Consider the following 57,671-nt stretch of genomic DNA (forward strand, 5'->3'; position numbering starts at 1 on the left):
TGAAGGCCCATGAGCACACCAATCTCATGACGATCGCCAATCTTGTGCGTCCGGAACCGCTGGCGGCGCGGTTGCATGACATCCTCAATGGTGGGATCTCCGTGGTGTTGAGCAGGCCCGGAGTGACCGGTCCGCAGGAGGTGGTCCTGGCTCTGTCCGGCAGCCTCGACCCGGATACCTTCGCCCATCGGGGGATGTGGGACGGTAACAGCGAGACGTATTACGGCGGTTTCTACGAGCTTCAGGGTGACCGGTCCACCGCTTCCTCCTTGGAGGGCGGTTTCGATGTGCCGCTGAACTACAGCTCGACTCCTGACCAGTTCACGTTCCGTGGTGCGGGCGGCCGTATCGGGCCACGGGTGGGGACCGGCTGGGTGGCGACCACGGGCGGCGGTTTCTCCGTGGGTGGCGCGTCGGGTGGCGGGTCGCGGTTCATGGCCGGTTTTGAGGGTGCGGTCGACGTCCATGTCACGGTGACCCGGTCCCGTCCGCCCGTGCCCGCGATGCCCCAGCCGCCCGTGGCTGTCACGGACGGCGGCAACGTCATCGAGTTGACGACGACCCGGTCCACGACCGGCGCGCCGGCGCGGGGGACGGATCTGGGCGCTGTGGAGGAGGGCCGGGCGGGGCAGGACACCGCCGCGCCGGTCGCGCTGAAGCTGCGTCTGATGGTCGCCGATGACCTTCTGGAGGAGTTGGGGCCGGACGGGGAGTGGCACGACTCGGTCGGTATGCGTTCGCATCTCGACCCTGACACGCGGATGGCCAGCCGGGAACTCGACCCGGACCGGCAGGAGCTGGTCTATGTGCCGGGTGAGAACGAACGGCCGCCGTTGCACACCCTGTTCATGGCGGACACAAGCCGGATGCACACCGCCGTCGAGGGACTCCTCACCGAACTGGGCGTGGATCTGGAGCCTTCGGAGCGGGTTGGTCTGCATACGGCGCTGAATGCCATGGGTTCGCGTGTCGAGGACTTCATCGGCGGCAGCCGCCCGTTCTGGACCCGCACGGTGGGCCGGGACTCTTTCGGTATGCCGGTCCGGCTCGAGCTCCAACTCCGGGCGGTCGTGAGGGAGATGACGACCAGGGGAGTCAGCCAGACGTCGTATCAGTACGACCACACGCTGACGACGGCGTCGGTGAGTGACAGCGCCACCCGTGACCTGATCAGCGTGAGCGGATCCATCGGTGTGAACGCCTCCTTCACCTCCGACCCCCGCCCGCAGGATTACGGTGGCACCGCCGAGGAGCGGAACGCGGCCACCGACAACTCGCACACTCCGACGGCCGGTTACCGCTACGGGACGGGGGCGCCGCGCACTCTGACGGTGAGTGCCGAGGGGCAGAGTGACCGGGTCGATATCGTCCTCGGTGCTCAGGAGCACATCTATGCCCGGATGGAGTACCGGCTCGTCGCCACGCTGTCGTCCCGGAGCCCGGTGCCGCTGGGAGCTGATCCGGCCACCGCGCGCAATTATGGTCAGCGCACGGCCCGCCGTACGATCGAGGACGCCCACGCTCTGCTTGTGATGCCGGCCGGGCTCGCGGAGCGGATGCGCGCGCAGGGCCACGGCCGCGTGTCGGCCGAGACGGCCGAGCCGGGGCCCTCGCGACTCTCCCCGGTGCCCTCGGTCACGAGTGTCGGCCCGTTCCCCACCACTCACCCGGCCGATGGTCTGGGTCACGCGGTGTTGCATGACATTCCTGATCTCAGGCCGGTGGTCGAGGGGGCCCGGGACACGTTGTTCCGGCAGTTGGATGCTGATCACGCTGAGCTTGTGCTGACGCGTTTGCGTGCTGCTCTGGGCACCCGGCAGGGCACCAAGGCCGCTATGGAGCCGATGGCTTCGGGTGTGTTCCGGATCGTGGTGCCGTACCGGGGTGCTGTGTCCACGGCGCTCGCCGTGGTCACGGCCCGGGTCGACCTGTCCCGCCCCGTCCACACGGGGGATGCGGACACCTTCCATGTCATCGAGGGCAAGAATGTCCGCCGGGAGGACGTGTCGTACTCGGCGTCCTCTTCCTGGTCGCATTCCGGCAACGCCGGCTGGAACTACGGGCACACGCTGCACGACCCGGCCCAGCCTGTGGTGGACGGGGGTGGTGGTGGCGGTTTCGGTGCCGCCTATGGGCAGGGACGTTCCCTGGGTTCCTCGCTCGGTCAGACGCGCAGTTCCGGCATGCTGCACGTGGACACTCCCGCTCTGGTGGCCTACGACGTGCGGGTCACGATCTCCCTCGACCACTACTGGGGGGCGACCGCCTCGACCGGTGTGGTCGGCCCGGTGCTCTCCCTGGTCGGCAAGCACACCCGGCACCAACTCGTCGACACCACCCTGCCGGGGGCGCTGACCTTGGCGCATTCGCAGCAGCTGATGCAGCCCGAACCTCCCGCGGGCACCGGCCGGCCGGCGCCGCGGACGACTCCCGCGCACAGGGCTGGGCCGCGTACCGGTCTGCGGCCCGACCCCGAGGACCTGACCGAATCGTTCATCGGCACCATCGGCGGACTGCGCGAACTTTTGACCCAGGCCGAGAACCTGCTGGAGCACAACGTGTCCCCGGCGCTGGGCAGCAACACCTGGCACGGTGCCCGCGCCCATCTCGGCAGCCGTCTGGCCGTCGTGTTCAGCATGGCCTTTATGCACCAGCGGGCCGTTCACCTGCTGGGCGGCGGCACGCTGCGTGTCCCGCTGACCGTCCCGGGCATGTTCACCAACCGGGGGCTCACTCTTGTCCTGTCCCTCGACCACGACGACTTGAGTGTTACGTCGATGCACGGCACGGGCGACGGGACCATCACCGGGACCATCGTCAAGGACTTCCGGCGCTCGCACCGCTCGGTCGGCGGTGCGGTCGATGCCGCTCTGCGTCTGACGGGCTCGGCATCGCTGCGTTCTGGTCTGGCCACGGAGGGTCCGGACGTCCTGCGGCCCGGTATCGGCGTGGACGTCGGGCGGGGCCGGGGGACCGGACAGAGCGGCGGGGGTCTCTCCAGCATGCTGGAGAGCGGCGACAAGTCGATGGGCACCCTGGGCGAGGATCTGGCCGACCCGGACCAGCGCAGGTACGCACACCTGTCCGTGGGGCGGGCCCGCTGGAACATCGGCCTGGAGCGGTCGGGCGGAACCGGGGCCGGTGTTCAGGTCACGGTGGAGCAGGGCGCCCTCACCTTCTTCGCGCCCTTCGAACGGGCCCAGCGGCTCCTCAACCTCGCCCCGACAGCCATCCGCGAGCCCCTCGTGGGCGCGGAGCCTCCGGCGCGAGGCCTCCAGCGGCTGATGCCGGGTGCCTGGCAGCCGGGCCCGGACAGCGACACCGACTCGGACAGCGACACGGAGTCGGACACGGGGCAGGCGCAGCGGACGGCCGACGCGCCGGCCTCGGAACCGGTCGCCGCGCCGACCGAGCCGAACCTGTCCACCGACGAGGAGCGCAACGACCGCGACCGGTGGCTGGCCGCGGCACCCGATCCCGCCCGGATGCGGGACGAAGCCTTCCAGGCCTACTGGAACCACCTCCCCACGGACACGGCCGGCTTCGTACGGGCTGCCGCCGCGGCACGGTCGCTGCTCGCCGAGCAGGGCCGGGTCACCGACCCGCTCACCTCCACGCCGTTCTCCGCACTCCCCGCCGACGGCCGCGTCGCCCGCCGTCTCGCGGCCGTCTTCCACGGCGACAGTGGTCTCTACCGGGACCCCGCCCGGCGCGACGAGGCCCTGGCCCGGGCCCTTGAACTGCTCGATGCCCCCGCTCCGGTCCGTCCGGTCACGGAGTCCTTTGTGGAACCCGAAGCGGTGCCTGACGCCGTGTCCACGACCGGGTCGGATCGCGACACCCTCGTGGAGGAGGTGGAGTTCGAGGGGGCGGAGGAGCTGAGCCGGCTGGCTGCGAGGGCCCTGGCCCGGTTGCGCCGCGAGCTTCCCGATTCCTGGCAGGAGCAGTTGGGCAAGGCTTCCCGTCTCCTCGCGCTGCCCTGGGCGGTGACGGCGGATGAGCGGGTCGCGCAGCGTGAGGCGGCGGTGCTGACCGCCGCGGCTCTGTATGACACTCCGCGTGAGACGGTGGCCCTCCTCGGCCACCACGGTTCCCGGAACCTTGACAAGGGTGAGCCGCCCGCTCGGGGAACCGTTCTCCTGACGGCCCTGCACGACGCGCTCCGCGATCTGGCGGTGGGCGAGAGCCCCCGCAAGGGCGGCTCGCTGCAGGGCACCGGCCTGGCGGGCGACGGCGTCGACACCCCGGGCGCCTCAGGCTCCGGCTCCCAGCCCCTTCCCGTAGCCGTCCCGGTTCAGGTCTCCGAGATGTCTACGGTGGACTGGATACGTGACCGGGATGCCGTGGATGAGGGGCTCCTCTTCGCCCCGCCCGAGGCCCTCACTGCTCCGAGTCTGAGGCAGTCCGCCGGGGCGGGTACGTTCGATCTGCCTGACGGGCGTCTTCACGGGGAGATCCGTGAGGCGATTGTGCAGGCGGTCCCCGAGGGCGTGCGTGAGGGTGTGCGGCGGGCGCTCGATGACCGGTTCTCGGTGGAGAGTTTCATCAGTGAGTTGCCGCAGGCGATCGGTGACCGGCTCGTTCTCGGTCTGCATGTGGACGGCAGGTACTTTGAGGCGGCTGTGCGGGTGCGGGTGGGTGACTGGCGTCAGGTCACCGATCCGCACGGGCGCCGTCTGCCCGGCACCGAGGGGTATCTGCCGCCGACGGTGTCTGCGAAGCGGGAGCCGCGTACCCGTCAGCTCCTGGAGTCGGGTGAGTCGGTGGGTAGCAGCCGGACCCGGGCCCATGGCATTGCGTTGCCCGCTGCGATGCTGCTCAATCACTCGTTCGAGACGATTCCGCATCTGAGTTCGGTGGCGGCGGTGTTCAGTTCGGTGCTTGCCGGGTACAGCGCGGCCTCGACGAGCACCGTCTCCTCCGGAGCGACCACTGCCCGCTATACCAAGGGCACTTACCGGGCTGTCGATTTCCTCTATGACGTGCTGTTCGACGTGACCGTGCAGGGCGTGGGCGGGTCGGTGGCGCCGGGGCAGCACCGGGCTGTTCTGGAGGGGGCGCTGGTGGGCCGACACGACCGGCGGTTGCTGCAGAGCCGGACCAAGCCGCCGCAAGGGGTCACCCACGCGACGTCCGGGTGGTGGCATGCACCGGTCCCGCCGTCCAGCGGGGAAGCGGGCACTGCCCTGCTCCGCAACGCCGTGGAGGCCTTGCGGCAGCACCGGGCGCGCGCCGCCCGGGACACCACGGCCTATCAGGAGTGGTGGCCGCTCGGACGGCCGGAGGAGGAAGCAGACGACACCGACCCGGCCGTCACGGAGGGGGCCCCGAACCAGCGGGACATCCCGCTGCGGGTGCCTCGTACTTCGGTCGTCGAGTCCTTCGACCACACCGAGGAGTTGCGCCGGGCTGTGTTCTCCGTGTTGCCGGAGTCGATGTCGCGGGTGGGGACGCCGGAGAAGACCGCGGTCGACGCGTTCACGGCTGTCCATTCGATCGCCGGTGCCCTTCACCGGGCCATGGCGGGCGGCTATCTGTCCGTCCCGTTCAACACCGGTGGCGGAGCGACCGAGTTCGTCGAGCTGAGCACCACTTTCCACAATGCGGAGCTGGTCACCGAGGAGGACGGCACGACCCAGGTCGACTGGATGATCCATATCGACACCGAGGATGTGAACGTCGACAACGTCGCTCACCGTCACAGTGGCAGTGATGCCCTGTCGCTGTCCGCGGCGGCGTTGTGGGGCACAGGCACCGGGCAGTTCGGGTCGACCGTCTCCGTCCCGGCGCTGGGGGGCAGCCGTTCGGTGGGGGTGTCGGACCCGGGGCAGCAGGCGGGTTCGGTGACCCTGCACAAGATCAAGTTGGAAGAGCCGACTGTGGTGGTCGCCGGGCGCACCCGTACCACGGTCCGGGGCCGTGGCCGGGCGGTGACCGTGGAGGGCACGGCCCGGCTGCGTATTCTCTCGCAGGAGGCTGTGCGGCTGGGGCTGATTGACCCACGACACGCTCCCCGTGCCGTCGTGGACGGGCCGCATGCCGGGAATGTCGAACTGCATGCCCGTACTTCTCACGGCCGGCGGTTGCGTTTCGCTCCGGTGCTGGGTAGTTGGCTGCCGCAGCTGAGTCGGGTCGATTCCGTGGAGCATGATGATGCCTGGCGTCTGATGGAGCGGGTGGTGGGTGCGGTGCGTGCGGCGGCGCCGGACATGCTGCCGCCGGCCGCCCAGGTGCGTGGGGTGAAGGCGCATGAGCACACCAACTTCATGACGATCACCAACCTGGTGCGTCCGGAACCGCTGGCGGCGCGGTTGCACGACATCCTCAATGGCGGGATCTCCGTGGTGTTGAGCAGGCCGGGACTGACAGGTCCGCAGGAGGTGGTTCTGACTCTGTCGGGCACTCTGGATCCGGGTCGTTTCGCTCACCGGGGGATGTGGGACGGCAACAGTGAGACGTATTACGGCGGTTTCTACGAGCTTCAGGGTGACCGGTCGACCGCGTCGTCTCTGGAGGGTGGCTTCGACGTTCCGTTGAACTACAGCTCGACTCCTGACCAGTTCACGTTCCGTGGTGCGGGTGGCCGTATCGGGCCACGGGTGGGGACCGGCTGGGTGGCGACCACGGGCGGTGGTTTCTCCGTGGGTGGCGCGTCGGGTGGCGGGTCGCGGTTCATGGCCGGTTTTGAGGGTGCGGTCGACGTCCGTGTCACGGTGTCCCGGTCCCGCCCGCCCGCGCCGGCTCAGCCGCCCGTGGCTGTCACGGACGGCGGCAACGTCATCGAGTTGACGACGATCCGGTCCACGACCGGCGAGCCGGCGCAGGGGGTGGATCTGGGCGCTGCGGAGGAGGGCCGGGTCGGACAGGACATCCTCGCGCCGGTCGCGCTGAAGCTGCGTCTGATGGTCGCCGACGATCTTCTGGAGGAGTTGGGGCCGGACGGGGAGTGGCACGACTCGGTCGGTATGCGTTCGGATCTCGACCCCGAGACGCGGATGGCCAGCCGGGAACTCGACCCGAACCAGCAGAAGCTTGTCTATGAGCCCGGTGAGAACGAACGTCCGCCGTTGCACACCCTGTTCATGGCGGACACCAGCCTGATGCACACCGCCGTGGAGGGACTCCTCACTGATCTGGATGTGGATCTGGAGCCTTCGGAGCGGGTCGGTCTGCATACGGCGCTGAATGCCATGGGTTCGCGTGTCGAGGACTTCATCGGCGGCAGTTACCCGTTCTGGACCCGCACGGTGGGCCGGGACACCTTCGGCATGCCGGTCCGGCTCGAACTCCAGCTCCAGGCGATCGTGAGGAAGATGACGACCAGGGGGGTTAGCCGGACTTCGTATCAGTACGACCACACGCTGACGACGGCGTCGGTGAGTGACAGCGCCACCCGTGACCTGATCAGCGTGAGCGGATCCATCGGTGCGAACGTCTCCTTCACCTCCGACCCCCGCCCGCAGGATTACGGTGGCACCGCCGAGGAGCGGAACGCGGCCACCGACAACTCGCACACTCCGACGGCTGGTTACCGCTACGGGACGGGGGCGCCGCGCACTCTGTCGGTGAGTGCTGAGGGGCAGAGTGACCGGGTCGATATCGTCCTCGGTGACCAGGAGCACATCTACGCCCAGATGGCCTACCGGCTCGTCGCCACGCTGTCGTCCCGGAGCCCGGTGCCTCTGGGAGGCGATCCGGCGACCGCGCGCACCTATGGTGAGCGCACGATCGACCGCCCGATCGAGGGCGCCCATGCCCTGCTTGTGATGCCGGCCGGGCTCGCGGAGCGGATGCGCGAGCAGGGTCAGGGGCGCGCGTCGGCCGAGCCGGCCGCCCAGGCGGGGCCCTCGCGCCTGTCCCCAGTGCCCTCCATCACGGGTGCCGCCGAGCCGGTGCCTTCGGTGATGGCCGATGGTCCGTTCCCCACCACTCATCCGGCCGATGGTCTGGGGCATGCGGTGCTGCATGACGTACCTGACTTCAGGCCGGTGGTCGAGGGGGCCCGGGACACGCTTTTCCGGCAGTTGGATGCCGATCATGCCGAGCTTGTGCTGACGCGTCTGCGTGCTGCTCTGGCGACCCGGCAGGGCACCAAGGCTGCTATGGAGCCGATGGCTTCGGGTGTGTTCCGGATCGTGGTGCCGTATCGGGGTGCTGTGTCGACGGCGCTGGCCGTGGTCACGGCCCGGGTCGACCTGTCCAACCCCGTCCACACGGGCGACACGGACTCTCTCCATGTCATCGAGGGCAAGAACGTGCGCCGGGAGGACGTGTCGTACTCGGCGTCCTCTTCCTGGTCGCATTCCGGTAACGCCGGCTGGAACTACGGGCACGCGTTGCATGACCCGACTCAGCCTGTGGTGGACGGGGGTGGTGGTGTCGGTTTCGGTGCCGCCTATGGGCAGGGACGCTCCCTGGGTTCCTCGCTCGGCCAGACGCGAAGCTCCGGTCTGCTGCACGTGGAAAGGCCCGCTCTGGTGGCCTATGACGTGCGGGTCACCCTCTCTCTCGACCATTATTGGGGGGCGACCGCGTCGACCGGTGTGATCGGCCCGGTGCTCTCCCTGGTCGGCAAGCACACCCGGCACCAACTCGCCGCTGAGGACCTGCCCAGGGCGCTGACGCTGGCGCATCCGCAGCAGTTGATGCAGCCCGAACCTCCCACGGGCCCCGGCCGGCCGGCGCCGCAGACGACCCTCGCGCACAGGGCCGGGCCGCGCACCGGTCTGCGGCCCGGACCCGAGGACCTGACCGAGTCGTTCATCGGCACCATCGGCGGACTGCGTGAACTTTTGGCCCAGGCGGAGAACCTGCTGAAGGAGAACGTGTCCCCGGCGCTGGGCAGCAACAGCTGGCACGGTGCCCGCGCCCACCTCGAAAGCCGTCTGGCCGCCGTGTTCAGCATGGCCTTTATGCACCAGCGGGCCGTCCACCTGCTGAGCGGCGGCACGCTGCGCGTCCCTCTCACGGTCCCGGGCATGTTCACCAACCGGGGGCTCACTCTTGTCCTGTCCCTCGACCACGAGGACCTGAGCGTTACGTCGACGTACGGTGCGGGCGCGGGGACCATCACCGGGACGATCGTGAAGGACTTCCGGCGTTCGCACCGCTCGGTCGGCGGCGCTGTCGACGCTGCTCTGCGTCTGACGGGCTCGGCATCGTTGCGTTCCGGTATGGCCACGGAGGGGCCGGATGTCCTGCGGCCCGGTATCGGTGTGGACGTCGGACGGAGCCGGGGGACCGGACAAAGTGGCGGCGGCCTTTCCAGCATGCTGGAGAGCGGGGACAAGTCGATGGGCACCCTGGGCGAGGAACTGGCCGACCCGGACCAGCGCAAGTACACACACCTCTCCGTCGGCCGGGCCCGCTGGAACATCGGCCTGGAACGCTCGGACGGAACCGGGGCCGGTATCCAGGTCACGGTGGAGCAGGACGCCCTCACCTTCTTCGCGCCCGTGGAACGGGCCGAGCAGCTCCTCACGCTCGATCCGGTGGTCATCACCGAGCCCCTCGTGGGCGCGCAGCCCCCGTCACGCGGCCTGCGTGGCCTGATGCCGGGTGCCTGGCAGACCGGCCCGGACAGCGACACGGAGTCAGACAGCGACACCGAATCGGACACGGACCAGGAACCCAGGGCGGCCTCCCCGCAGCACCCCGAACCGGCCGGCGGACCGGCCGAGCTGAACCAGCCCACCCCCGAGGCCCTGACCGACCTGCCCACAGGCATCCAGGAACAGGTGGACCCCCAGGTGGGAACCCGGCACCTGCTCCAGGACGTGGACGGCGTCACCCAGCCCGTCGACGGCCTGCTGTCGGCCCTGAGCGATGGGGCCAGGCAGGGCCGCCCGTCCGGGCAGTTCTCGGAGAGGGCTCTCGGTAAGCGTCGGGCCACGGGCGAGGCCGGTATCGAAGGGTTCGGCGTTGACGTAGAGCGGGAAGCGGCCGACGAGGAGGTGGAGTTCGAGGAGGCGGACAAGCTGAGCACGCTGGCCATAGCGGCCCTGGCCCGGTTGCGCCGCGAGCTTCCCGATTCCTGGCAGGAGCAGTTGCGCGACGCCTCCGAACTCCTCGACCTGCCCCAGGCGGCGACGGGGGACGACCGGGTCGCGCAGCTCGAGGCGACGGTGCTGACCGCCGCGGCCTCGTACGACACTCCGCGTGAGACGGAGGCTCTCCTCGACCACTACCGCTCCCGGCAGCCCGACAAGGGCGAGCCGCCCGCCCGGAGAACCGTCCTCCTCTCGGCCTTGCACGACGCGCTCCGCGCTCTGCCCGTGGACCAGAGCCCCCGCGGGGGCGGCTCGCTGCAGGGCACCGGCCCGGCGGACGACGGCATCGACACCCCGGGCGGCTGGCAGACCGGCCCGGACAACGACACTGAATCGGACACAGGACAGCAGCCGGGAACAACCGGCGCGCAGCGCCCCGAACCGGTCGGCGAGCCGACCGAGCTGAACCTGCCCACCGCCGAGGCCCTGACCGACCTGCGCACAGGCATCCAGGAACAGCCGCGTCCCCAAGTGGACACCCGACACATGCTCCAGGACGCGGACGGCGCAACCCAGACCGTGCCGGCGCCCTGGGCGGCGGACCGGGTGCGCTTCCTCCTCGTCGAGGCCGACGGTGGCAACCTGATGCTGTTCGGCCCGGAGGGGATCGCGGAGCCGTACGCCCCTGACGAGGCGGCGACCCGCATCGCGGAGATCCTCGCCGCCGCCGGATCCGGAGCGGTCCCGGGGGCTTTCGTCCTGGTCGGGGTGGGCGACGCGGTCGCTCGGCAGTACCTCGCCGATCAGCTGTCGTACCGGATGGGCACAGCGGTGTGGGTCGCCGACACACCGTCACACCTGGAGACCGGCCTCGACGGGATCTCCCGCGTCCGCACCGAAGGGGACGGCGAGTGGACCAGCGTCGACCCCCCGCGGCACGGGACGGACGCCCCGGGACCGCACGTTACGGTCGATTAGGGGGCCGCCGAGCCCACCGGCGCGCAACCGCCCGCACCCTTGCGGGCGGCACCGGTGCCCGTTGGTGCACAGTTCGGACCCAGCCCGTGTCCCGGCCGGGCGCTCGGTGCTTCTCTCCGGATCAGCCGACAAGTCCTGGAGGTCGACATGGGGAACGGGTCCGCGCGGCAGTCCGGAGTGCCGGGCTGCAGATCGGTTCTGCTCGCCGCGCCCAGCGGGTTCTGCGCGGGGGTCTCCCGGGCTGTCGAGACGGTCGAGCGGGCCCTCACCCGGTACGGGGCGCCCGTCTACGTGCGCCGGCAGATCGTGCACAACCGGCAGGTCGTGGAACGGCTGCAGCACGCGGGCGCCGTTTTCGTCGCCGAGGTCGACGAGGTCCCGGCGGGGGCGGTTCTCGTCCTTTCCGCCCACGGAGTGGCCCCGGGAGTACGGGAGGCGGCGGCGGACCGGGGCCTGCGGGTCATCGACGCCACCTGCCCGCTGGTGACCAAGGTGCACCGTGAGGCCCGGCGGTACGCCGAACTCGGCTACGACATCCTGCTGATCGGGACCCCGGACCACGACGAGGTCATCGGGACCGCCGGGGTGGCCCCCGGGCGTACGCACATCGTGGACGGCCTCGAAGCCGCACGCGTGCTGGAGGTGGCGGACCCGGGGCGGCTCGTGTGGCTCGCGCAGACCACCCTCACCGTGGATGAGACCGAACGGGTCGCGGCGGAGCTGCGCAAGCGGTTCCCGGGGCTCCAGGACCCGCCGAGCGACGACATCTGCTACGCCGCGCAGAACCGGCAGGCGGGCGCGAAGCTATTGGCCGGGGCGAGCGACGTCGTGCTGGTCGTGGGCTCCGCGAACTCCCACAACTCCTGCCGCTTGGTGGACGTGGCGAGGGCCTGCGGCACCCCGGCCCACCTGGTCGACGACCCGGCCGCGATCGAAGACGGGTGGCTGCACGGCGCCGCCGTCGTCGGCGTCACGGCGGGGGCCTCCGCGCCCGCGGAATCCATCGGGGCGGTGATCGCGGAGCTGGCCGCCCGCGGGTACCGGGATGTGCGCACGGTGGAGGTCGCGCGCGAGGGCCAGCATTTCTCCCTGCCCCGCGAACTGGCCGCGTCCCGCCCCTGATCCGGCGGCCGGACAGTGTTCCGCCCCGCGCACCGGGGGTGGCGGGGTGGGGCTCCTGCTCGGCGGCGCGCTGACGGAGTTCGGCAGGCCCCCGGGCCACTCCCCCCGACGGCCACGGGCCTGGCCTTCCCGCCGATGGTTACGGCGATCATGATCACCTCCACCCTTCCACCAACGTCCTGCTGTCCGCATCGGGCCCAGGCCCGTCGTCCCCCTCGGGACGGCGCCGGCGGTGGGCTGCTCGGGATGACCGTGCTGGGTCCGGACCGCGCCTACGCCGCCCGCATCCTGCCCGCGCTGGTGGTGCTCAGGCTCGGCGTCGGCCTGGTCCTCGCCCCCGGGACGAGCGGCGCCACCGCGGCCTCCGCGGGCGTCAACACTATGCAGCAGGTCGGCGGTTCCATCGGCGTGGCCCTGCTCAGCTCCGTGGCGGCCTGTGCGGCCTCCGCCGAGCTCGCCGGAGCCTCCCCGGCCGCCTGGAGCGGGGTGCGCGCCGCGCTCATCCGCCCCGACGGGCACGTGGCCTGGGCCGGCACCGACCGGGACGACGACCGGCTCGCCGCGGTCGCGAACGAGGCCGTCTCCGCGACGGCAGAGGCTATGGCGGCCACGGCCGCCCGGTAGGGACACCGCGCCCGTGGGCAACAGCCATGCGCCGGGGCGAAAGAGATCCCGGACGCGGCGCCCGAGAGTGGACAGCGACACCGTCCCACCAGATCAGGCCGCAGTCCTTCGGGCTCCGGCGAGAGCCCGAAGGGCCACCCCCATGACCTCGTCCTCCCCCTTGCACACCGTCCGCGGGCCCGTGGCGGTCGGCGACCTCGGCACCGTCCTGATGCACGAGCACGTCTTCGTCCTGAGCGAGGAATTCCGGCGGAGCATGCCGGAGACCTGGGACGAGGAGGAGCGCGTCGCCGACGCCGTGACCCGGCTGAAGGCCCTGGCCGCCACGGGCGTCACCACGATCGTGGACCCCACCGTGATCGGGCTGGGGCGGGACGTCCGTCGCGTCGCCCTGATCAACGAGCAGGTCGATCTGCACATCATCGCCGCCACCGGCATCTACACCCTGGCCGACGTACCGGACTTCTTTCGTTACCACGGGCCGGGGACGATGCTCGGGGGCCCCGAGGGCATGACCGAACTGTTCGTCCGCGAACTCACCGAGGGCATCGCCGGCACCGGCATCAGGGCTTCGTTCCTCAAATGCGCGATCGAGGACGAACTCACCCCGGGTGTGGAGCGGGTGATGCGGGCGGTGGCCCAGGCCCACCTGCGCACCGGAGCGCCGATCACCGTGCACACCAACGCGGCCGCCCGTACCGGACTGACCGCGCAGGAGGTCCTGCGCAGCGAGGGTGTGGACCTCGGCGCGGTCGTCATCGGGCACAGCGGCGACACGGCCGACCTGGACTACCTGCACCAGCTCATCGACAACGGCTCGTACGTCGGCATGGACCGCTTCGGCCTCGACGTCCTGCTCCCCGCCGACCAGCGGGTGGCGACCGTCGTGGCCCTCGCCCAGGAGGGACTGGCCGACCGGATGGTCCTGTCGCACGACGCCTCGTGCCACATCGACTGGTTCCCGCCGGGCGTGCGCGAGGAGATCGCCCCGGACTGGCACCACACCCACCTGCACGACCAGGTACTCCCCGCACTGCGCTGGTCCGGCGTCACCGAGGAGGAGATCACCACCATGCTGGTCGACAACCCGCGCCGCTACTTCACCCCGCCGGGCGCCTGACCCGCCGGCGGCGGGAGGGCGCCGTGGCGGGCCTCGCGCGGCGTCATGCCGAACTCCTGCCGGAACGCGGTACTGAACGACGCGTGGCTGCCGAAACCGCAGGCGTGCGCGATCCCCGCGATCGACTGCCCCGCCCAGCCCGGACTGGACAGCCGCGTCCGGGCCAGGAGCAGCCGTTCCCGGCGGATGAGGTCGCGCGAGGTCGTTCCCGCATCCCGCAGCACTTGCTGGATGTAGCGGGTCGACCAGCCCAGTGCGCGTGCGATGCCCGCGACGTCCAGGCCGTCGTCGCCGGCGTGGCGGCGGACGTACCGGCGGATGTCGGCCTCGACCGTCGCCCGCTGCCCGGAGGGAGCCGAGTCGACGGCGCCCTCCGCGGCCAGGCACACCAGGTCGAGCAGCCGCTCGCAGGCGAGGTCGAACGTCACCTCCGAGAGCTGCTCCCGCTCCTCCTGCAGCGCGGTGACCATGGTCCGGATCACCCGGCCCAGACCACTGGCCCCGCTGAACAGTTGCGGCTCGCGCGAGACCGTCGGGCTGCGGGCGAGGACCTCCCGACCCGGCACGATCAGTGAGATCGAGCGGAGGTCGGCGTTGTGCGCGAAGGCCATCGGTCGGTCGATGGAGCACAGGGCCATGGCGCCGGGCGCGATCTCGCCCGAGGCCGGCCCCTGTTCCACCCAGGCGGTCCCGGCCAGCGGGACGAGCAGTTCGTACGTGCCCCGCGGATCGCTCCCGATGTGCCGGGACGTCCGGGTGACCGTCTGCTGTCCACCGGTGCACAGGGCGATGGCGTAGCTCTGCGAATGCTGGCAGTCGAGCCGCCCGGTCCACGGGGCGGTACGATCCGCCACCGCGACGCGGCTCGCTCCGTGCAGACCGGTGAACGCATCGTTCCAATCGCTGACCGAGGGAAGGGGACCGACCGCAGTCAACTGGTACATGCGAACATCCTCGCCCATGGGGCCGGGCAGCGTAACCCGTTGTGGAGCCCGGCCGTTGGACCGCGCCGGAAGGCGAACCCATGGATCTGGACGCGGATGAACACGCACGGGCCGAGGACGCCGCGCTCACCCGTACCACTCCGCCGGTGGGGGATTATCGATCGCTTGGTCGCGGACCGGGCCGCATGGTGCGCGGATCCGGTCCGGCCATCCTGACCGCAGCGACCGACGGCTCCTGGCGCGCCGCGCCACCGGCCGCGACCGATCGGCGGAACTGACCTGTCCCGGGGGCATTCTTCCCGCCGGGGCAGAGGACGCCGTTGAACGGGCAACCTCCAACAGGTTTTGGTCCTGCGGCCGACGACCGCGGCAATCATGAACTGCACCGGGAAGCCGGCTCCAAGAGGTGTCGGATCTCTGGCGTCAGGCCATGCCGTCCCGGTGGACGTCCTCGATCTGACGAACCGTACGACGGTGGAAGCCTGGGCGGCCCGTGAGCCGACCCATCGGCATCGGCTTCCGCGACGACCTCCCGAGAAAGGGTATCCCCATGAATCTGGCCCCCCGCATGAAGCGTGCCGCAGCCGCCGTCGGAGCCACAGCCGTCGCCGCCGCAGGAATGGTGATGGGGGTGGCGGCCCCGGCGTCCGCCGCCACCGGCACGAGCACCATCTGCGCGTCCGGCAATTACAGGGTCCACTTCGAGTTCCCCCAGCAGGGCACCTCCGGCGACGTTTCTCGGGGAGTGTGCCAGATCGTCCCGCTGGAGTCCGGTACCAGCTACGTCAAGATCTGGGGCTACTGGAACACCAACCCCGGCATGTTCTACGTCGGCACCGGGCACCCCCAGAATCCGGGTTCGACCACCTTCTACGCCGGGGGCACCACGACCAGCCCCTACCTCACCTTCGGCTGACCGGTTGTGCCGCCGGGGGGTGGGATTCCCCGGGGGGTCCGACCGTCCACGAAGCCACCGTGCACGAGAACGATGTTCCTGATGGTTGCCATGGTCACTCCTGACCTGGAGGGACAGCGTCTTGACGTCTGTCCCGGTGCACACGAGCCAAGTTGAAAAGACGCGGCCGGGCGACGCGGAACAGCACGCAGAAGTACCCGCCCGATCTCCGCGGGCAGCACCTTGGACGAGGTCAGGGGGCGGCGGTCGCCAGAGCGCGGCAGCGGATGCTCGCCCCGGTGTCACCGATCGCTTCGAAGACCTGCGCCGCCCGCGCGTAGGCGCGGCTGCTCTCGCTGGTCTGGCCTTCGCCGGCCAGAAGGGCAGCCAGTGTTTCCAGGGCCCCGGCCTGCCGGTAGTCGGACATCTGGAGCGTGTCCATGAGGTCGATTCCCTCGCTGAGCGTGGTGATCGCCTCCGCACGGCGGCCGAGGTGTCCGAGGCAAAAGCCGATTCGCATCAGCGCAAATGGCCGGCTGTGCGTTGCGACGCTCGGTGTCATCCCCGACTCCGGGTCGTCCAACAGAGCGAGCAGTCCGAGGTATTGCTCCAACGCCTCGGTGTAGCGCCCTTCGTCGAGAGAGCAGTTGGCGATGCAGGCGAGGCTCTGGACGTAGGAGTCGATGTCGCCGATGGTCTTGAACAACTCCGCTGCCCGGGAGGACGACGCGACGGCCTCCTCAAGTCGGCCGAGCATGAGCAGTGCCGAAGCGGTGTACTCGTGTGCCCAGGCGATCTGCGCCGTGGCACCGCCCCGGGTGGCCAACTCAAGCGCCTCGGCCGCATACCGCAGTACAGCCTCCGGGTCGCTGGGCGGCACCGAATGAACCCAGGCCAGATAGTTCAGCTGGGTCGCCTGCTGCGCCAGGTCGCCGAGGGCGGCGGCGGCCTCCGCTCCCCGTGTGAAGACCTCCTGCCAGTGTGGGCTGTGCGCCCACCGTTCGGAGAACCAGTGCATCGACTCCGCGCAGTCGAGGACGAGGGTGTGCCGGCCGCTGCCGGCCGCAGTGCGCATCGCCCCCAGCCAGTTGTCCGCGTTCACCCGCAGCCACCAGTCGGCCTCCTCGACGGAGGACGGGACGGCGAGATCGGGGTCGGGCCCGTCGGGACGGCCGTAGCCGGGTTCGAACCACCGCCCGGACAGCGTGGCCATCCGCAGCAGCCACGACGTCACCTGCCCCGTCAGCGCCTCGCACTCGGCCACGGCCTCCTCCTCGTGGAGGCGGCCGCGGGCGAACAGGCGGACCAGGTCGTGGAAGCGGTAACGGCCCGCGGCGCTGTCGTGCAGCAGGCCGAGGTCGACCAGGTCGTCGAGAGCCTCCCAGGCATCCTCGTTCGGCACCCCTCCGGCGACGGCCGCCAGGGGGGCGTCGAAGTCCTGTCCCGGTACCACAGCGAGTCGCCGGAACATCCGCCGCGCGGAATCGGCGAGCTGCTCGTACGACATCCCGAACGCGTTGGCGATCTTGAGATCGCCGGCCTTGAACTGGTCCAGTCTACGCTCCTCGTTCGCCAGCCGGGCGGCGAGTTCGGCGGCGTCCCATCCGGGCCGGCTGGCCAGGCGGTTCCCGATGATCCGCAGCGCCAGAGGCAGACCGCCACACAACTCGGAGAGCCGCGCGAGGGCCGATTCCCCGTCGGATGCGGAACGTTCGCCCAGAATCCCGGTCAGCAGTTGCGTGGACTCCTGCAGCGGCAGGGGCCCGAGGATGAGCCTGCGGACGCCCTCCAGACCCGACAGCAACCGCCGGGTGGTGATCAGCGCCCTGCCCGCGCCCCCTCCCGGCAGCAGCGGGCGCACCTGCTTCTCCGACGCGGCGTTGTCGAGGACGACAAGGACACGCCTGTCCCTCAGCAGCGACCGGTACAAGGAGGCGCGCCCCTGGATGTCCCCGGGGATCTGCTGGTCCGCGACACCGAGCGCACGCAGCAGCAACTGCAAGGCGTCATCGGCGGCCAGAGGCCGCTGGGACATGCCGAACAGGTCGAGGAAAAACACTCCATCGGGAAAGCTCGGCCGTACCGAATGAGCGGCATGGACGGCGAACGTGGTCTTCCCCAGGCCCGCGGACCCGGTGATGAGCCCCACCACGCCGACACCCGGCGAACTCTCGGCGTACACCAGCTCGCTCATCCAGACCAGTTCAGCGGCACGGCCGGTGAAGTCGTCGACCGGCCGCGGAAGTTCACACAGACCCGTCGGACGCGTCCAGTGATCCCGTAGCCGGCCCTCGCGCGCCAACTCGAGCAGCTGCTTACGGGCATCGCCCTCCAGCGCGAGCGCGTCCGCCAATGCGGTCACGGTCCGATGCTGAGGCCCCCTGCTGCGGCCGCGCTCCATGTCCGACAGAGTCCGAGCACTGACCCCCGACACCTCGGCCAACTTCTCCAACGTCAGACGAGCCGCGCGCCGATGACTGCGTAAAACCTCCCCGAAACCGAGACGTCCAGTGATGGCGCCACACCCCCTCAGCGGCGAAGGCACCCCACTCGCCGCAATCTTGCACATGACGACTCCGACCGCGCACGTTCTACCACCAACGACCCATAACCGGGGAATCGTATCGGCAACTGTTCGCCTGCACCCCATGCCACCGGACACACCGCTTCGTACCGTCCCCAGACCAGCCATGAAACTGCCGACGCACACGTCGGCGACGTCCGCATAGGCCACCGGTGCGGACTGCGCGCCGGAAATCACCGTCGTCAAAGTCCCCTGCACCCCTGAACGGGACGCCGCCCTGCGGTCAGCCCGTGGCCGGCACGTCGATGACCTGCTGGTCTCCGACCTTGATCAAGCACATAGGGGGCACACCCCGATCACGCCACGTCCACTCCCGCCCGGCCGCACACGGCCGCCGCGACCGACGCCGCGTACTGCAGTGCCTCCCCGGCCTGTGCGGCGGTCAGGGCGGCAGGGCCGTCGCCCCGCAGGGCCCCGCTGCCGACGAGCCGCGCCAGGACCGCCGCCATGAAGGCGTCGCCCGCCCCGATGGTGCTGGCCACGGTCACCGGCACGGCCGGTACGGAGACGTGGATGTCGCCTGGCAAGAAGGCCGAGCTGCCCTGAGCACCGCGGGTCAGGAGCACCAGGCGCCCCTCAGCCGCCAGCTTGCGGCAGGGTGTCTCGGGGGTGTCGCCGGGCCAGAGTTGGCAGGCATCCTCGTCGCTGACCTTGACGATGTGGCCCAGCGCGCACAGCTCGCGCAGGCGGCGCAGGCTGCTCGCCGGGTCGAGTGTGCGGTCCGTGCGGACGTTGGGGTCCACCGCGAGCACCGAGTGGCGTGCCGCCGCGCGGGCGGCGGCGAGCACGGCCTCGGATGCCGGGGGTACGACGGCGGCGAGGCCGCCTATGTAAACGGCGTGAAAGTCCCCCAACTGGTCTGTGAAATCCGTCAGTTCGAAGGTCGCCGTGTTCTGGAGGTGGAAGTGGTAGCGCGTCCCCTCCGGGCTGGGGTCCGCCACGGCGAGGGCCGTGGGTAGGCTGGAGCGCGCGCAGAGGTCGAGCTCCACGCCGGCGGTGCGGAGCCGGTGCTCGCTCCGGCGGCCGAAGTCGTCATCGCCCAGCGTGCCGGCGAAAGCGGTACGGACGCCCAGGCGGGCCAGATGTGTGGCCACGTTGGCGGGTGCGCCGCCGGGCTGCGGGCGCAGGGTGCCGTCCGTGGCCGGCACGAGATCGGTCAGTGCCTCGCCCATGACGAGGACCGTTCCTTCGCGGTGCGGCGCGGCCGTCTGGCCGGGGACCGGCACAGGCTCGCGGTTGAGGCCGCTCACGGCTGCACCACGATCTTGCGGCCCTGGCCCGCCTTGAAGCGGTCGATCGCTTGGGGGTACTGCTCCAGCGGCAGTCGGTCGCTGATGAAGACGCCGGGGTCGAGGATGCCGGTGGCGAAGAGGGCCGCGGCCCGCTCGAAGCTGTGCAGGACGGCCATCGAGCCGGTGATGGTGATCTCCTGGTTGTAGATCTTGTACGGCTCGATGATTGCGGTCGTCGCATAGTCGGCGACCCCGAACTGCAGGAACGTACCCCCCTTGGCGACGCGGCGAAGACCGTCCTGGATGGCGGCCGCATTGCCCGTCGCGTCGACCACCACGTCCCAGCCGCCCGGCCGCTCAAGCTCGGCCGCCGCCGAGGCGGAACCGGAGACGCCCAACTCCCGTGCGGTGTAAAGGCGTTCGGGGTTGATGTCGACGATGTCGACCGTGGCGGCACCAGTGTGCTTGGCCAGCTCCAGCATCATCAGGCCCATGGTGCCCGAGCCGTAGATCAGCACCTGGGCCCCGAGTGTGCCGCTGAGCACGTCGTAGCCGCGTACCGCGCAGGACAGCGGCTCGATGAGCGCGGCATCGCGTGCGTCGATGTGCTCGGGCAGCCGCACGCAGTTGGCCACCGGCGCCAGGGCGTACTCGGCAGCGCCGCCCGGAACGGTGACCCCGATCGCCGCCCACCGGTCGCAGAGGTTGCCGCGTCCTGCGCGGCAGGAGCGGCACTCGTGGCAGTGCAGGGAGGGATCGACGGCGACCTGGTCGCCGATCGACAGTTCGGTCACCTCGGCGCCGATGCCGACCACCTCGCCCGCGAACTCGTGGCCCGGGACGATGGGCAGCGTAGGGGCGAACTCGCCCTGCAGGATGTGCAGATCGGTCCCGCACAGACCGCACGCGGCCACATCGACGACCACTTCACGGGGCCCCGGCGTGGGGTCGGGGAGCGAGGTGACCGACACCTTGCCGGGCGCCTCGACGATTGCTGCCCTCATTTGACGGCTCCAAGGGAGAGGCCCTGGACAAGCTTGTCCTGGGCGGCGAAACCGGCGGCGAGCACCGGCAAGGACACGACGACCGAAGCGGCACAGAGCTGAGCGAGGAACAGGCCCTGGCTGGTGACGAATCCGGTCAGGAACACGGGCGCCGTCTGCGCGGTGACTCCGGTCAGTACGCGGGCGAACAGCATCTCGTTCCAGCTGAAGATGAAGCAGATCAGCGCGGTGGCCGCGATCCCCGGCGCGGCGATGGGTGCGACGATCCGGGTGAGGATCGTGGGCAGCCTGGCCCCGTCCACCTGGGCGGCCTCGATGATGGACACCGGCACATCGGCGAGGAACGACTGCAGCATCCAGACCGCGATCGGCAGGTTCATCGATGTGTAGAGGATGACCAGGAGCCAGATGTTGTCCAGCATCCCGGCGTTCTTGGCGAACAGGTAGATCGGCAGCAGCCCCGCCACCACCGGCAGCATCTTCGTGGAGAGGAAGAAGAACATCACATCCGTCCACTTGCGGACCGGCCGGATGGACAGGGCGTAGGCTGCTGGCAGGGCTAGGGCCAGGACGAGAGCCGTGGAACACAGGCTCGCCGTGGTCGAGTTGATCAGCGAGGGCCACGGGTCGGCGCCCCCACCGGCGCCGAAGAACCTCTTGTAGCCGTCCAGCGTGAGCGCGGCGCCGAGCGAGGGTGGGTTGGTCGCCGCGTCCGGCTCGGAGTGCAGTGAGGTCAGCACCATCCAGGCGACCGGCAGGCAGAAGACGATGCCGGCGCACCAGGCGACCACACCGAGCCGGGCCGAGCGGCGCCGTGCCTTGCGGGCGGCGGGCGGGAGCGGTGCCTCGCGGCCGGAAGGACGTGCGGTGGTGAGCGCGGTCATCGGCGGTTCACCTCTTCGTTGAACAGGGACGAGACCACCCGCAGCGCGAACGTTGCGATCACGATCGTGCCGATCACGACGAGCACCCCGGCTGCCGAGGCCAGTCCGTACTCGTGGGCCTGGTAGAAGGTCTGGTAGATGGTGTATGGCAGGTTGGCGGTGCCGAGGCCGCCCGAGGTGATGGTGAACACGGCATCGAAGTTCTGCACGATGTAGATCGAGCCGAGCAGCACACCGAGTTCGAGATAGCGGCGCAGATGCGGCAAGGTGACGTACCGGAACATCTGCCATTCGGAGGCCCCGTCGAGACGGGCCGCCTCCATCACGTCCGGCGGCCGGCTCTGCAGCCCGGCCAGCAGGATCAGCATCATGAACGGCGTCCACTGCCACACCAGCGCGCCCTCGACGGCGAGCAGCGGCGAGTTCGAGATCCAGTCCGGCTGTGTGGGGGTGTCGTCGCCGAACAGCCCGGCGACCCACGTCCACGCCCCGTTGAACAGCCCGTACTCGGGGTTGTAGAGGACGTGCTTCCACAGCAGCGCCGCGGAGATCGGGACCAGCAGGAATGGTGTGATCAGCAAGGTGCGTACGAATCCCCTGCCACGGAAAGTGCGGTCCATGAGCAGCGCGAGCAGCAGCCCGAGGACCACGGATGCCACGACCACGGAGGCGGTGAGCAGCATGGTGGTGAAAACCGACTCGCGCATGGCGGGGTCGGTGGCGACCGTCTTGTAGTTCTCGAACCAGCTGAGACTGCGGGCGTCGGGGTTCAGGGAGTTCCAGTCGAACAATGAGATCACCAGGGTTGCCACGAATGGCAGTTGGGTGACCGCGATGAGGAACACCAGGGCGGGCAGCAGTGGTGCGCGGGTCGCCCAGGCACGGGCGGCGGACGGCTGCCCATTCCTCTTGGAGTGCTTCGCCTGCGCGGTGTGCCGGGGCGTCGCGGCCGCCGGTGGGGATGCGCTGACCGATGTGGTCACTGGTACTCCTTCGCGACCTTCTCGGCGAGTGCCTGGCTCTTCTCCAGGGCCTCGTCGACGGACTGGCGGCCTGCGATCGCCGCACTGACCTCCTGCGAGACCTTCGTGCCCAGGTCGGTGAACTCCGGGATGCCGACGAACTGGATGCCGGGTGCGGGGCGATCCTGGACACCGGGGTCGCCGGGCCGCGCGGAGTCGATGGCCTGCAGGGTCACGTCCGAGAAGGCCGCGGATTCCTTCTTGTACTGGGGGTTCTGGTACGTCGAAGCCCGCTTGCCGGCCGGAACGTTGGCCCAGCCGATCTGCTCGCCGACCAACTCCTCATACTTCTGGCTCGACGCCCAGGAGATGAACTTCCAGGCGTTGTCGGTGTTCTTGGAGGCCTTCTGGATGCCCCAGGCCCACGTGTAGAGCCAGCCCGAGCTCTCGGTCTTGTCCACCGGGGCCTGGACGTACCCGATCTTGCCCTTGACGGGGGAGTCCTTGGCCTCCAGGGACCCGGCGGCCGCGGTGGCGTCGTACCACATGGCGGTCTTGCTCTGGGTGAGGTTGTTGAGGCACTCGGCGTAACCGGCCTGCGGAGCGCCCGCCTCGCCGTGCTCGCGCACCAGGTCCACATAGAACGTGGTGGCCTTCTTGAACTCGGGCGCGGTCAACTGCGCCTTCCAGTCCTTGGTGAACCAGGTGCCGCCCATGGTGTTCACGACGGTCGTCAGCGGGGCCATGACCTCGCCCCAGCCAGGCAGCCCGCGCAGACAGATGCCCTTCATCCCCGGCTTCGCGCCGTCGGCCTGGGCCGCGAGGTCAGCGACCTGCTGCCAGGTGGGGCGCTCCGGCATCGTCAGGCTCTTCTCGGCGAAGACGTCCTTGCGGTACATGAGGAAGGACGATTCGCCGTAGAAGGGCTCGGCGTACAGCTTGCCGTCGGCCGCGGTGAGGGACTTCGTGAGCGGTTCCAGGATGTCCTTCTGGTTGAAGGCGGTGTCCTTCGCGACGTGTTCGTCCAGGGCATGCAGCCAGTCGTTCTTGGCGTAGATGGGGACCTCGTAGTTGCTGATGGTCGCGACGTCGTACTGGCCCGCCTGGTTGGAGAAATCCTGGCTTATCTTGTCGCGGACGTCGTTCTCCGGCAGCACCGTGAAGTTGACCTTGATTCCGGTGTCCTTGGTGAAGTGCGCCGCAGTGAGCTTCTGCAGCTCCACCATCTGCGGGTTGTTCACCATCAGTACGTTGATGGTGTCGCCGCCGGAGGAGGCGGTGCCGCCTGCACCGCTGCAGGCGGCGAGGAGCGCGCCGGCGGCGCCGGCCGCCGCGATGCGCATGCCGATGGCATGGCGTCGGCTTCGGGGCGTGACCTGGGGACGCGTGACGTGGGGACGATTCTGGACAGGCATGGCGGCCTCCTGCGGGTTACTGCTGCGGGTTGAAGTGAAGTACTGGGCGGGTGTGTTCACACCCGGATGACCTGGGGGCCGAGCAAGGAGTAGCGCTGGGCCTCGGCCGACTGCAGGCCGGTGTCGGTGACGATCGCCTCGACGTCCCGGACATCGGCGAAGCGGCAGAAGCTGACGGCGCCGAACTTGGTGTGCGCGCCCACGAACACCCGGCGCCGAGAGCCGCGTACCGCCTGGCTCTTGACCTCGCTTACGGCCGGGTCGGGGGTGGTCAGACCGTACTCGCGCGAGATGCCGTTGGCGCCGATGAAGCACAGGTCGAGGACGAGGCCGGCGAGCATCCGGGAGGCCCAGTGGTCGACCGTGGCCAGTGTCGAGGGCCGCACCCGGCCGCCGAGCAACAGCACGGTCGTCTGCTCCGCGTCGGTCAGGGTGTGGGCCACCGCCAGGGAGGCGGTGACCACGGTCAGCGGACGGTCGCGGGGAAGCGCGGCGGCGATCAGCTGCGGGGTGAAGCCCTCGTCGATGAAGACCGTCTCCGCCTCGCCGAGCAACTGGGCGGCCGCCGCGGCGATTCTGGTTTTCTGCGGAACATTGCGGGTGGTCCGCTCCACGAGGGTCGTCTCGAAGCCGGCGCTCTCCACGGGCCGGGCGCCGCCGTGGTTCCGGCGGATCAGTCCTTTCCGTTCCAGCGCATGCAGGTCACGGCGGATCGTCTCCCTGGCGACGGTGAACTCTGCGGCCAGATCCGCTACTTCCACGGATCCCGAGTTTCGAGTGATGCGCAGGATCCTCCGTCGGCGTTCATGGGTGTCCACGCCACACCTTCCAACCGGGGCTGTGTCACTGCCCGTTCGGGCCTGTGGGATGTTTTTACTAGTGCTTTGACAGCGGTGACCAGACAGTTCGCCGTGCGCATGCTGCCCGTTCATGCCCGATTGCCGGCCACCGTTTCCGCTGATCAGGTGGCTGGCGGCGGTTGGAGCGGGCAACATCGCTGCCCGTTGGAGGTAAGGGCGGGGCCCACTCCCTGCCCGTTCGATCTTGGTGAGATCTCTCTGACGTGCCGCAAGTTCCGGTCATCCTGCCGATGTTCACCGTGTGGCGCGTGCCACATCATGGGTCGTGGTTGGGCCGTTCAGGCATCCAGCGAGGCCCCGGACGCCGACCCGGGGCCCCCTAGCGTCGAAGTGGTGAGGGCTGTGACAGCCGAAGACCGTCGCCATACGATCCTCACGGTCGCCCGCCGTGAGGGAGCAGTGGAAGTCGTCACTATGGCAGAGGAGTTGGCGGTCTCCCTGGAGACCGTCCGCCGCGATCTGCGGGTCCTCGAGGAGCACGGGCTCGTACGTCGCACGCACGGCGGCGCCTACCCGGTGGAGAGCGCCGGGTTCGAGACGACCCTCGAGGCCCGCACCGTGCGCTACGTACCGCAGAAGGCCCGGATCGCGCAGGCGGCCGCCGAGCTGCTCGGCGAGGCGGAGACCGTCTTCGTCGACGAGGGCTTCACGCCTCAGCTGATAGCGGAGGCCCTGCCTCGGGACCGTCCGCTCACCGTCATCACCGCGTCGCTTGCGACCGCTTCCGTGATGGCCGCGCGGGATCAGGTCCAAGTGCTGCTGCTCGGGGGGCGGGTGCGGGGCGGCACGCTCGCCACGGTCGACCACTGGGCCACGGAGATGCTGGCCGGCTTCGTCATCGACCTGGCGTACGTCGGGGCCAACGGGATCTCCCGCGAGTACGGGCTCACCACCCCCGACCCCGCGGTGGGCGAGGTGAAGGCGCAGGCGGTGCGTTCGGCGCGGCGCCGGATCCTCTCCGGGATCCACACCAAGTTCGGAGCCGTCAGCTTCTGCCGGTTCGCCGAGGTGCGGGAGTTCGAGGCGATCGTGACCGACACCTCGCTGCCCTCGGCGGAGGCACATCGGTACTCGCTCCTCGGGCCTCAGGTCATCCGCGTATAGCACCCTCGTCAGGGCGCAGGGACCGTCGGCAACCTGGCCGCCGTGAACCTCGACCAGATGGCCAAGGGCGTGAAGTGCGGCCTCAAGCAGATCCAGTAGCGACCGCATCTGGTCGACGGATGCCTCACGGGAACCGGCCTGATCACGGGCAACTGACCGCGATCAAGCCGACATCACGCATTCAAGTTCAGCAGCGGCGTCCGGAACCGTCTTGCCGGTCCGGGAGGCCGCAGGCAATTCGCGAACCATGGTCGAACTGTCGTCAGAAAATCGCCGGAAGGAACGAGCTCGCGCCTATGGCAGGGCTCGGCAGGCGGTCACCTCGATCTCAATCATGAGTCCGGGAACGAGCAGTTGGTTGACTTGGATTGTCGTGGAGGTCGGGAAGGGGCCGTTGGCATAAATGCCCTTGCGGTACGGCAATGCGCCGACCAGGGCATTCATGTCTGTTACATACATATTCTCGCGGACAACATGTCGGAAATCGAGAGCGTACTTGCCCAGGCTCTCCTTGATGCGCTGGTAGATGAAGGTCATCTGGGCGGGCAGATCGCCGGGGGAAACGCAGTTGAAGTCCTTGTCAAGGGCCGCTGTGCCCGACAGCCAGACGGTGTTGTCCACCCGGATCCCTTGGGAATACCCGAGGGATCTCTGCTGGGATTCCCAGTAGTAGAAGAGATCGGTTCTGCTGGGCGCTGCCGATGCCTCGGGTGCGGCAAGTTGGCTGGCAACGGTGGCCACTCCTGTGACGCAGGCGCCAGCGAGGAGGCGGCGGCGGACGAGGCTGTTATTGGGGGACTCGTTTGGAATAGACTCACCTCGGGCACTCATCACTGCTTCTCTCCTGTTATGAGGGTTGATACAGATCAGCCCCTACCGGCGAGTTGACATGCGGGCGTGTTGAATTTGCGGGCGACGGCATGCCGAATTCGCTGTGGAAGGCGATTGGGCCGAGAGTTTTCACTCCGGCGACGCGGAGCGTAGATCGCCTGTGTGAGGCCCGTCAAGGCATTGGGGGTGATTCTTTTCGCTCCTCAACTGGATTCCGGGGTTCGCAAGGGAGAGCCGAAGGGCTTCACCTGGCTGGACTACCGCGACCTCATCGTGCGCGCCCGGTACCCTCGACCGCCTATCGAGGATGTCCAGCCTCGTGCCAGGTCCCGCGATGGGCGTTGGCTGGGACGATGCCACGCTTGCGGATGTGCCCCCGGAGCTGAGGCGCGGGCAGGGGTGGGTTCGTCAATACCGCTCCTGTCTTGCGGTGGTGGCTGGGTAGTTGCGGCGACAGTCGGTGCCGCCAGGGTCATCGTCGCCGTCGAGCGCGCGCATTCTTCGCCTGAACTCCTGGAATCTTCCGTTTTGTTGAGTAAGCTGGCCTGCGGCTGGGCCCCGACGGACCAGGTGTGATACAGCGGAGAAGGAGTGCTCCTCATCACTGCCATGCCCCCCTTCGCGGAACTGCTTCGTCGTCATCGGCATGCGGCGCGCCTGACGCTGGAGCAACTCGCCGAACTTTCGGGCGTCAGTGGCCGCACCCTGTCGGACATGGAGCGGGGACGCAGCAGAGGGCCTCAGCACCGCACCGTCACCGCCCTCGCAGACGCACTCGCACTGGAAGGGGCCGACCGCAAACAACTCATCGAGCTGGCACGCGACGGCCGCCTGCGGGATCACTGGAAGCGCCCGACCGGCCTGTGCGAACTCCCGCGAAACATAGATGACTTCGCGGGCCGGGCCGCGGAACTGGCCTGGACGCAGAACCTTGTCCGCGACGAGGACTCGGCGGCCGTCGCCGCTGTGGGACTGATCACCGGTCCTGCCGGTCTGGGCAAAACCGCGTTCGCCATTCATGCCGGCCACACCCTGCGCCCGGACTTTCCGGACGGGGTGTTCTTCCTTGATCTGTTCGGCATGTCCTCGCGCCCTCTGCCCGTTGACCAGGCCCTGGCGCAGCTGCTCCGTGCATTGGGTGTCCCGGACCAGCAGATCCCTCCTGACATTGCCGAGTGTGCTTCGTTGTACCGATCGCTGCTGAGGGACAGACGCGTGCTGGTCGTGCTCGACAACGCCGCCTCGGAAGAGCAGATCCGCCCACTGCTGCCGGGTGGAGGCCTGGGCAGAGCGTTGGTGACCAGTCGTCGGCTGCTGGCCGGCCTGGAGGGCGTGCGCCGCCTGAACCTGGGCCCCCTGCCCCTGCTGGACACCACCCTCCTGCTGACCGGGATCACGAGGGACCGCGGCGCCTCGGACGGCGAGTCAGTGCTCACTCAGCTCGCGCAGCTGTGCGGCGGCCTGCCCCTGGCAGTGCGGATCATCGGCAACCGGCTGGTCAGCCGCCCCGCATGGAGCGCCGCCGAACTCGTCATCCGGCTGGCCGACGACGAGCGCCGTCTCGACCAGCTCAAGGCAGGGGACCTCAAGATCGCCAACGCGTTCCGGATGTCGTACGAGCAACTCGCGCCGTCCGCACGCAAGGTCTTCCGCCGACTCGCTCTGGTGACCGGCCACGACTTCGACGCCGCCCTCGCCGCGGTGGTCGGCGAGATCTCCGTCGAGGACGCCTGGGACGTGCTCGATGAGCTGATCGACCTCGGCCTGCTACAGGACAGCGGGGCGGGCCGCTACCGCTTCCACGACCTGGTCAGGCTGTTCGCCCGCGAGCGGCTCAAGGCCGAGGACCCGGCGGCTGAGCGGGAGGCGATCGGGGGGACGATGACGTCCTGGCTGCTGCGGATGGCCACCACCGCCGGGCGATGGTTCGAACCGGCTTACGGCCACCCCGACCAGCCTGACGCCGACCTCGCCGACCTGTCTTCGGAGGAGGAGGCCGATCACTGGCTGCGCGTGAATGTGGACAACTGGCTGGGTGCGTTGGGGACGGCAGCGAGCGACGGCCGGCACTCCGCCGTCCTCGACTGCGTGGAGTCGTTGGACTGGTTCTCCGACCGCTGGATGCACGCGCCGCACTGGCACGAGGTCTTCTCCCTCGGTGTCGAGGCCGCTGCCGGCCTGGGCGATCCGGTCCGGCAGGCCGGCCAGCTCAACTCGTTGGCCTGGGTCCATCTGCTGCCGCGCGACGACCCGGAGACCGCACTGCGGTACACCACCGAGGCGATGGACCTCGCCACGCGCAGTGGCTCCACGGCAGAAGTCGCCTCCGCCCTCCACCACGCGGGAGGCGCGCTGCGTAGACTCGGACGGCTTGACGAGGCCACCGCGTCGGAGACCCGGGCGGCGGAGATGTTCAAGGCCAACGGCGATTTCGACGCGTACTGCCATTGCCTCGGCGCCCTTGGCACCTGCCTTCGTGACGCCGGGCATCACGCCGAGGCCCTGGAGCGGTACCTCGACCTGTGGGCGTTCCTGAACGACGCCGGGTCGGGGGTGACGCCGAGCGTGGCGGCGTTCGTCCGTCCCATCGCGCTGGCCCGTGCCGGCGAATGTCTCGGACTGCTCGGCCGTCGGCCCGAAGCGATCACCAAGCTCGTCGAGGCGATCGGACTCATGGAGCAGGCTCAGTCGCACGTCCCGCAGGCCCACGCCCTGGAGACATTGGGGTCCTTGCTGGCCGACGAGGGCCGCAAGGACGAGAGCAGCCGTGCTTACGCGAGGGCGGCCGAGGTGTTCGAGGCGGTCGGTGACGCCGACGCGAGCCGCCGCTGCCACGACCTGGCGGCCGCCGCACCCTGACGCGTCCAGCAGTGTTCGGCGTGCAGAACTTCTGCGTGCTGTTCTGCGTGGCCTCACCACTTCCAGGCGCGTTGACTGGAGCCAGTCCGACGGGCCTGTGGGGGCCTGTCCATCCACCCTGGGAGAGAGCATGTCGACCATCGGGAACATCGTGCTCGTGCACGGTGGCTTCGTGGACGGGTCCGGCTGGCAGGGCGTTTACGACGACCTCGCCGGGGACGGCTTCCGCGTCCGGATCGTGCAGAACCCGACGCTGTCGCTCGAGGGTGACGTCGCCGCGACCCGCCAGGTGCTGGACACGCTCGACGGCCCGGCCGTGCTGGTCGGCCACTCCTACGGCGGGGTCGTCGTCAGCGAGGCCGGTATGCACCCCAACGTCGCGGCGCTGGCATACATCGCTGCTTTCGCCCCGGACAAGGGCGAGTCGGTCGGCACGCTCATCGCCGACCCGGCGCCCGGAACGCCGGTGCCGCCCATCCTGCCTCCGCAGGACGGCTTCCTCTTCCTGGACCGCGACAGGTTCCACGACGCCTTCGCCGCCGATCTGCCCGAACAACAGACCGCGTTCATGGCCGACGCTCAGGTCCCCTGGGGCGTGGACGCCCTCAGCGGGGCGGTCACCGAACCGGCCTGGCAGCACAAGCCCAGCTGGTACCTGGTCGCCACCGAGGACCGCATGATCCCGCCGCCGGCCCAGAGGGCCATGGCCGAGCGCGCAGGCTCGACCGTCGTCGAGGCCATCGGCAGCCACGCCGTCTACGTCTCGCAGCCCGGCGTGGTCGCCGGCCTCATCCGCGAGGCCGCCACCGTCTGACCGGAGGAGCGGACGCGGTGCTCCGCGCGGCGACTTTGCCCTCCCGGAGCGGCACGACGGCGCAGATGGCCTGGAAGCGTCGGGCCAATCCGTCCAGTCAGGACTGATCACGGGGACGGTCAGGGACATCGTGCCGACGGCCGACGGCCACCGGGTGGCCGTCGTGCAGAACCCGAGTCGACAGTGCGGTCGTCCTGGTTGGTCATGTGTACGGCGGCATGGTCATCACCGAGGCGGGCAACCACGCCAAGGTCGCCGCGTCCGCCCCCGACCGGGGTGAGTCGGTCGGCACGCTGATCGCCGACCCGCCGACCCGCCGACCGCCGCCCGGCGCACCGGTCCCGCCGATCCCAAGGCGACCGGGTCGGCATCGGCCGGGACCACGCTGACCGACTTCTCCCGTTCCGGCCACGCAAACGCGGGCCGCCGCCGGCTCCCGCCCTTCGGCCGTCGCGGCGCATCTCGCATCTCCGACCGCTTGCAGGTGAAAGTGATGATCAACCTTCTTCAGACACCCTCTACCAGCGTTTCCGCGACGGCCGGCACATCCAGCGTCGTCCCGATGGCCGAGCACGTCATCGCTCAGAGCGGGCCCCATGGCGGCACCGGCGGTCTCGTCGGGCGATCGGCGGAGCTGGCGCTGGTCGACGCGCTCCTCGCCGAGGCGGCAACACGGAGTGCCGCGCTGTTCCTGACCGGTGCGGCCGGAGTGGGCAAGAGCGCGCTGCTCAATGTCGCGGCGCGGCGGGCGGAGCAACGTGGATTCTGTGTGGTGCGGGCTGCCGGAGCGCAGTTCGATCAGCATGTCGGTTTCGCGGGGCTGAATCAGATCCTGCTGCCGTTGGCGGGAGAGCTGGCTTCCCTGCCGGCGCGGCAGGCGCGCACCCTTCAGGTGATTCTTGGCCTTTCGGCGGGTGAACCGGAGGAGCTGTCGGCTGTCGCGTACGCGGTGCGGGGTCTGCTGTTCCGGATCGGTACCCGGAGCAGCCCCCTGGCACTGGTCATCGACGACTACGCATGGCTGGACCGGCCCAGTGCGGTGGTGCTGGGTACGGTCGCCCGCCATGCCGGCACCGGGCGCGTTGCGCTGCTGGCCGCCTCCCGGCGGGACGAGGCCTTTCTCCCCGACACGGGGACTCAGGTACACGAAGTGCCGCCCCTCGACGCGAAGGCGGCGATGAAGCTGGTGGCGGAGCGTTTTCCGGCCATGACGTCCACGGTTCGCCGACGGGTGCTCGCGGAGGCCGGGGGGAACCCCCTCGCGTTGCTTGAGCTGCCTGTCTCGCTCAGTCTCGCGCAGCAGACGCAGCGACGTTCTCTGCCGATGGTCCTTCCGCTCACCGAGCGCCTGCGGATGATCTTCTCCGAGCGGGTCAGGGCCCTGCCGGACGCCACACGGAAACTGCTCCTGCTGGCGGTTCTGGACGACACGGGCGACCTGCACCTCCTGCCGCGGACCGGCGACGGACCAGGGACTCTCACCGAGCTCTCTCCTGCCGAGCGTGCGGGGCTGGTGCGGGTCGACGCCCGAGCCGGGCGCCTGGTCTTCCGGCACCCGCTGACCCGCTCGGCCGTCATGGAACTGTCGACCAGCGCCGAGCGCCGCTGGGCGCACCGGGCGCTCGCCGACCTACTCCCGGAAGGATCCGAACGTCGAGCCCTGCACCTGGCCCGCGCCACCGTGGGGCCGGACGACCAGGTGGCCGCTCTGCTGCACGAGGCCGCCTACACCACCCTGCGCCGCGGCGACGCCGTCGGCGCTGTCTCCGCCCTGCTACGCGCCTCGGAGCTCAGTAGCTCAGGTACAGCCAGGGGCCGGAGACTGGTTGAGGCTGCCTGCCTGAGCGCCAACGTCACCGGCGACCTGCGCAACGTACGCGCGCTTCTCGACGATGCCGCGGCCGTCGATCCGTTGGGCGGCACGTCCCCGGCTGCCGCCGCGGCGGCAGCCGGGGAGCTCCTCAACTGGGACGGTGACACGGACGGTGCCTACCGGCTGCTGGTCCGAGCGATCACCGACCACGCCCCCGCGGGTCCGGCCGATGACATCATGCTTCGCGAGGCACTCCACACCCTGCTCATGGTGTGTTCCTTCAGCGGGCGGCCGGAACTGTGGCAGTCCTTCGACACGATCCTGGCGCGATTCCGTCCGCACGCTCTTGACCCCCTGCTACTGGTTCTGCGCGGCGCCCTTGGCGACCCGGCCCACGCGGCGCTGCCGGTACTGCCCCGCCTTGACGAACTGATCTCCGGACTCCACCGGCAGACCGACCCCACTCGCATCGTCCGCACGGCCACCTGCGCCGCCTACGTCGACCGCCTGCCGGGCTGCCACAGCGCATTGCTGCGCGTCGTCGAGGACGGCCGCGGCGGAGGAGCCGTGGCCTCGGCCATACCGGCCCTGCTCCTTCTGGCCGACGACGCCTACGCCAGGGGACGGTGGGACGATGTCGCCGAACTGACCGACGAGGCCCTGCACTGGTGCGCGTCCCATGACTACCGACTCCAGGCCTGGCCAGGCCGTCTGCTGCAGGGCCTGCTAGCCGCCGCACGCGGTGACGACGAAGTCGCCCGGAGCATCGCAGACCGCCTCGCCTCCTGGAGCAACCCACGCGGCCTGGGCGCGCTGCGCGTCTACTCATCGCACATCAAGGTTCTGTCCGCGCTGGGACGCGGCGACTTCGACAGCGCCTACCGGCATGTGACATCCGTCAGCCCGGCGAGCCGGCCGGCGCCGCATGTCCCGCACGCACTGTGGCTCATCTGGGACTTCACCGAGGCGGCGACCCGCACCGGTCACCACGCCGAGGCAGCCGCACATCTGGCGGCCGTCCAGGACGTCGGCATCCCCTCCATCTCACCACGTCTGGCCATGATCACGGAGGCGGCGACCGCCCTGGCCGACCCGTACGTCGTCGATCGCGATCTCTTCGACAAGGCCATCGCCACACCCGGCGCAGAGCACTGGCCCTTCGATCTGGCCCGGATCCGCCTGGGCTACGGCGAACGACTCCGCAGAGCCCAGGCGAGCGTCGCGGCACGCCCCCACCTCGAGGCCGCCCTGAGCACCTTCGAACGCCTCGGAGCCGCCCCGTGGAGCGCACGCGCGGCCGGCGAGCTGCGGGCAAGCGGCCAGGCCGCGGCCCCTGTCACGCCCGTAGCGGGTGTCGAAGCGCCGCTGACTCCGCAGGAATGGCAGACCGCCCAGCTCGCTGCCACGGGGCTCACCAACAAACAGATCGCCGCCCAGCTCTTTCTGTCCCACCGCACCGTGGCCGCCCACCTGCGCGGCGCCTTCCGCAAGCTGGACATCGCCTCCCGCGGCGGGCTGCGCGACGCGCTGACCGGCCTTGATCAGCTGGCCGTGGACAGCCCCGTACGTCGGGCCGTCTGAGCATCTTTAGGCCATTTGGTCGAAGCCGGTGGGGGACGGCACTGCCTAACCTGGGGTGTCATACAAACCTGTGACCAACAGCGGGAATTCATGAGCAGAGGCACGAGCCGCCGTCATGCGGGGCACTGCGCACTCCGTTGAGAGAGCGGAGTGAGTCACTCGTCGGTCGCCCGACGAACGCAATGTTGTTCATCGCCGCGCGTCGCATGTGTCCGGAGACCGGGGACGGCTGACTCGCGGCAGAGAGACGAGTCCGCGCGTGACACGTCATTCCCCGTCACTCCTCGTCATCTGCCCGGGCCAGGGCAGATGACGCTCAGCATGGGCGTCGGGCGGCCTCGCTGCCGACACTGAGTCCGACAGAGGTGAGTGACATGAAGAGGATGACATGGAGGGACTTCGCCTGGCTGTCCGAGGCAGCCGATGATCCGTCAGCATGTTTGACCACGTGGGCGAGCAACCCCCGGGCGCCGTACATGCTGCCCACTGGCCGCTTCTTCGACGTGGTGTCGGTCGACCAGCGAGTCGGCATCGAGGCGCTCGATCAACTGCTGCGCCGAAGACGGCCCTTCGGGCCGATAGTACTGGACCACCGGGCGGGAAGAATGGGCTTCATCCTGGCCTCGCAGAGCTGGCAGGACTTCGCCCACCAACTCGCGCGAGGAGAGGGAGCGGCTCCCGCGCACCGCTACCTGAGCCACGGCTCCGTGGTCGTCGTCCCCGGCCCCCAGCCCGTGCTCGGCGACCGCTACGAGTGGCTCCGCGCCCCGACCCGGCGGCCTTCGGCCAGCCCGCTCCTCCCGGTCGCTCTGGCCGCCGTGCTCGTCGCCTCCGCCGAGGTGCTCACCTGCGCGGACCGGTACGGCGAGATCCCTCGGCCCACACCTGCCCTCGCTCCGGCCGCACTCGAGGGGGTGTGGGCGCATGCGGGATGACACCATGGAGCGGCTCGACGTGCATGAAGAGATGCCCTGATCGCCGCAGGGCCCTTGAACTCCCCTGGGCAAGATTTCGCTCAGCCTCCAACGGGTAACCCCGTCCCATGAGTGGCGCAGCCGCATCCGGGCGCCCTACGGTCAAGTGACCAGTGCCTGAAGCGAACTTGTGATGCGGGACGCGGTCGAGGCGGCGCGTGTTGAGGATGCGACGCTGACGCGGGCGGCTCAGGCCGGTGACATCGCCGCTCTGGGGTTGCTGTTGGAACGCCATAGGGCGGGCATGCGTGCGGTGGCGTTGAGCATTCTGGGGCCGGGTGCGGATGCGGATGACGTGATGCAGGACGCGGCGCTGACGGCGTTGCGGCGGATCGGTGATGTGCGTGACCCGGGTGCTGTGGGTGCGTGGCTGCGGATGATCGTGCGCAACGCCGGCCGGTCCTTGCTGCGGGGCGCCGTCGCCGCCCAGCCCGTGGACGAGCTGCACCTGCCGTCGCCGGAGGACGGTCCGGAGCAGTGGCTTGAGCGGAGCGCGGTGCGGGACTGGGTCTGGGAGGCGCTGGAGGAGCTCTCGCCGCTGCTGCGTATGCCTTTGGTGTTGCGGCACTTCACCACCGGGGTCACCTCGTACGAGCAGATCGCTCGTGCGTGCGGCGTTCCGGTGGGCACGGTGCGCAGCAGACTGAGCCTGGGGCGGGCCAAGTTGACGGCCGCTCTCGCCGCTACGGAGGACGCCGCGCACGGTGACGCGGAGCAGCGGTTCCTGGCCAGCCGCATCGAGGCTCGCGAGACGCTCGCCGCTGCCGAGAGCGGACACTTCGGCAAGCTGCTGACGGAACGCTGGTCTCCCGAGATCGCCCTCCTCAGTGGTCCCGACCGGGTGGGTGGCTGGGACCTTCTCGTGCGCAGCATGGACAACGACGTCGAAGAGGGCGTGCGACAGCGTCTCATCCATGCGGTGGCCGGTCGGTCGCTCACCGTCTGGGAGATGGACATCATCAATCCGGCGGACAACCCCGAGCACTGCCCGCCGGGCGTGGCGTGGCTCATGACCCTGGACGACGCCGGCCGGGTGCAACATCTGCGGCTCGCCCACTCCCGGCCGGTGCAGCTCATGGACCTGCTGCCGGTTATGTGATGGACGCCACTTCGACGGAGTGAACTTCGTCCTCTGCTCCGCGTCCTGTCGGTGTCATCGCCGATTGCTGAACCCGGAGAGTTCCATGACCATCCCCCGAACCGACCCCCTCACGGTCGGTACCCACACCGTCGACATCGACGGGGTGACGCAGAGGTATCACGTCCACGGCACGGGACCTGTGTGCATCGCGCACTCCGGCGGGCCCGGCATCTTCTGGGAGTACCTGCGCATGCCTGCGCTGGAACGACACCTCACGGTCGTCTATCCGGAGCCGATCGGCACCGGCGGCTCCGGCCGCCCCGCCTCCCATCCGCACGGCTACACCCGGCCGCGCTACAGCCGGCTCCTCGAAGGTCTGATCGAGCATCTCGGCGTGCCCGAGGTGCATTTGTTGGGTCACTCCCACGGCGGCTTCGTCGCCCAGTATCACGCCCTGCGTCACCCCGAACGGATCGCCGGGGTGATCCTGTACGAAAGTGCGCCGTTCACCGGTCCCGAACACGCTGCCGAAGCCGTGCGTCTGGTGCAGAAATTCGCCGAGCGGCACTCCGACAACCCCGAACTTTCCGCGATCCTGGCCGCCTTCGCGGCGATTCCCACCACCTCCGACGACGCCGGGTTCACGACGCTGCTCAGGGCGCTGGTGCCCGTGTACTTCGCCGACTACTGGGGCCGCGAAACGGAGTTCGCGCCCTTCCGCGCCGCGGTGAGCGCCACATTCATCTCGGGACTGGACGAGAACCTCGAACCGCACCTCATCGACGACAGTCAGCAGCTCGGCTCGCTCACGGTGCCGACCCTGGTCGTCGTCGGCCGTCACGACTTCATCTGCGGAGTGAGGTGGGCCCAGGAGCTGCATCAGATGATCCCGGGATCGGAACTGCTGATACTGGAGCAAAGCGGGCACTTCGGTCACATCGAGGAACCGGAGGAGTTCTCCCGAGGAGTGACACGGTTCGTCACCGCCACAACTTCGGGCGCCGCCTGACACATGACACCGTGGACACTGCGGCGGCGCGCCGACTGGGCACCGGTCTGCTGACGCGACCCTCTCTGCTTAGGTCAGGCCGATGACGCCGTCGGCCGCAGGCTTCGGGCGACGCTCGGCAGGCCGGACCCGCAGGAACACAAAGCGTGAGGTCATCGCTGCTTTGGATCCCTTGCGCCAGGTGACGGTCGCCGCGTGGCGGCGACCCGCGGCCAGGACATGCGCGCAGGCTGAGTGGTCGGGTGCGGTAGCGGGGCAGCGGGCGCGGGCCGAGCCCGCCGTAGCGCAGCTTGTAGGGTTTGGCCGCTTCAGCGTGGGCGGTCATCTTGCCCTTGACCTGCAGCGCGTAGGCCAGGCCCCCGGTCCTGAAGGGCGTGCCGGAAGTCGGCGTTCGCCCCGTAGCCGGCATCCGCAACCAGCACCGCGGGCCGCAGCCCGACAGCCGCGAGCTCGTCGAGCATGTCCAGAGCCAGCTGCCATATCGGTCGGTGATGTTCCTCGTCGGGGACCCGGCAGCGGGCCCGCCGGCCCGCCGCCTCGGGCCCGTCCCAGCTGCGGGGCAGGAACAGCCGCCATGACAGCGGGCACGAAGCGGTGTCGGAGGGGGCATGGACACTGACCCCGATCTGGCAGTTGCCGATCTTGCCCAGGGTGTCGGAGGCTGCCTCGCCACCCCGGGCGAGGAGTATCCGTCCTTGGGGAAGCCGGTGTCGTCCACCACCCACACCCGCGGACGCACCACCGCCACTGCCCGGCGGGCCAGCCCGGCACGGACTGCGCCCGCCGGCCAGGTCGAGGACGTCATGAACTGCTGCGACTGCTGATGGTCCACACCCAGGCGCCCGGCCATCGGCTGCATCGACTTCCGCCGCCCGTCCAGCAACAGACCCCGCAGATACAACTCGCCCTTCACCCGCTGGTCAGCACGCGCCAAAGGTGCGAACACCTCCCCGGCGAGCTCCTCCAACCGGCCACGACACGCGACAAGTTCATCCGCCCTCGTACCCGCAGGAAACCACCAGAACCACTGCCTGCCCAGACACGTAACAACGCCCTACTAGGTCATTCAGCCGAAGCCCAAAAGGACGGAACGAGCTAGTTTTTCACCTGCATCACAGGTTCTTTACAGACATCAGGAGCCATGAAATGAGTCCCCTGAAGAACGTCGTCCTCGTGCACGGAGGATTCGTCGACGGTTCCGGCTGGCAGGCCGTGCACCATCTCCTCACCCGCGAAGGCTTCAGTGTCAGCATCGTGCAGAACCCGACCCACTCCCTCGAGGGCGATGTCGCGGTCACGCGACAGGTCCTCGACGCTCAGGACGGGCCGACCGTGTTGGTGGGCCACTCCTACGGTGGCGCCGTGATCACCGAGGCCGGCCGGCACCCCAAGGTCGCCGCGCTCGCCTACATCGCCGCTTTCGCCCCGGACAAGGGCGAGTCGGTCGGCACGCTGATCGCCGACCCGGCGCCGGGTGCACCCGTTCCGCCGATTCTGCCGCCCCAGGACGGCTTCCTGTTCCTCGACCGTGACAAGTTCGCGCACTCGTTCGCAGACGATGTGGCGGTGGAGGACGCGCAGTTCATGGCGGACTCACAGGTTCCCTGGGGCGTCGACGCTCTCAACGGGGTGGTGGCGGAGGCCGCTTGGCGTACCAAGCCGAGCTGGTATCTCGTAGCGACCCTGGACAGGATGATCCCTCCGCCGGCGCAGCACGCCATGGCGGAGCGAGCGGGCGCCACCGTGAGCGAGGTCCTTGGTAGCCACGCCGTCTACATGTCCCGACCCGCGGCCGTCGCGGAGCTGATCAAGCAGGCTGCGGGCGTCCAGGGCTGACCTGAAGTACACGCGCCTGCGTCACAGGTGTGCGATCTGCCCTGTTGAGCGCCTCGGCTGCGGCAGGGCAACCATCAGAATGATGAGAGGCAAGACATGCGTATCAAGGTCGTACGTCGCCGTCTGATCGCGGCAGGCGTTTCCGGCGCAGCGGCAGTCGCCGTTGTGGCGTCGATGGCTTCGGCGACAACGCCGGAGCGCCAGTCGGACGGCACCAAGCCGACGGTCGTGCTGGTGCACGGCGGTTTCGCGGACGCATCCGCGAGCTGGGCGGGAGTGATCGAGGGGCTCCAGAACGACGGTTACCCGGTCGTCGCGACCGCCAACCCGCTGCGTGGGCTTCCCACCGACGTTCCGTACCTGGAGAGCGTCCTCAAGTCCATCGACGGCCCGATCATCCTGGCAGGCCACTCCTACGGGGGCGCCGTGATCACCAACGCCGCCGCTGCCAATCCCCACGTCAAGGCGCTGGTCTACGTCGCCGCCTTCGTGCCCGACGAGGGCGAGCTGCTCGGCGATCTCATCAACAAGTACCCGGGCACCGAGATCCCTGCCGCGCTCGATCCCGTACCGTTCCCGAACCCGGACGGCAGCACCGGCACGGACCTCTACCTCAAGGCCGACAAGTTCCGCAGCACCTTCGCGGCGGACCTCCCGGTCTCGGTCACCAACGTCATGCAGGCGGCCCAACGGCCGTTCAGCGCCTCCTCCTTCACCGACGTCACCAAGGCCGCCGCCTGGCACGACATCCCCTCCTGGGGGTTGGTCGCTGCCTCGGACAAGGCCATTCCGCCGGCCCTGCAGCGCTTCGAGTACCAGCGGGCCCACGCCCGTGGCACGGTCGAGGTCTCCGGAGCGTCGCACTCCGTCATGATCAGTCATCCGGACGCGGTCACCAAGCTCATCAAGAACGCCGACCGCTCCACCCGCTGACCCCGTTCCGTCTTCCGCGACAGCCCACCTGTTCCAGGTGGGCTGTCCGTCGTGCGCTTCCACAGGCGTATCCGGATCCCGGAGTAGTCCACAGGACCATCGCGCGGGTCTGCCGCTTGCGTCATGAAGAGGCGATGCTTCGCGTGAGTGCGTCCCGCAGTCCCGCACGAGAGGTGACGTTCAGCTTCGGAAAGACACTGCGCAGATGTGCGGCCACGGTGCGAGGGGACAGGAAGAGCTGGGCGGCGATCTGTTTGTTGGTCAGCCCTGTGGCGGCCAGCTGGGCGATCTGCGCTTCCTGCGGAGTCAGTGGCGTACGACTGTCCTCAGTCGATGTCACGGTCGTGACGTGGACGCCGCTCGCCCGTAGTTCGTTCGCGGCTCGTGCGCACCACGGTTGGGCCCCCAGGCGCTGGAACGTGCTGAGCGCGGCCTCCAGATGGACGCCGGCGGCCCCTCCTGCTTTGGCTCTGCGCAGCCTCTCGCCGTAGGCCAGACAGATCCGCGCCCAGTCGAAAGGCCATCGTTCGGCGCCGGGGGCCGCGATGGCTCTCTCGAACAGGTCATGGTCGATGACGTCCGGGGTGGCTATGGCCCCGGCGGCGTCGGTCATCATGGCCAGGCGCGGTGAGATGGACGGGATGCCGGATGTCCTGACCGCCGCGACGTGTTCGATGGCCTCGGCATGGTGACCGGTCCGAGCCGCGGATTCGGCGAAGTCCCAGAAGAGCCACAGGGAATGGGGCATGTGCGAGGGCAGCCGACCAGGGGCGCTCAGCGATCTCAGACAGCGGTACGCGCTCTCGAAGTCCGCGCTGCCGAGCGCGGACAGCGCCCGTATGTGGGAGGCGTACACATGCAGCGCACCCAGTCCTCTGGGGTTCCCCCAGCAATCGAGACGGTCAGCGATCTCCAGCGCGGTCTGGTCGTCGCCTCGCGCGGCTGACAGCAGTCCCCGCAGGAAGTGACCCGTCCATCCCAGCAGGCGGTAGTTGTGTGTCGCGCACCAGCGCAGACCTTCGTCGATGACGTCCGGAACGTCGTCCCACTGTCCGCCCGCGTAGGCGTCGTTGGCCAGCAGGAAGTGGGCCTCTATCGCCGTGGCGATGGCTCCTCCGTTGCGGCCGTCGTCGACGACACGCCGCAGAGCACTACGACAGCTGGGCAGGCGGTCGACATAGGCACCCGCGATGGCGGTCCGCACGATGCGCCGGGGATCGGTCTCCCGGGTGAGGCCGAGGATGAGGTCGTCCAGCACGTCCAGAACCGACGATGCCGCGTGAGCGGGATCACCGAAGGCGCCGCGAAGCACGCGCAGCAGGGGATCGGGAGAGTGCCGCAGGACCTCTGCCACCGCGCTGTCGAAGGCCTGCCACTGGTCCGGCCGGCCGCTGAAGAAGCACACCATGAGCAGCGTGTGCAGAGCTTCGCGGAGGATGTTGTCGTCCGTCTGACCAGGTTGGGCATGACTGCGGATCGCGCCGACGAGAAGCCGGTGGGCGGTGTCCGCGTCGCCTTCGCCGTTGAGGAGCTGGCTGGCTGCCGCGGTCGCCGCGGCCAGCGAATCCGCGCCCACGGGATCGGCGGACATGGCATTGTCCAGCAGGGAGCGTACGTTGCGGAGGTCACCAGTGATGTTGGCGCCGAGGCATGCTGCCTCAGCCAGCATGCGCCCCTTCGTCGTCCCGGAGCTACTCAGCTCGGAAGCGCGCAGCAGGCTGGTGATGGCGCCGACGGCGTCGCCGCGACGCAGCGTCCTGTAGGCCACATCGTGCAGGAGCGCAGCCACCTGATCGTCCGGGCCGACCGCCGCGGCGGCCAGATGGCGGACCCGGCGTTCCGAACCTTCCGGGAACTCTTCGGCCAGGTCCAGGTGCATCCGTCGACGCTCCGCGCTCGTGGACAGCTCGATGACCGCGGAACGAGTGAGGGGGTGCCGGAAGACCAGGCGGCCCGTCAGGGAATCCACCCATACCAGGCCTGCCCGCTCGGCAGGGCCCAGCCTGGTGAGGACGTCCGAGCTGTCAACAGCCCGCTCGAGGATGTGCAGATCACCGGAGCCGTCCAGAACGGCGAGCAGGAGCAGCTCCCGTGTCGCGCGCGGCAGGGCACTGACCCGTACGGAAAAGATCTTCTTCAGGCGCTCGGAGAGCGGCAGCACAGCCGGCAGCGGTCCCCGTTCCGTCTGCTGAGCCTCGTTGAGCGGGACGGGCAGTTCCAGTAGTGCCAGCGGGTTGCCGGCGGCCTCCGTGACAAGACGCTGCCGGACCCTGGCCGTCATGGCGGGGAATCGCTCTGCCACCAGTGCCTTCGCGGATTCCTCGTCCAGGGCCCGAACCTCGTACGAGGGTATCCCGGTGCTGCTCAGGAAGGATTCGTCGCCGGTCCGGGATGCCGCGAGCAGGACCAGGGAACCGGTCCGGACGTTACGGGCGACGGTGCCCAGAACCACGGCGCTGGGCCGGTCGAGCCAGGCTGAGTCATCGATGACCAGCGTGATGGGGCCACGCTTCGCCGCGGTCTGGGACAGCAGGACCTGTACAGCGTTGGCAATGGCGAGCAGCTCGGCCGGCTGCTCCTCGGACAGTCCTCGGACTGCCTGGAGCGTCTCCGCCTGCCGCGTCGGCAGAGCCGGGATCTCCTCCGCCAGCGGTTGGAGTAGCTGGGTGAGGCCCGAGAAGCTGCCACTCTGCTCGAACTGCGAGCCCGCGATCCTTACGACTGTGAAGCCCGCCTCGGACGCCCGTTCCGCCGCGGTGTCCAGCAAGGCGCTTTTCCCTACCCCCGCCTCTCCCGTCAGCACCAGTGCGGCGCCCCTGGTGGCGGCGGAATCGAAGAGATCGTCGATGAGAGCCCGCTCCGCCGACCGTCCGACGAGGCGGCCCGCTGAACGCGCGCCGTCTTCGTCCGCTGGGTGATTGCGGCCGTCCGAGGCTGGTGAGGTAGGGAACGACATGAGGACCTTCCATTCTGCTCGAGCCGGATCAAGGGCATGACGGAAGGGACACCCGAAAGTTCGCTTGTAGGTGCGTGAGCCACATCACATTGCCAGACCTTGCGTCGCTCGCCAAGACCTCTGGTCGTTCGCCTCGTACGAGCGGTACGTGCACCGCCTCAGGCGACGCGTGCTGCCGACCGCCCAGACGTCCTTGACCGCTCGGGAGCCGGCCGCCCACATCTGCCCTGCTGAGTGCCGTGCCGCCGACTGTCGCCGCCATCAGGGACGCTTCCTCGGCGGTGAGCGCCGACGGGTCCGTGGTGGCGAGGCGGGAGAACATCATCGCGAGGCGGGCTTCCTCCCACAGGTCGAGATCGCACTTGCTTGCGGGGCCGTCGGTCCCGAGGCCGACGGAAACCGACGCCGTGCGGAGGGCATGGAGAGGGGCCGTTCCGGAAGCGACCTTGGCGTTCGAGCCGGGGCGGTGTGCGACGCCGGCTCCTGACTCGGCCGGCAAGGAGACGTCGCCCTCGGAGAGGTGGACGGCAATGGGCTGCCAGCAGCCGCCCGTCCATGAGCCCGGTCTCCCTGAGCAGCCGGGGAACGGATCCGAACCGCTCCCGGGGCGTGATGTCCTCGGCCGACGTCTCCGCGGCATGAATGTGCACCAGGGCGCCTCACCGTGCGGACTCCTCCGCCGTGATGCGCAGGGCTTCGGGAGGCAGGGTGTAGGTCGAATGCGACCCGTAGGTTCGATGCGTTCGCCTGGTCCGAAGCGCAGGCCGTCCTCGTCGATCCACTTCCCGATGGCGGCCCGTGCAGGGGAAGCGCGGGCCGACGCGGTTGAGCTTCGCGCTGCTGCTGAAGCACTACACGCGGCAGAGTGCGCTTCCCTCGGGGCCGGGCGGAGTTCCCGGATGAGGTGGTCGCCCACATTGCCGGGCAGATGAAGCTGCCGGCCGGGGAGTTCGACTCCTACCAGTGGACCGGCAGCACGATCGAGTACCACTGTGCCCAGATACGCGAGCACCTGGGGTTTCGGGGTGTGCTCGATACAGGACGCAGAGAAGCTGACGGCCTGGCTGGTGGCGAACATCGCGCACGCGGAGCGCAGGCCGGAGCGGGTCCGTGAGGAGTTACTGCAGCACTGCCACGAGGTGTGCATCGAGCCGCTGGCAGCGGACCGGAACACGCGGATGGTCCGATCCGCCCTGCGCACCGCGGAGGAGACGTGGTTCTCGCGTATCCCCGCCCGGCTGCCGGCGGAGGTGCGGGCCCGGGTACTCGCCCGGACTCGACCGCCTTGCCCGCTCCGTTCCTGACGCCCGCGACAATCGCCGACTCCCTCGTCGCCCGTGGCGTCCGGCTCTCCCTCGGGGCACGGTCTACGACCCGGCCGACCTGATGGGCGAGATGTTCTTCAACATCCTCGCCACCTTGGCCGAGTTCGAGGTCGACCTGCTGCGGTTGCGCAGCCGCGAGTGCGTGGCAGTCGCTTGGGCGAAGGGGAAGCTGAATTGCAAGCAGCCGAAGCCGGTCACCCGCCGGCACGCCCACCTGGCCGAGCAGCATGCCACCGGTCAGCACTCCATCGCTGACCTCGCCGAACACTTCTCCTTCAGCCGCGCCACGGTGTACCGGGTCCTCGAACGCGCCCGTACAACAACCTGAAACAGCAGCCCGATCAAGCCGCACGGCACCGTTTGCAGCAGGATCGGTGACACGTTCGTTAACGGCACCCCTACTTCGCGGTGATCAGCCCCGGGGGGCGGTTCCGCGGGCCCGTGCACTCGGCGACGATCAGTCCGGCCGGCCTGGCCGTCGACTGCGTCAGCTCTTCCAGCGTAGTCCCGTCCAGCCACTCGGCGTTGCGGGCGCCGGGACTGGCCGGACGCTTCTCAGCGGGCTCCTGGGGGAACATCTCGCGCATCAGTACGCGGGGCCCCCGGCTGTCGAGCACCTTGAGGACCTTGAAACGAGTGCCGGGAACGAACACCAGCCTTCCTCGGGTGTACGGATCGACGGATTCCGTACGGCGTCCGGTGAGCGACCACACCAGATACCCGGGGCCTCCCGCGCCAAGCGCCGCTGGGGACGACGTCGCGTTCCAGAAACCGTGGTCGACGACCACGGGGTTGTCGCGATACCACCTCACCAGGCTGTCGGCCACACCGGTGCGCACGATCGCGGGACCTCGGTAGGCAGGCAGCCTGCGCAGGCCTGATGCGACGCAACGAGCAAGGGGGATGTGTGCACCGGGCTCTCCCTCGAGTAGCGTCGGATCCAGCCATGCCCACTCCTCGGCCAGGTAGAGGCGGACCGCGGCCAGGTCGGCGAGAGCGCCGACGTCGCCGGCGCGACGGCCGTCCCCAGAGGCCCACTCCTTCGGGAGTGCCCCTCCCACGTCCGACATGGTCCGGCGGAATCGCGTGCCGTACTGGCTGCACAGCTGGAGCCGGTCGCGGGCTATTCCGCGCCCGCCGTTGGAGACTATCCGGGCAGCGGCACGCGGGACCGGCTGCGCTCGGACCTCGGGGTCGGTCCTGAGGTCGGACGGAACGATCGTCGAGCGTATGTTCGGTTCTTTGTCGAGGGGTCTCTTCGTCACGTTCATGGCGTCGCTTCTCCCTGAGCCGCGGAGGATGGAGGAGTCGGCAGGAGCGCTGTGTCAGTGGCTCTCTCGAAGACTGTAGGAACGCCATGAGGCCCAGGGCACACGCGAGGGCCACGTCAGCGCGAAAGGGTATGTGATGCTTCCTGTTCGTGCCGGCCGTGGCCCTCGACATCGATCCGACTTGAAACCGGCGCATAGTGCACTAAGAGAACCAAGCTGGCTGAAATCTTACTGGGTCATTTGACCGAAGCTGCGCCACTGGCAGTCGCCGTAGTGTGCCGATGTAGCTCGAAGCCCACTCGCAGGCCCCGTCGTCCAAGCGGCAGGCCAGGGTGCGTGCCGAGGTGTGCATGTCGGTTCTATCTGGGGGTTGCTGAAGTGACTATGACTGTGACTCAGACGGATGGAACGGGAACCGCGCTGGCAGTTCCGATCCGAGTTGTCCTGAGGGCGAGCGACGCCTTCCTGGAACATGCGACCGGCGCCTACCTGCAGTCGCATTCCGGCGTGAACATCGTTCCCCAGCAGGGACTCCCCGATGTGGACGTGTCGGTCATGCTGCTGCACTGCCTGAACGACGACTGGCTCAGGGTTCTCAGGCAGGATGCTGCGCGCGCCGGCGGCGCACCGGTCCCGGTCGTGGTGATGGCAGATCGCGTCAACGAGCAGCAACTCACCCTGGCAGTCGAATACGGACTGACCAGCTTTCTCTACCGAAGCAGCTCGAGCCTTGAGCAACTTCTCGACGCGACCATCGAGGCGAGCTCCGGACGCAGTCGTTTTCCGAATGAACTGGTGGGTCATCTGATTGCCGAACTGGGGCATCAGCAACGACAGCAGACGCTCGCGCAGTTGTCGAGGAGAGGCGGACTCGCGCCGCGGGAGATCGAGGTGCTCCGCATGCTGTCCGAAGGGATGAACACGCTTGAGATCTCCGAGAAGATGAGCTACTCGGAGCGGACGATCAAGGGAATCATCCATGAGACTGTGAAGCAGCTGAACTGTAAGAACAGGACGCAGGCCGTGGCGTGTGCGGTCCGGACGGGTATTCTCTGAAAGGCCTTTTCGAGGATTCCCGTGAATTCATCCGGCGGTCCGGGCGAGTGGTGCTGTGGCGGGTACGGCCGTTGTTCGACGACTGGTCCAGTTCTCTCGCGGAGCGGCCTCGGGAAGGCGCGGGCCGGATCAGATCGCTGGGCGTCGGCTGGGGAGGCAGACCGCTCAATCCACATCCGGAACTCCTCATGCTCGGCCCGGATGTGGTGTATTACCCCGAGCTCGTGCTGGGCGCGGACATGGAAGTCTTCCTGGACTTGGCTGGTATGGCGAACTCGGGAAGGGGGTGATGTCCTCCACATGGGCATCATTGAGCTTCTCCCCTTAGCCGGCGTCTATGTCGTCATGACTGCCGAGGACCAACGGCGCGAAGGCATCGGCACGGCACTCACGGGGGCGGCACTCGAAGCGGGGCGGGAACGCGGACTGAGCGTCGGCACCCTTCAGGTCAGCCCGTTCGGCTTTCCCGTGTAAGAGCACTTGGGATTCGAAACCGTCACCGCGTACGACCTCTTTCGGACCTCCGCGAAACTCCTTGATGAACCCTCAGAGAACGGTAAAGGCAAATGAATTGGAGCATAACCAGAGCGGCCGGCGTAGTGGCGCTCGCACTGACGGCGTCTGTGCTCGCCGCGACGCCCGGCAGCGCAGCGGACTCGCAGATCCTGAGTCACTACTACGACCCGGGCACGGAGATCGTCCCTTCGACGGACACAGTCTGTGCTCCGGGTGGCACAGCGATCCACGGGAGTGCCACGTTCGGGACGCAGCCGGGCGATGTCTGGCAGGGCACGACGACCTACGACTACTGCCTGTACCCAGAGTCTACGCCGGGCCAGTACCGCTACGTCGGGACGGAGACGCTGACGGGCTCGGCCGAGGGGTGCGGATCGGGATCGTTCACCTGGATCGGACGGGGCAGCACAGCGGGTGGCGGAACCTGGCGGATCATCCGGGGATCGGGCACCGGCGACCTGGCCGACGCGCGTGGAAGCGGAACGAACACCGCGACAACCAGCCCGACGTTGGAGAACTACGGGCACTTCCGGGGAGTGTTCGACTGCTGAGAGGCGGGGGAACGGGCGCTGAACGGCCGCTTTGGGACGAGGTGGTTGAACTGTCCACCACGGGAGATCCTCTCGTGACCGCCGAAGCCCGTTCGCTTCGGGTGACGGCGACCACTACGCGATGGGCTACTCCTACACCCGCGACGACCCGGACGACATGGTCACCGTGGTGGCACTGGGCGTCCTCGACGAGCGAGCCCCGTCTCCGGTCCGCGTCGTGGTCGAGGAGGTCGGCACCGATGCGTGGACCCACACCCCGCGCGAGGGCGGGTTCGTCACGGTCGAAGAAGCCCTCCAGTGGTGCGACGACCGGCTCGCCGGCACGGCAGGACCCCTTCCGCCGGTGCGGCCGACTGCGTCGCCAATCCGCCCGGTTCTCCCGCCAAAGGCGCGTGCTCCTCGCCCGCCCGGCCGATCGCGCTGACCAACAAGCCGACTGGCGCGACGGAACATAGCCGACGATCGCCGGTTGGCCAAACCGGCGATTCTCCGGACTTTTAGACAGCCGACGGGGCGACACGACCGGTCCGCCTCTCTTCGCATTCCCCCTTTCTCGTACGGAGGTTACTTCCGCATGCGCTCAACCAGAATCTCCATATCTGCCGGGATGCTCGGCTCCCTCGTGCTGCCGATCGCGTCCGCGACCGCGGCCACCGCCACCCCATCGGCCGTGCCCAGCAGCGCGCAGAGCGCCCTGCCGACGATCCGCGACTGCGACCGGCCCGGACTGTGGGCCATCGGCACCCGCGCGGTGACAATCCGCTCCAAGCCCACGACCGGTCCACCGCCGTCGGAGTCCTCCACCGCGTGAAGGGCCGGGTGTCCGGCACCTACGTCTACCGCGACGTCTACATGTGCCTTGGCTGACAGGCACTCGGCGATAACCCGGCGACAACGTAGCCGAGTTGATCGCTCCTCCTTCAATTCCCTTCCCGCGAAGAGGAGATCCCCTTGTCCGACGACATATCCGACACCACAGAGAATGTCGTGGGCGTACTCACCGCACAGATCGAAGCGCATTTCGGGGTGCGCATGGATCAGTTGAAGGCCGCGGTCTCCGTGGCACGGACTGCCAACCCTGACGCCACCGACGTCGTCAAGTGGCACAGGCTTCTGGCGGACTCCCAGGCGGAGCTCGACCGGGCGGAGGACGCCCTCCTTGCCGCGCTGGAGACCCAGCCCAGCGAGGTGGACAATCCGACGCTGGGCCTCGCCCACCGCGTCAACGCGGCTGTTGCCGCACGGGATGGGCGAGCTCTGGTCGTACGGTGGCTTCTCGACACGGACGCTCCGGGGAAGAGGGATCTCGCTGCCGAACGGCTCGCCCGTCTCAGCCGCGCTGGCCGTAAGGGACCAGCCGTGCAGACCAGCCCTCCGCACTGACCCGCGACCGCACCGGCACCGCCATCGGCGGCGCGAACGGGAAGGGCAGCGCAGCGATGAGCGTCCGGCTCAAGCCCAGCACCGTCGACGGGGAGCTGCAGGACGTCTTCGACGTCCCCGTCGCTGAGCTGTACGAGACGGCGACCAGTACTGGTGCCTCTCCTGCGGTGATCCGCGCGCTCGAACCGCGGTCGTTCCTCGCCTTGGCCGAGGAGCAGGTCGCCCGTGTCCGTAACCGCGTGCACGCCGCCATGGCGCCCGACCGCGACATGGGCGAGCTGTCGGCGGAAACCCTGCGGCGGGATGAATAGTGGCTGGACGCGGCGCTCGATGCCCGTAACGGCTACCGGGCGGCCCTCGACGATCTGCTGCGCACCAAGTCGCCCCTAGTACGGCAGCCCCGGCCGGTCCAGTTCACGTAGCTGTGCCTCGCCGAGAACGACGGACGCCTCCAACGCCGCGGCGGAGTACCGGGAGATGGTGGCTATCTGTCGGGTCAGTTCCTCGGCGAGCCCGAAGCCTTCGCGCGTGAGGTCCTTGATCTCAGACACGGTGGTGCTGGTCTCAGGCAGGCCGGGGCCGTCCACGTCCCAGGCGAGGATCGTCCCGAGCCGGGCCCTCAGCTCCTCGACCGGAACGGTCGGCGCGGACGGGCACAGCCACGCGATCGACCGCATCGAAGCGAACCGGGCCGTCGCCTACCGCATCCACCTCGATACGGACCGTGGCCGCTGGTACCTCACCGCATCCTGGCAACGCCCCGTCGTCAAGACGGTCCCGCTCGCCACCGCCCGTGCCCAGGGCATGATCGGTGTCGACACCAACGCCGACCACTTCGCCGCCTACCGGCTCGACCGGCACGGCAACCCGGTCGGTGACCCGCACCGTTTCCCCTATGACCTGTCCGGTTCGGCCGGCCACCGCGACGCCCAGATCCGCCACGCCCTGACCCGCCTGATCAGCTGGGTCAAGTCTGTCGGTGTCGCCGCGATCGGCATCGAAGACCTCGACTTCACCACCGAGAAGACCCGTGAGAAACACGGCCGCCGCAAGCGGTTCAGGCGGCTCGTCTCCGGCATCCCGACCGGCAGGCTCAAGGATCGGCTGGTGTCCATGGCCGCCGAACACGGGCTTGCGATCGTCGCGGTCGACCCCGCCTACACCAGCATGTGGGGTGCCCAGCACTGGCAGAAACCGCTGACCACCCCCCACCGAAAGATGTCCCGTCACGATGCCGCCGGCATCGCGATCGGTCGACGCGCCCTCGGACATCCGATCCGGCGTCGGACGGCACCGCCCCCACACGACCGGAGTGATCGTGCGGGGCATCGGACCGTTCAGGCCGGACCAGGTCACCGGGGGCGTGAGGGAACCCGCCCACCCACAACGGACCGGCCCCCTGGAGGACCGTCGCCGAGCGGGAAGCGAAAGCGGGAACCCAGCGCATCCAACACCGTTCGGGATGCGCCCAGTACGCAACAGTGGGTCCAAGACTCACTTACGCACACTGGTTAGGAACGGTTACCGGAGGATCGCCGGACAGGGTCCGGAGCGACTGTGGGATCCGTGGCAGGGTGCGGATTAGGTTGGCACGGAAAAGTCTTCGGGTGGCCGGACTCGTGATGGGGTGAGCATGACCATGCTAAAAGGAGCCAATGTTCCAGTGGCGGCCCAGGCCGTGCGGGTCGAATTGGGGTGGCGTACCGCCCCGGGGGCGCCGGACGTGGATGCATCGGCGCTCCTTCTCGTGTCGGGAAAGGTGCGCAGCGACGCGGACTTCGTCTTTTACAACCAGCCGGTGCACGGCTCCGGCGCGGTGCGTCATGAGGGCAAGCGGAACGACGCCGGCAGTGTCACGGACAGCCTCGCGGTGGATCTGGCGCGGGTGGAGCCCGTCATCGAGCGCATCGTCCTGGCCGCCTCCGCGGACGGTGGCAGCTTCGGGCAGGTGGGGGCCCTGTGCGTACGGATCATAGACATGTCGAACGGCTCGGAGATCGCGCGCTTCGACAGTGCGGACGCGACGGTGGAGACCGCATTCATTCTCGGTGAGCTCTACCGTCGGCAGGGCGCCTGGAAATTCCGCGCCGTGGGGCAGGGGTACAGCAGCGGCCTCGAAGGTCTCGCCACGGACTTCGGTATTTCCGTCGACGAGCCGCAGCAACCCCAACAGCCTCAGCAATCGCACCAGCCTCTTCAGCCCCAACAACCCCAAGCGGCAACACGAGTTGACCTGCCGTCCCCGCCTCGGCTCCCCCCGCACGCGCAGCCCCCGGCTGCCGCTCCGATGGCACCCCAGGTGCCCCCTGCCGCGCCGCCCGTACCGCCGTCCCCTGAGCCAGTCCGGTTCTCCAAGGTGACGCTGACCAAGGACGCGCCGTCCGTCTCCCTCGCCAAACAGGGCGGCACGTCGGGAGTCATGCGCGTCAATCTCAACTGGGAGGTGCGCAAACAGTTCAAGAGTTGGGGCAGCAAACTCGGCAGGGCCATCGCCAACCACGCTGATCTCGATCTTGATCTCTGCGCCCTCTACGAACTGACCGATGGCAGGAAGGGAGTCGTGCAGGCGCTCGGAAACGCCTTCGGCGCTCTCGGGCAGCCCCCGTATATCCATCTCGACGGGGACGACCGCACGGGCGCCGTCTCCACCGGCGAGAACCTGACCATCAACCTCGACCACAAGGACCGGCTCCGCCGAGTCCTGATCTTCGTCACCATCTATGAAGGCGCCCGGAGTTTCGCCGATCTGCACGCGACCGTCACCCTGCAGCCGCAGCACGGCGCCGCGATCGACTTCTCGCTCGACGAATGCACCGTTCCCTCCACCGTCTGCGCACTCGCACTCATCACCAACGACGGGGGAGACCTCACCGTGCAGCGCGAAGCCCGCTATCTCGTACCCGAACGCGGGGTGAGTCCGCAGCGCACCATCGACTACGCCTATGGGTGGGGGATGAACTGGACACGCGGCCGTAAATGACCCCCGGTTCGTCCGGGTCCCGCCACCGCGGACGGACCGGTGTTCCCTCCGCTCATCGGTCCGGTGCGGCCTTGGGACGGGCGTAGGTACGCCCCTTCCAGGCCGCGCCGCGGCCGCGGTGGTGCTGCACCGCCGAATCCACCGTCATCAGCAGATACAGCACGGCGGTGAACGGCAGCAACGGCGCGAGCCACATCGACTGCCGGTAGTAGCCGAGCATCGGCATGTACGTCCCTGCCATCACCGCCCACGCCGCGCCACCCGCCCACGCCGCCGGCCGGTCGCCATGCAGCAGCCCTGCCGCCAGCGTGACCGGCGGGGCGAGATAGACGAGCGCGAGACCCAGCACCGTACCGATGAGCAGAACCGTGCTGTGCCGCAACTGTGCGTACGCGCTGCGCGAGACCATCCGCCACAGATCCGCCAGCCGGGGATACGGCCGCACACTGTCCACCCGCTCCGCGAGCCCCAGCCAGATCCGCCCGCCGCTGCGCTTCACCGCACGGGCCAGCGACACGTCGTCGATGACCGCCTGCCGGATGGACTCCGGAACCCGCGCCCGCTCGGCGGCCCCGGTCCGCAGCAGAACACAGCCGCCCGCCGCGGCCGCGGTCCGTGCCTTCGCACGGTTCACCCACCGGAACGGATAGAGCTGCGAGAAGAAGTACACGAACGCCGGCACGACAAGGCGCTCCCAGACACTCGCCACCCGCAGCCGGGCCATCTGAGAGACCAGATCGAACCCGCCGGAACAGGCGGCGGCCACCAGCTCCCGCAGACTGTCCGGCTCATGCGCGATGTCCGCGTCCGTGAGCAGCAGAAATTCCGGCGCCGGCTCCCGGGCCCGCGCAAGCGCGATCCCGTGCCGTACGGCCCAGAGCTTGCCCGTCCAGCCGGACTCCGGCTCCCCGGGAGACACCACCGTCACCGGCAGCCCGCCGTACCGCACGGACAGCGCACGGGCAAGATCACCGGTGCCGTCCTTGCTGCAGTCGTCGACCAGGAAGATCTCCGCTACCCCCGGATAGTCCTGCGCCTGCAGCGACGGCAGGCTCACCGGCAGCATGTCGGCTTCGTCACGCGCGGGCACGACGATCGCGACCGACGGCCAGCGGTCCGGCGCCGCACGCCGAGGCAGCCGCTGGTCGGTCCGCCAGAAGAACCCCTGTCCCAGCAGCAGCCACACCCATGCGGCCAGCGAACCCACGGCGATCCAGGCAACGGCGCTCATTTGCCGCAGTCTGCCCCACTCCGACGAGACCGCAAGGGCGGTCGACTATGGTGACCGGGTGAAGATCGCGCTCATGGACTCAGGAATCGGCCTGCTCCCGGCGGCCGCCGCGGTACGTCGGCTGAGGCCGGACGCCGATCTAGTGCTCTCCTCCGACCCCGAAAGCATGCCCTGGGGTCCGCGGACGCCACAGGACCTGACCGCGCACGCGCTGGCCGTGGCCCGCGCGGCCGCCGCCCACCGGCCCGACGCGCTGATCGTCGCCTGCAACACCGCCTCCGTACATGCCCTGCCGACGCTCCGCGCCGCGCTGGAACCCACGCTGCCCGTCATCGGCACCGTCCCCGCGATCAAGCCGGCCGCGGCCGGTGGCGGACCCGTCGCCATCTGGGCGACCCCCGCCACGACGGGCAGTCCGTACCAGCGCGGACTCATCCGGGAATTCGCCGGCTCCGTCGACGTCACCGAGGTCCCCTGCCCCGGTCTCGCGGACGCCGTGCAGAACGCGGACGAAGCCGCGATCGACCGTGCCGTCGCCGCAGCCGCCGCGCTCACTCCACCGGGCGTACGGGCCGTCGTTCTCGGCTGCACCCATTACGAACTGGTCGCCGAACGGATCCGTGCCGCCGTACAGCAGCCGGGCCTGCCGCCCGTAGCACTGCACGGCTCCGCCGGGGCCGTCGCCGCCCAGGCGCTGCGCCGGATCGGGGTCGCACCCGCCCCCTCGGCCGAACCGGCCACCTCCCTCACCGTGCTCCTGAGCGGCCGTGAAGCCGAGCTGCCGGCAGCCGCCCTGACCTACGCCGAGGGGCGGCTGCTGGCAGCCGTCAGCCCCGCCCACTGAGCTGGCGTCGACTCGGCGAGGGCCCGCCCGGCCCATCCCGGATGCCCGGATTCTGAGTACGCTGCTGGCATGAGGGACCACCCCCGGAAACCGAGCGAGACCGGTGCCGAGGCGGCTCCCGCCGTCTGGACCGGCCGGGCCACCAACAAGGCGCAGTGGGTGCTCGCCGCAGCCGGTGCGGCGTGCATGGCACTGGGTATCGAGCTCGCCGTGAGCTCCAACTGGACCTCCGGCATCGCCCCCCTGCTGATGTCGGTGATCGGCTGCGTGGCGGCCGGACTGCTCATGCTGTTCGGGACGCTCGCCTTTGTGAATGTGGCCGTGCGGGTCGACGGAGACGCTCTGGAAGTTCGCTGCGGCCACATGGGTCTGCCGCGTCGGCGGATCCTGCTCACCCATGTGGTCGGGGCGGATTTCGTCCCCCGGATCACCCCCCGCCAATGGGGCGGCTGGGGCTATCGGTGGCGCCCCGAGCAGGGGACGGCCGTGGTGGTCCGCAGGGGAGAAGGCCTGGTGCTCAAGCTCGGCGACGGGCGGACGTTCACCGTGACGGTGGACGATGCGCAAGAGGGCGTACGGTTCATCCGCGAACGGCTCCACCTGCGGGCGGCCGACGCAACTGCCGGGACCTGAGCGGTCAGCGGTGCCGTACCCGTCAGAGGGGGGTGCGACCGACCCGCGGACGGCGTCCGGCCGCGGTCCCCGTGCCGTACCCGGCACGGTCCGCATCCTCGTCACCGTCCGTACGGGATGTGTCCGGCGTGCCGTCCCCGATCGGCTGCCGGGCCGAGGCCAGCCCCGCGAGCAGCCCCACGCCCGCCGTCACCGGCGTGAAGCTCAGCACGTTCCCGACACTCGCCAGCGCCGCCAATGCGGTGAGCGCGGAGCCCGCCGCCAGCACGACCGCCGTGCTGCGGGGTGAGCGCCACAGCACGTACAGCAGCCAGCCGAACGCCGCCCCCAGCAGCGCCAGCCCCACGATCCCCTGCTCGGCGGCCTGCTGCAGCGGCGCCGAGTGGGGCTTCCCGTCCGACCGCACGGTCTGCTGGGCGGTGGGGCTGAGCTCGGCGAACCGGTCGGGCCCGATGCCCAGCAGGGGATGTTCCTCGGCGAGATCCACCGCGTCCTGCCAGAGCAGCACCCGGTTCCGGGTGAGCTGCCCCTCCAGGGAGACCATCAGCCCGTCGGGCAGCGCATCCTCGGCCACCGCCCATGACGTACCGACGACCAGCGCCGTGACCAGCGCCAGCCCGGTCAGACCGAGCAGTCTGCGGCGCATCCTGACCGCGGCCAACGAACTGAGCAGCACTCCGAGCGCCGTGACGAACCCGGCCACCGAGTGCAGGGCCGACGCGGCGCAGGCGGCGCCGAGCGCGAGCAGCCGCAGCGTGAGACGCATCGGTGCCCGACGGGCCGCGGCGGCCGCACAGCAGGCGGCGCCCGCGGCCAGCACCAGCAGCGCGGCCGCCGCCCCGGTGTGACCGGGCGCGACATCGGCAGAGGCGGTGGCGCCCGGCATACCACCGCGCCAGACGAGCGCCAGGACGAGGGCGGCGACGGCGGCGACCGCCGCGGTGGCCACCGGCAGCAGCGTGCCGCAGATCCGGCCGCAGGCGAACCCCGCGGCGACTGCCAGGAGCGCCAGCAGCACACCCTCCGGCCTCGTCTCCCGCCCGGCCGCGCTGATCAAGGACCAGATCGCGCAGGCGGCGAGGATCACGGCTCCGGCGGCATCGGACGCGCTGCCGCGTTCCCGAGCCCCGTACCGGCCCGCCCGTGCAGTCATCGCGTCCGACCCCCCGAACTGTGACCGTCCCGTCCACGACGGCCGGATCCGGCCGGTCGGCGGGGGACTGGCGCACACGGTAACGGGAGTGGTGCGGGTTTGTGGAGGTATAGCGCAGGAACGATCCGGCAGGAAGCATTCCGAATGCATTCCGTCCCCGCCCCGGGTCTGCCCCGCGCTTGCCTCACCACCGTAGACTCCGCCAGGTGAGCGCCACCATCAGCCCAGTCGACGACCCGCAGTCCTCCGCCACTCAGCCGCGGGAGAGACGGTTCCTGCCGCGGCTCGCACGGCCGGCCGCGGCCGTGCTGTCGGGTGTGCTGCTGTATCTGAGCTTCCCGCCCCGACCGCTGTGGTGGCTGGTTCTGCCCGGTTTCGCACTGCTCGGCTGGGTCCTGCACGGCCGTCGGCTGCGCGCCGGATTCGGCCTCGGCCTGCTCGCCGGGCTCGGCTTCATGCTGCCGCTGCTGCACTGGACGGGCGAGGAGGTCGGTCCGGTGCCGTGGCTGGCGCTCGCCACCGCCGAAGCGCTGTTCGTCGCCGTGGGCTGCATCGGGGTCGCCGCCGTGTCCCGGCTCGCCTGGTGGCCGGTCTGGGCCGCCGCGGTCTGGGCCCTGGACGAGGCGGTCCGGGCCCGGGTGCCGTTCGGCGGATTCCCCTGGGGCAAGATCGCCTTCGGGCAGGCCGACAGCGTGTTCCTGCCGCTCGCGGCGGTGGGCGGCACGCCGCTGCTCTCGTTCGCGGTGGTGCTGTGCGGCTTCGGGTTGTTCGAAGCGGTCCGTTCCTTCCGTGCCTACCGCAGCACCGGTCGGATCCCCCGCGCCGCGGTCGCCGCCGCGGCCGCGACCGTCCTCGTACCCCTGGCCGCGGCGTTGGCCGCGCGCCCGCTCGTCGACGACTCTGCGGAGGACGGAACCGCGACCGTCGCCGCGATCCAGGGCAATGTGCCGCGCCTCGGACTCGACTTCAACGCCCAGCGCCGCGCCGTTCTTGACAACCACGCGCGCCGCACCGAACAGCTTGCCCGCGAGGTGAAGGCGGGCAAGGTACCGCAGCCCGACTTCGTCCTGTGGCCCGAGAACTCCTCCGATCTCGATCCCTACCGCAATGCCGACGCGCGGATCGTCATCGACGAAGCGGTGAAGGCGATCAACGCCCCCACCGTGGTCGGCGCGGTCATCGAGCCCGACACCGGCAAGCTGCGCAACACCCTCATCCAGTGGGACCCTTCGGGCGGCCCCGTCGCCACGTACGACAAGCGCCATGTCCAGCCGTTCGGCGAATACATGCCGATGCGTTCGTTCGCACGCATCTTCAGCTCCGACGTCGACCGGGTGCAGCGCGACTTCGGACCGGGCAAGAAGGTCGGCGTGTTCGACCTCGCGGGCACCAAGGTGGGGCTCGTCACCTGCTACGAGGCCGCGTTCGACGACGCCGTACGCGACACGGTCGAACACGGCAGCCAGCTGATCGCGGTCCCCAGCAACAACGCCACCTTCGGGCGCAGCGAGATGACGTACCAGCAGCTGGCCATGAGCCGGGTGCGGGCCGTGGAACACAGCCGGTCCGTCGTCGTCCCCGTCACCAGCGGCGTCAGCGCGGTCATCCGCCCGGACGGGACGATCGTCCAGAAGACGAAGATGTTCACCCCGGACGCGCTGGTGGACAAGGTGCCGCTGCGCTCCTCGCTGACCCCCGCGACCCGGCTGGGCACGCTCCCCGAAGGGCTGCTCGTGCTGATCGCCGCAGCGGGCATGGGCTGGGTGACCGTCAGGTCGGTACGGGCGCGCCGCGGACGCTGAACGGTGGCGTGTGCCACGTAGGGTCGGCGCATGGCCATTCCTGACTTCATCCGTGAAATCCGTGCCACGGCGGGCACACAGCTGCTTCTGCTGCCGGGCGTCAGCGCCGTGGTCTTCGACGACGAGGGCAGGGTTCTGCTCGGCAGACGCTCGGACACCGGCAAGTGGGCGCTCATCGGCGGCATCTGCGAACCGGGGGAGCAGCCCGCGACGACGGCGGTGCGCGAGGTGTACGAGGAGACCGCCGTGCACTGTGTGGCGGAGCGGGTGGTGCTCACCCAGGCGCTGAACCCCGTGCAGTACGCCAATGGCGACCGGTGCCAGTTCATGGACATCACCTTCCGCTGCCGGGCGACCGGCGGTCAGGCGCGCGTCAATGACGACGAGTCCCTGGAGGTGGACTGGTTCCCGCTCGACGCCCTGCCGCCGTTGAACGAGTTCGGCCGCTTCCGGATCAAGCAGTCCCTGAGCGACGAACCGACCTGGTTCGAGCCGACGGTCCAGCCGTGACGCGCTAGTACA

Annotated in this window: 44 protein-coding genes and 5 pseudogenes (1 of these 49 cut by a window edge); 32 read left to right on the top strand and 17 right to left on the bottom strand. The window is 69.4% G+C overall.

What is annotated here, in order from left to right; genetic code table 11:
* The 4 genes from OG972_RS36670 to OG972_RS36685 all read left to right on the top strand — a co-directional run.
* Positions 1-10,967, top strand: partial view of a hypothetical protein gene (locus OG972_RS36670; RefSeq protein WP_266988853.1) — the end only. The gene continues 20,335 nt to the left of window position 1, outside the view; the window shows 10,967 of its 31,302 coding nt (coding positions 20,336-31,302); the start codon falls outside the window, past its left edge; its stop codon occupies positions 10,965-10,967.
* 147 nt (positions 10,968-11,114) lie between these two features.
* Positions 11,115-12,089 carry a 4-hydroxy-3-methylbut-2-enyl diphosphate reductase gene (gene ispH, locus OG972_RS36675; RefSeq protein ID WP_266988855.1) on the top strand — a complete coding sequence of 325 codons (975 nt, stop codon included), beginning with the start codon at positions 11,115-11,117 and terminating at the stop codon, positions 12,087-12,089.
* A gap of 246 nt (positions 12,090-12,335) precedes the next feature.
* The gene (locus OG972_RS36680) at positions 12,336-12,713 is read left to right on the top strand and encodes a hypothetical protein (RefSeq protein ID WP_266988857.1); all 378 of its coding nucleotides are present in this window, start codon (positions 12,336-12,338) and stop codon (positions 12,711-12,713) included.
* A 142-nt stretch (positions 12,714-12,855) separates the two neighbouring features.
* A complete protein-coding gene (locus tag OG972_RS36685) occupies positions 12,856-13,833 on the top strand; it encodes a phosphotriesterase (protein ID WP_266988859.1) in 978 nt (325 codons plus the stop codon).
* On the opposite strand, the gene OG972_RS36690 is transcribed toward OG972_RS36685, so the two are convergent.
* Positions 13,809-14,777 carry a helix-turn-helix domain-containing protein gene (locus OG972_RS36690; RefSeq protein WP_266988861.1) on the bottom strand — a complete coding sequence of 323 codons (969 nt, stop codon included), beginning with the start codon at positions 14,775-14,777 and terminating at the stop codon, positions 13,809-13,811. The genes OG972_RS36685 and OG972_RS36690 overlap by 25 nt on opposite strands.
* Positions 14,778-14,857: 80 nt before the next feature.
* On the opposite strand from OG972_RS36690, the gene OG972_RS36695 reads away from it, so the two are divergent.
* Together OG972_RS36695 and OG972_RS36700 are read left to right on the top strand one after the other, a co-directional pair.
* Positions 14,858-15,055 carry a hypothetical protein gene (locus OG972_RS36695; RefSeq protein ID WP_266988863.1) on the top strand — a complete coding sequence of 66 codons (198 nt, stop codon included), beginning with the start codon at positions 14,858-14,860 and terminating at the stop codon, positions 15,053-15,055.
* Positions 15,056-15,327: 272 nt separating this feature from the next.
* The gene (locus OG972_RS36700; protein ID WP_266988865.1) at positions 15,328-15,693 is read left to right on the top strand and encodes a hypothetical protein; all 366 of its coding nucleotides are present in this window, start codon (positions 15,328-15,330) and stop codon (positions 15,691-15,693) included.
* A 232-nt stretch (positions 15,694-15,925) separates the two neighbouring features.
* Here the strand turns inward: OG972_RS36700 and OG972_RS36705 are convergent, their stop codons facing one another.
* The 7 genes from OG972_RS36705 to OG972_RS36735 form a co-directional block, all read right to left on the bottom strand.
* Positions 15,926-18,364: a helix-turn-helix domain-containing protein gene (locus OG972_RS36705; protein ID WP_323135961.1), complete on the bottom strand. Its 2,439-nt coding sequence runs from the start codon at positions 18,362-18,364 to the stop codon at positions 15,926-15,928.
* A gap of 188 nt (positions 18,365-18,552) precedes the next feature.
* A complete protein-coding gene (locus OG972_RS36710) occupies positions 18,553-19,506 on the bottom strand; it encodes a carbohydrate kinase (RefSeq protein WP_266988869.1) in 954 nt (317 codons plus the stop codon).
* Complete coding sequence (locus tag OG972_RS36715) at positions 19,503-20,492, bottom strand: zinc-dependent alcohol dehydrogenase family protein (RefSeq protein WP_266988871.1); 990 nt, start codon at positions 20,490-20,492, stop codon at positions 19,503-19,505. The genes OG972_RS36710 and OG972_RS36715 overlap by 4 nt, the downstream gene beginning before the upstream one ends.
* Positions 20,489-21,376 (bottom strand): carbohydrate ABC transporter permease, encoded by an 888-nt coding sequence (locus OG972_RS36720; protein WP_266988873.1) that lies wholly within the window; start codon positions 21,374-21,376, stop codon positions 20,489-20,491. The genes OG972_RS36715 and OG972_RS36720 overlap by 4 nt, the downstream gene beginning before the upstream one ends.
* Positions 21,373-22,359, bottom strand: coding sequence for a carbohydrate ABC transporter permease (locus OG972_RS36725; RefSeq protein ID WP_266988875.1), 987 nt, complete (start codon positions 22,357-22,359; stop codon positions 21,373-21,375). Before OG972_RS36725 ends, OG972_RS36720 begins: the two co-directional genes overlap by 4 nt.
* Positions 22,356-23,681 (bottom strand): sugar ABC transporter substrate-binding protein, encoded by a 1,326-nt coding sequence (locus tag OG972_RS36730; RefSeq protein ID WP_266990951.1) that lies wholly within the window; start codon positions 23,679-23,681, stop codon positions 22,356-22,358. The genes OG972_RS36725 and OG972_RS36730 overlap by 4 nt, the downstream gene beginning before the upstream one ends.
* A 128-nt stretch (positions 23,682-23,809) precedes the next feature.
* On the bottom strand, positions 23,810-24,571 hold the full coding sequence (locus OG972_RS36735) for a DeoR/GlpR family DNA-binding transcription regulator (protein WP_266988877.1): 762 nt from the start codon (positions 24,569-24,571) through the stop codon (positions 23,810-23,812).
* A 375-nt stretch (positions 24,572-24,946) separates the two neighbouring features.
* On the opposite strand from OG972_RS36735, the gene OG972_RS36740 reads away from it, so the two are divergent.
* Positions 24,947-25,717 carry a DeoR/GlpR family DNA-binding transcription regulator gene (locus OG972_RS36740; RefSeq protein WP_266988879.1) on the top strand — a complete coding sequence of 257 codons (771 nt, stop codon included), beginning with the start codon at positions 24,947-24,949 and terminating at the stop codon, positions 25,715-25,717.
* 294 nt (positions 25,718-26,011) lie between these two features.
* Here the strand turns inward: OG972_RS36740 and OG972_RS36745 are convergent, their stop codons facing one another.
* Positions 26,012-26,548 carry a RidA family protein gene (locus OG972_RS36745; protein WP_266988881.1) on the bottom strand — a complete coding sequence of 179 codons (537 nt, stop codon included), beginning with the start codon at positions 26,546-26,548 and terminating at the stop codon, positions 26,012-26,014.
* 609 nt (positions 26,549-27,157) lie between these two features.
* Here OG972_RS36745 and OG972_RS36750 point away from each other — a divergent pair.
* From OG972_RS36750 to OG972_RS36780, 7 genes and pseudogenes are all read left to right on the top strand, one after another.
* Entirely contained in the window at positions 27,158-29,407 is a 2,250-nt protein-coding gene (locus OG972_RS36750) for a helix-turn-helix domain-containing protein (RefSeq protein WP_266988883.1), read from the top strand.
* A 130-nt stretch (positions 29,408-29,537) separates the two neighbouring features.
* Complete coding sequence (locus OG972_RS36755; RefSeq protein WP_266988885.1) at positions 29,538-30,221, top strand: alpha/beta fold hydrolase; 684 nt, start codon at positions 29,538-29,540, stop codon at positions 30,219-30,221.
* 176 nt (positions 30,222-30,397) lie between these two features.
* Positions 30,398-30,517 (top strand): annotated as a pseudogene (locus tag OG972_RS49330) (alpha/beta hydrolase); the annotation flags it as partial.
* Between the two features lie 266 nt (positions 30,518-30,783).
* Positions 30,784-33,615: an AAA family ATPase gene (locus OG972_RS36765; protein ID WP_266988887.1), complete on the top strand. Its 2,832-nt coding sequence runs from the start codon at positions 30,784-30,786 to the stop codon at positions 33,613-33,615.
* Positions 33,616-33,989: 374 nt separating this feature from the next.
* Positions 33,990-34,550 (top strand): bifunctional DNA primase/polymerase, encoded by a 561-nt coding sequence (locus OG972_RS36770; RefSeq protein WP_266988889.1) that lies wholly within the window; start codon positions 33,990-33,992, stop codon positions 34,548-34,550.
* 172 nt (positions 34,551-34,722) lie between these two features.
* A complete protein-coding gene (locus tag OG972_RS36775) occupies positions 34,723-35,688 on the top strand; it encodes an RNA polymerase sigma factor (protein ID WP_266988891.1) in 966 nt (321 codons plus the stop codon).
* Between the two features lie 85 nt (positions 35,689-35,773).
* Positions 35,774-36,679 carry an alpha/beta fold hydrolase gene (locus OG972_RS36780; protein ID WP_266988893.1) on the top strand — a complete coding sequence of 302 codons (906 nt, stop codon included), beginning with the start codon at positions 35,774-35,776 and terminating at the stop codon, positions 36,677-36,679.
* Positions 36,680-36,987: 308 nt separating this feature from the next.
* On the opposite strand, the gene OG972_RS49640 is transcribed toward OG972_RS36780, so the two are convergent.
* Both OG972_RS49640 and OG972_RS49645 read right to left on the bottom strand, forming a co-directional pair.
* On the bottom strand, positions 36,988-37,404 hold the full coding sequence (locus OG972_RS49640; protein ID WP_353961647.1) for a transposase: 417 nt from the start codon (positions 37,402-37,404) through the stop codon (positions 36,988-36,990).
* A pseudogene (locus OG972_RS49645) lies at positions 37,398-37,625 on the bottom strand (transposase); the annotation flags it as partial. The pseudogene OG972_RS49645 and the gene OG972_RS49640, both read right to left, overlap by 7 nt.
* 200 nt (positions 37,626-37,825) lie before the next feature.
* On the opposite strand from OG972_RS49645, the gene OG972_RS36790 reads away from it, so the two are divergent.
* Positions 37,826-38,515 (top strand): alpha/beta hydrolase, encoded by a 690-nt coding sequence (locus OG972_RS36790; RefSeq protein WP_266988897.1) that lies wholly within the window; start codon positions 37,826-37,828, stop codon positions 38,513-38,515.
* 96 nt (positions 38,516-38,611) lie between these two features.
* Positions 38,612-39,448, top strand: coding sequence for an alpha/beta fold hydrolase (locus tag OG972_RS36795; protein ID WP_266988899.1), 837 nt, complete (start codon positions 38,612-38,614; stop codon positions 39,446-39,448).
* Between the two features lie 121 nt (positions 39,449-39,569).
* Here the strand turns inward: OG972_RS36795 and OG972_RS36800 are convergent, their stop codons facing one another.
* Both OG972_RS36800 and OG972_RS49650 read right to left on the bottom strand, forming a co-directional pair.
* Positions 39,570-42,404, bottom strand: coding sequence for an AAA family ATPase (locus OG972_RS36800; RefSeq protein WP_266988901.1), 2,835 nt, complete (start codon positions 42,402-42,404; stop codon positions 39,570-39,572).
* A gap of 28 nt (positions 42,405-42,432) precedes the next feature.
* Positions 42,433-43,044 carry an amidohydrolase family protein gene (locus OG972_RS49650; protein WP_353961648.1) on the bottom strand — a complete coding sequence of 204 codons (612 nt, stop codon included), beginning with the start codon at positions 43,042-43,044 and terminating at the stop codon, positions 42,433-42,435.
* A 264-nt stretch (positions 43,045-43,308) separates the two neighbouring features.
* Between OG972_RS49650 and OG972_RS49655 the strand changes: the two genes are divergently transcribed.
* The 3 genes and pseudogenes from OG972_RS49655 to OG972_RS36810 all read left to right on the top strand — a co-directional run.
* A complete protein-coding gene (locus OG972_RS49655) occupies positions 43,309-43,518 on the top strand; it encodes a hypothetical protein (protein ID WP_353961656.1) in 210 nt (69 codons plus the stop codon).
* The gene (locus OG972_RS36805) at positions 43,430-43,708 is read left to right on the top strand and encodes a hypothetical protein (RefSeq protein ID WP_266991069.1); all 279 of its coding nucleotides are present in this window, start codon (positions 43,430-43,432) and stop codon (positions 43,706-43,708) included. Before OG972_RS49655 ends, OG972_RS36805 begins: the two co-directional genes overlap by 89 nt.
* Positions 43,709-43,739: 31 nt before the next feature.
* Positions 43,740-44,057 (top strand): annotated as a pseudogene (locus OG972_RS36810) (helix-turn-helix domain-containing protein); the annotation flags it as partial.
* A 70-nt stretch (positions 44,058-44,127) separates the two neighbouring features.
* Here OG972_RS36810 and OG972_RS36815 read toward each other — a convergent pair.
* Positions 44,128-45,000, bottom strand: a complete 873-nt coding sequence (locus tag OG972_RS36815; RefSeq protein ID WP_266988903.1) for a hypothetical protein — start codon at positions 44,998-45,000, stop codon at positions 44,128-44,130.
* A gap of 384 nt (positions 45,001-45,384) precedes the next feature.
* Here OG972_RS36815 and OG972_RS36820 point away from each other — a divergent pair, with 384 nt between their 5' ends.
* From OG972_RS36820 to OG972_RS36850, 7 genes and pseudogenes are all read left to right on the top strand, one after another.
* The gene (locus OG972_RS36820; RefSeq protein WP_266988905.1) at positions 45,385-46,056 is read left to right on the top strand and encodes a response regulator transcription factor; all 672 of its coding nucleotides are present in this window, start codon (positions 45,385-45,387) and stop codon (positions 46,054-46,056) included.
* A gap of 300 nt (positions 46,057-46,356) precedes the next feature.
* Positions 46,357-46,530 carry a GNAT family N-acetyltransferase gene (locus OG972_RS36825; RefSeq protein ID WP_266988907.1) on the top strand — a complete coding sequence of 58 codons (174 nt, stop codon included), beginning with the start codon at positions 46,357-46,359 and terminating at the stop codon, positions 46,528-46,530.
* A 92-nt stretch (positions 46,531-46,622) separates the two neighbouring features.
* Entirely contained in the window at positions 46,623-47,123 is a 501-nt protein-coding gene (locus tag OG972_RS36830) for a DUF3224 domain-containing protein (protein ID WP_266988909.1), read from the top strand.
* Between the two features lie 97 nt (positions 47,124-47,220).
* Positions 47,221-47,547 (top strand): annotated as a pseudogene (locus OG972_RS36835) (hypothetical protein); the annotation flags it as partial.
* A gap of 150 nt (positions 47,548-47,697) precedes the next feature.
* Positions 47,698-47,934, top strand: coding sequence for a hypothetical protein (locus tag OG972_RS36840; protein WP_266988911.1), 237 nt, complete (start codon positions 47,698-47,700; stop codon positions 47,932-47,934).
* A 140-nt stretch (positions 47,935-48,074) separates the two neighbouring features.
* Entirely contained in the window at positions 48,075-48,506 is a 432-nt protein-coding gene (locus tag OG972_RS36845) for a hypothetical protein (protein ID WP_266988913.1), read from the top strand.
* A 56-nt stretch (positions 48,507-48,562) separates the two neighbouring features.
* On the top strand, positions 48,563-48,817 hold the full coding sequence (locus tag OG972_RS36850) for a hypothetical protein (RefSeq protein WP_323135920.1): 255 nt from the start codon (positions 48,563-48,565) through the stop codon (positions 48,815-48,817).
* A gap of 75 nt (positions 48,818-48,892) precedes the next feature.
* Here the strand turns inward: OG972_RS36850 and OG972_RS36855 are convergent, their stop codons facing one another.
* Positions 48,893-49,057, bottom strand: a complete 165-nt coding sequence (locus OG972_RS36855; protein ID WP_266988915.1) for a hypothetical protein — start codon at positions 49,055-49,057, stop codon at positions 48,893-48,895.
* A gap of 112 nt (positions 49,058-49,169) precedes the next feature.
* On the opposite strand from OG972_RS36855, the pseudogene OG972_RS36860 reads away from it, so the two are divergent.
* Both OG972_RS36860 and OG972_RS36865 read left to right on the top strand, forming a co-directional pair.
* Positions 49,170-50,021 (top strand): annotated as a pseudogene (locus OG972_RS36860) (IS200/IS605 family accessory protein TnpB-related protein); the annotation flags it as partial.
* 124 nt (positions 50,022-50,145) lie between these two features.
* Complete coding sequence (locus OG972_RS36865) at positions 50,146-51,486, top strand: TerD family protein (RefSeq protein WP_266990953.1); 1,341 nt, start codon at positions 50,146-50,148, stop codon at positions 51,484-51,486.
* 52 nt (positions 51,487-51,538) lie between these two features.
* Here OG972_RS36865 and OG972_RS36870 read toward each other — a convergent pair whose 3' ends face one another.
* A complete protein-coding gene (locus OG972_RS36870; protein WP_266988917.1) occupies positions 51,539-52,717 on the bottom strand; it encodes a glycosyltransferase in 1,179 nt (392 codons plus the stop codon).
* Between the two features lie 58 nt (positions 52,718-52,775).
* Here OG972_RS36870 and OG972_RS36875 point away from each other — a divergent pair, with 58 nt between their 5' ends.
* Complete coding sequence (locus OG972_RS36875) at positions 52,776-53,561, top strand: glutamate racemase (protein WP_266988919.1); 786 nt, start codon at positions 52,776-52,778, stop codon at positions 53,559-53,561.
* Positions 53,562-53,630: 69 nt separating this feature from the next.
* On the top strand, positions 53,631-54,194 hold the full coding sequence (locus tag OG972_RS36880) for a hypothetical protein (protein WP_266988921.1): 564 nt from the start codon (positions 53,631-53,633) through the stop codon (positions 54,192-54,194).
* A gap of 22 nt (positions 54,195-54,216) precedes the next feature.
* On the opposite strand, the gene OG972_RS36885 is transcribed toward OG972_RS36880, so the two are convergent.
* A complete protein-coding gene (locus OG972_RS36885) occupies positions 54,217-55,347 on the bottom strand; it encodes an O-antigen ligase (protein ID WP_266988923.1) in 1,131 nt (376 codons plus the stop codon).
* A gap of 206 nt (positions 55,348-55,553) precedes the next feature.
* Here OG972_RS36885 and lnt point away from each other — a divergent pair, with 206 nt between their 5' ends.
* Positions 55,554-57,149: an apolipoprotein N-acyltransferase gene (gene lnt, locus OG972_RS36890; RefSeq protein WP_266988925.1), complete on the top strand. Its 1,596-nt coding sequence runs from the start codon at positions 55,554-55,556 to the stop codon at positions 57,147-57,149.
* A 30-nt stretch (positions 57,150-57,179) separates the two neighbouring features.
* Entirely contained in the window at positions 57,180-57,659 is a 480-nt protein-coding gene (locus OG972_RS36895) for an NUDIX domain-containing protein (RefSeq protein ID WP_266988927.1), read from the top strand.
* The last annotated feature ends 12 nt before the right edge of the window (positions 57,660-57,671 follow it).

The organism is Streptomyces sp. NBC_01669 (genome assembly GCF_026339735.1).
Taxonomy (GTDB): Bacteria; Actinomycetota; Actinomycetes; order Streptomycetales; family Streptomycetaceae; genus Streptomyces; species Streptomyces yanii.

Bases quoted from the DNA above. Each gene is read 5' to 3' on its own strand.
- OG972_RS36800 (WP_266988901.1), bottom strand. From the start codon at position 42,404: ATGTCGTTCCCTACCTCACCAGCCTCGGACGGCCGCAATCACCCAGCG.
- ispH (WP_266988855.1), top strand. From the start codon at position 11,115: ATGGGGAACGGGTCCGCGCGGCAGTCCGGAGTGCCGGGCTGCAGATCG.
- OG972_RS36820 (WP_266988905.1), top strand. From the start codon at position 45,385: ATGACTGTGACTCAGACGGATGGAACGGGAACCGCGCTGGCAGTTCCG.
- OG972_RS36755 (WP_266988885.1), top strand. From the start codon at position 29,538: ATGTCGACCATCGGGAACATCGTGCTCGTGCACGGTGGCTTCGTGGAC.
- OG972_RS36790 (WP_266988897.1), top strand. From the start codon at position 37,826: ATGAGTCCCCTGAAGAACGTCGTCCTCGTGCACGGAGGATTCGTCGAC.
- OG972_RS36870 (WP_266988917.1), bottom strand. From the start codon at position 52,717: ATGAGCGCCGTTGCCTGGATCGCCGTGGGTTCGCTGGCCGCATGGGTG.
- OG972_RS36700 (WP_266988865.1), top strand. From the start codon at position 15,328: ATGAATCTGGCCCCCCGCATGAAGCGTGCCGCAGCCGCCGTCGGAGCC.
- OG972_RS36825 (WP_266988907.1), top strand. From the start codon at position 46,357: ATGGGCATCATTGAGCTTCTCCCCTTAGCCGGCGTCTATGTCGTCATG.
- OG972_RS36780 (WP_266988893.1), top strand. From the start codon at position 35,774: ATGACCATCCCCCGAACCGACCCCCTCACGGTCGGTACCCACACCGTC.
- OG972_RS36830 (WP_266988909.1), top strand. From the start codon at position 46,623: ATGAATTGGAGCATAACCAGAGCGGCCGGCGTAGTGGCGCTCGCACTG.
- OG972_RS36885 (WP_266988923.1), bottom strand. From the start codon at position 55,347: ATGACTGCACGGGCGGGCCGGTACGGGGCTCGGGAACGCGGCAGCGCG.
- OG972_RS36765 (WP_266988887.1), top strand. From the start codon at position 30,784: ATGGCCGAGCACGTCATCGCTCAGAGCGGGCCCCATGGCGGCACCGGC.
- OG972_RS36775 (WP_266988891.1), top strand. From the start codon at position 34,723: ATGCGGGACGCGGTCGAGGCGGCGCGTGTTGAGGATGCGACGCTGACG.
- OG972_RS36720 (WP_266988873.1), bottom strand. From the start codon at position 21,376: ATGACCGCGCTCACCACCGCACGTCCTTCCGGCCGCGAGGCACCGCTC.
- OG972_RS36770 (WP_266988889.1), top strand. From the start codon at position 33,990: ATGAAGAGGATGACATGGAGGGACTTCGCCTGGCTGTCCGAGGCAGCC.
- OG972_RS36815 (WP_266988903.1), bottom strand. From the start codon at position 45,000: ATGAACGTGACGAAGAGACCCCTCGACAAAGAACCGAACATACGCTCG.
- OG972_RS36895 (WP_266988927.1), top strand. From the start codon at position 57,180: ATGGCCATTCCTGACTTCATCCGTGAAATCCGTGCCACGGCGGGCACA.
- OG972_RS36850 (WP_323135920.1), top strand. From the start codon at position 48,563: ATGAGCGTCCGGCTCAAGCCCAGCACCGTCGACGGGGAGCTGCAGGAC.
- OG972_RS36690 (WP_266988861.1), bottom strand. From the start codon at position 14,777: ATGTACCAGTTGACTGCGGTCGGTCCCCTTCCCTCGGTCAGCGATTGG.
- OG972_RS36680 (WP_266988857.1), top strand. From the start codon at position 12,336: ATGACCGTGCTGGGTCCGGACCGCGCCTACGCCGCCCGCATCCTGCCC.
- OG972_RS36840 (WP_266988911.1), top strand. From the start codon at position 47,698: ATGCGCTCAACCAGAATCTCCATATCTGCCGGGATGCTCGGCTCCCTC.
- OG972_RS36795 (WP_266988899.1), top strand. From the start codon at position 38,612: ATGCGTATCAAGGTCGTACGTCGCCGTCTGATCGCGGCAGGCGTTTCC.
- OG972_RS36730 (WP_266990951.1), bottom strand. From the start codon at position 23,681: ATGCGCATCGCGGCGGCCGGCGCCGCCGGCGCGCTCCTCGCCGCCTGC.
- OG972_RS36685 (WP_266988859.1), top strand. From the start codon at position 12,856: ATGACCTCGTCCTCCCCCTTGCACACCGTCCGCGGGCCCGTGGCGGTC.
- OG972_RS36695 (WP_266988863.1), top strand. From the start codon at position 14,858: ATGGATCTGGACGCGGATGAACACGCACGGGCCGAGGACGCCGCGCTC.
- OG972_RS49650 (WP_353961648.1), bottom strand. From the start codon at position 43,044: ATGCCGCGGAGACGTCGGCCGAGGACATCACGCCCCGGGAGCGGTTCG.
- OG972_RS36750 (WP_266988883.1), top strand. From the start codon at position 27,158: ATGCCCCCCTTCGCGGAACTGCTTCGTCGTCATCGGCATGCGGCGCGC.
- OG972_RS36745 (WP_266988881.1), bottom strand. From the start codon at position 26,548: ATGAGTGCCCGAGGTGAGTCTATTCCAAACGAGTCCCCCAATAACAGC.
- OG972_RS36880 (WP_266988921.1), top strand. From the start codon at position 53,631: ATGAGGGACCACCCCCGGAAACCGAGCGAGACCGGTGCCGAGGCGGCT.
- OG972_RS36865 (WP_266990953.1), top strand. From the start codon at position 50,146: ATGCTAAAAGGAGCCAATGTTCCAGTGGCGGCCCAGGCCGTGCGGGTC.
- OG972_RS36705 (WP_323135961.1), bottom strand. From the start codon at position 18,364: ATGGCTGGTCTGGGGACGGTACGAAGCGGTGTGTCCGGTGGCATGGGG.
- OG972_RS36715 (WP_266988871.1), bottom strand. From the start codon at position 20,492: ATGAGGGCAGCAATCGTCGAGGCGCCCGGCAAGGTGTCGGTCACCTCG.